Here is a 57,671-nt window from a genome sequence, read left to right as displayed (position 1 = left end):
TATGCATACACACAACCGTGCACAATTGTTATTTGCACCACACGGTTGCATCAGTATTACCCTCGACGGAATGCATTGTGTGTTGCCGCCCACCAAAGTTGCCTGGATACCCGCGGGAATTGAGCATTGTGCAACCATGACCAATGTCGTGGCCTATCGCTCGCTTTATTTTGATCCTCTTCGTATTAAAAACTTGCCTGAAGAGTTAAGTATTCTTAACGTCACACCACTACTAAAGGAGTTGATCGAACGAATGGCTTTTTGGGATTGGGATAAACCTAGTGAAGAGCAACAAAACACATTGGCGTTGTGTTGCGAGGAGCTTTCTTACGCAGAAAGGTACGAGCTAACGCTGCCTTTACCCAAAGATAAACGATTAGCGTTGTGGTTAGAAAAAGTAAAACTAGGAACACAGTTACCTCAACCACTCAATGAAATGGCCAAGCATATTGGAGCAAGCAGCAAGACCGTTAGCCGATTATTCATCAAAGAAACGGGGATGCCTTACCAAGCTTGGCGTCAACAGTGGAGGCTGTTAAGTGCCATTGAACAATTGTCAGAAAAAAAGAGTGTCTCTGCGGTTGCCCACGAGTTAGAGTTCTCCAGTGACAGTGCGTTTATTCATTTCTTTAAGCAACACACCGGAGAAACCCCCACTCACTACATGAAGTGAGGTCAACAGCCATTCATGCTTTCTGGCAAAGTTAAGCAGCGACGCCTTCAACTACATATTTTGATAGGTCTACATGATCGATCTGTTCCGGTTTTAAATACGTTTCGGCATAACGGATATGTGTCCCGCTAGTTAGAAACAACCTAAACAGTTCTATATCGAGATGCTCGTCCAACGCCATTTTGTACATGATATCGACAGCCACACTAATCGGCTTCGCTTTCTTGTACGGCCTATCCGCAGCAGTTAGCGCCTCAAAAATATCCGATATCACGAGAATACGTTCTGGAATTGAAAGATCGTCGCCAGTCAACCTCCTTGGATACCCAGTGCCTTTGAGTGTTTCATGGTGCGTCGAAGCATAGCGAGGAACACGGCTTAGTTCTTTCGGGAATGGCAGGTTCTCAAGCATCTTAATCGTGCCAAGCATATGCTCATTTATCTTGAACCTGTCTTCAGCAGTTAACGTGCCACGTGCAATGCTCAGATTGTAGACTTCGCCTAAGTTGTATAGGTGCTCCGGCACATCCATTTTGATTTGATGTTTCGGGTCAAACTCTAACGGCCTATCTCTTTTCACTATATGTTCAGGCTTATCACTTAACAGCGGCTCTGTCGCTGGCAAACTTGAAATCGGCTCTCGATTCAAGGCTTCTATCGGTGATAGACCAAGTTGATCATCAAAGTTACGGATCCAAGTCGTCTCAGCTATCGAACGAATACGAGCAACTTTGTCATCACTCATAAACTCGCCACCAACGTTTGATATCGCGATAAAGGCAAAGTCATCTTGTAGCTGCTGCTTCGTTGCCGCAAGCTCATCGGCTATCAGTTGCGTTGATAGCGTACCATCAAGTTGTTTTCTCAAAGCCGCGATTTCCGCATCACGCCAAAGTACTTCAAAACGAGTTCTCACCTCGTGAATTCGGTTGTAGTTCGCTTCTAGCTTCGTACCTTTATCGACGATGTGTTCCGGTGTCGTGATCTTGCCACAATCATGAAGCCAAGCTGCAATCCTAAACTCACGGCGTTCGTCATCATTTTTAAACTCAAAGTCTTTGAAGTGCTCTGATTGTGATTGCTCCGCCGCGTCAGCCAGCATCAAGCCGAGTTCTGGTACACGATTACAATGCCCTGCCGTATAAGCGGACTTATCATCGATCGCTTGAGCGATGAGCTTGATAAACGACTCAACAAACGCCTCTTGAGTTTGCTCATGTTGTTTGAGTTCTGTCGACATCTCTTTGACTGCAACTGACAACTCCCATATTTCCTTAATTCGAGTATCCAGCACGGTCACGCTGTCATAATCACGCAGCTTAATCTTACTCGTCTCTGCTTTTAATTGACGAATAGGACGAACAATTGGCGCACCAAAGATCCAAGCTACCGGTAAGGTTAGGCTCATAAGAAGCACTGTCACGCCAATGGAGGTCGCCACTCGCTTGTTCACAGCGCTGTAAATTTCCGCTTCTGGTATCGCTACTGCAAAATATTCAGAGTAGTGCTCGCCTGTCTCAATCTTTTTCAGATATAAACGCTTAGCTTCACCATTGAGCACAATCTTAACCATTTCGCCTTCGGTGGTCGCTGTCGCGGTTCTATCATAGAGCTCAGTATAAGGAATGGTTGTTCCTGTATTTAGGGCCGTATGTTGAAACCACTTTTGAGATAATGCGGCTTTCTGTTCATCAGCGAGTGCACGAATCGCTTGATTTAGGATTGGTAATAGCTGTTGATGTTTATTCTGTAGCACAATGTGAAACTGGTTTGGATAGCTCGCTTTCAAGTCCAATAGCGCTTCATTCACTTTGAGGTTTGCATGGAAAAACTTATCCAATGAAAACGACAGCACGGGCTTAGCATCGAGTACCGCAAAATATTCACCATTTTCAACAGCATCCAATGCCGATTCCATGTCGGAAAACTCAACAAGCTCGATATTTGGGAAGTCGGCTCTCAATTGAGGTGTAATCGACCACCCTGATAGAATCGCAACTTTTTCACCTTCAAGTTCAACGTAATTTGATAGGGTTTGAACGTCGTCTCGAGTGACAACAGAGAAAGGTAGTTCATAGATAGCGTCAGTGTATAAACCTTTCACGCCATTGCTTTCGTAGTTCTGAATCGAATGCAGTCCATCAATGCTTCCTTCATGAAACTTGCCAGTTAACTCCGCCCACGAAAAGCCATTCACAAATTCAAACCTAACCCCGCTCATTTCACTGATCATTTTCAAGAGATCAATCGCGTAGCCGTGTGGTTCTCCAGATACAGAGAAATCCATCGGACCCCAATCATTTTGATTCGAGAACAGCAAAGGTGGTGTTTTTTCTATGATGCCTTGTTGCTCAGAAGACCATTTGATTTCACTCGCTTTAGGAAGCACTTGTGTCGTTTCAATATCGCAATTAGACGCGATAATGTTGCCGGATTTGGAGTATAAGAAAGATTCAACCTGACTGTCTTCATCAAGATCCAATGCACTGGCCGATAACTTGCTTGCCAAAGAAGACAACACGATATCTATACCTATTACATGTTGCGTATCGCCAGCAGCTTTTGATTCAAAGGCTAGAGAATACGTTTGGCCCGTGATCTGGAGATGTTGGAAAAGATAAGGCTGTGTTTTCTCAACAACCTCCGTATTCGCAGAGATATACCAAGGCCGTGTCGTAGGAAAGTAATTGCTTGGCTCAGTCTTTGAGTCTCGGAGGTTAAACTCAAGGTCGTAATACTTAGTCGTACGGATACGGCCGGCTTCTCTGTCGCTGATCTCGATCACGACCCAGCGGTCTGAGCGATCGGCACCAATTTTTTCTCTAACAAAAGGGGAGGATTCCAGATTGATAATTTGGAAGAAGCGTTCGTTAGAAGAACCGATATAAATACTGTAAAACAGAGGGTTGTCTTTTATTGCTTCAGAGAGGATCCCACGCGACTCTTCCCGAGAGATTTGATGACTAATAGATCGATGCACTGAAGAGAGTAAGCGAGCGGTATTTATCGCATCTGAATCGACATTGCCGATATAGTCGCTTAAATCCTGAGATACCATGGTCAACTTCGACAAAGTATGTTCGGTCGCCATTTTCTTACTGAAGTAGTACTGAAGTGAAACTGCCACGATCGCCGTCAGCACCGTCGCAAGTAAAAACATCCCTCCAACGGTAAACCGCAACGAGATTTTTGTGTTTGCCATTATTCTATCCTTGAATAACCACTAGCCCAGAAATGTAACATGCTAGCAATATTTATATTATTACTACGGCATACTGTCTCTAGCAACACATTATTCTATATATAATTTAAGATCTCCTTATATCCCCCTCTGCGTCGCAATAACCTCGTATTTAAATGACATTTAACAATATAAACCAGCAAGTAATTACCATAATTAAATTAATGGTATTTGTTTTCATAAAATGGAAACACCTCACGCCTTTGTTATGATGCTTATTATATTATTTACTTTATGCTATAAATTTAGATATAAAGTTTTAACATCAAGTCAGTTCGTTAGTATCGACATAACCTTATGTCAGGACACCTTCGAGCATTATCAGGCGAGCCTATGACGGATAATTTCTCCCCTTCTGCCAGCACTATTGTGGCAAAAGATTCTAAAAGCAACGAGCATGCAGTCAGCGATTTTGCTATTTCTGAGTACTTATCGAAGCCTTTTAAAATCGAACTAACCATCATCTCAAAAAGCTTTGTGGTCGATGATCAATTGGGGCAAAAGCTCTCTATCACTCGCTTCGTTAATGACACCGATAACTTGACCGCTACCCGAGTATTCAACGGTATTGTTACCCAGGTTCAATTACTGGGTATGGACGGTAACCTACAGTACTCTAGTTACCGCGTCACTCTAAGGCCTTGGTTCTGGTTATTGAAGCACACCCACTCTTTCCGCGTTTACCAAAACCAATCAACGAAAGACATCATTTCAGACGTGTTAACCCAAGCTGGCTTCAGTGGATCTTATAAGACGGGCACCATGCCTTCGTCTAAACGTGAATATTGCGTTCAATACGATGAAAGCGATTTTGATTTCGTAACCCGATTACTCGCTGAGGAAGGCGTTCACTACTTTTTCCAACACAGCGATTCCGACCACCTAATGATGCTGCAAGATGCTCAAAGCCCCTTTCAAAAATCCGATGCTAGCAAACTCGACATGATTGAGGTCCCATCAGGCAGTAATCCATTAATCAACAAATGGATGCCACAAGGGCAATTTCATGGTGCTAGCATTGAGCTAACCAGCTACGACTACTCACAAACCAAATTGGTGAGCAGCAAAGAGAAAAAATCCAGTCATAAGATCGCCAACAACACCAAGTTGACCAAGCAGTTTTACCCTAACCTTGGTATCACTGGCGGCATGGAGGATCTCGCCAGTAACCTAGTTAAAAGGCGAATCGAACAGCTCGAACAAAGTTATCAAACCGTTGAAGCCGAAGCTCAACACGATTCATTTGAATTAGGAACTTGGTTCTCATTATCTTCCCATTTAGACAAGTCTCAACTCGGCGATTATCTGGTCACAGAACTTCACATTCGATACAACACAGATAATCACTGTGAGACCCAACTGACCCTACTCGATACATCAATTCCTAATTACCCGTCACCGAGAGACAAAGCGAAAATACACGGTCTGCAAAGCGCGATTGTCGCAGGCAGTACGGCAGGTGAAATCAATCAAGACGATCAAGGCCGCGTGCGCATTCAATTTCATTGGGATACCGAAGCCTCTGGCGACAAAACAAGTTGCTATGTGCGTGTCGCTCAGATGATGGCAGGCAGCGGTTACGGTACTCAGTTTATTCCGAGAGTCGGACAAGAGGTATTAGTCAGCTTCATTGATGGCGACCCTGACCAACCGATTATCACCGGAAGCGTTTATAACAGTAAAAATCCGCCACCTTACAAAGAGGCGAACGCCACAAAAACAGGCATTAGCACCAAATTAAGTGGCTTAGCGAATGAGCTCTATTTCGATGACAAGAAAGACAATGAGCTGTTGTACATGCACGCGACCAAAGACTTCACCAAAGAAGTCGAGAACAACCTGACTGAGACAATCAAAGGTGAGTTGCTTCAAAAAACCACCAAGCAAGTTACCGTCTCAACAGAAGATAACTACACACTTACCTCGGATAAAGCGATCAGTGAGAAAGGTAAATCCATTTCACTTGAAGCCGATGACAAGATAGAGCTGACCGTTGGTTCAAGTAAGATCACCATGTCTTCATCTTCAATCAGTATCGAAGCCAGCAACATTGATATCAAAGCCAGCAGTGCGCTCAACCTCGAAGGGATGAACGTGACCAGTAAGGCTACATCTGCAAACAAGATCTCCGGTGTGACGACAGCTCTAGAAGCTACGAGCTCCAACAGCATTAAAGGTCTCAGTGTCGCGATTAAAGCCGATACCACCCTCTCAGCTGAAGGTTCATTAAGTGCTGAGTTTAAATCCGGACTAAAAGGCACTTTCGATGGTGGCGTGATGGGTGAGTTAAAAGGTGCGATTGTTAAGGTTAATTAGCAAATTCAAAACGCTAGTACTTAAACCACACCAAAGCACAAATTTAGGTAGAACGAAAACATGTATAAAAAGATTCCGTATCAGTCAGGCCGACAATTGCTCGATAGATTCTCAAGCTCTGATGAAGCTCAAGCGCTGATCGATGAAGAGCTCAATGTTGATGACTCCATTGAAACGTTGTTGGAAAACGAGCTCTATTTCGATTTGGTTCAACTCCTGGCTCACGGGTTGCCGGTTCGAGAAGCCATTTGGTGGGGAGCGCACACGCTCGATGCAAGAAATGACGTTTGGTCAGCAATGCAGAAGCAATGTATTTCCACAGCCAAAGCTTGGGTCAAATCACCATCAGAAGAGCAAAGGCGCAAGAGTGAACTATTCTCTAATAAGCTCAAATTAAATTGCGGGCCTTCTTGGTTAGCTCAAGCCGTATTTTGGAACGGGTCTGGCAGTATTGTTGCACCAGATTTGCCAACGGTTCTCCCAGATCCTTTTCTATACTCTAAGGCGGTAGCAGGTGCGATCAATCACTCTGCTGCTCTACCAAATTGGGATAAAACCGACGAGTACTATAAGAAATCCATTGGTATTGCTCTTGAGCTTGCCAAAGGCAGTAAGGCATAGGAGTTACGATGACGTTAGCCGCACGATTAACCGATATGCATGTTTGCCCAATGCAGACACCCGCTGTTCCACCTATCCCTCACGTAGGCGGGCCAATCAGTTGCCCCGGTGTACCGACGGTTTTAATTGGCAATATGCCAGCCGCGACACTTGGGGACATGTGCGTTTGTGTTGGCCCTCCCGATAGCATCATCAAAGGCAGTGCCACTGTGCTCATAATGAGTAAACCAGCGGCACGTATGGGCGATACAACCAGTCACGGCGGTACTATTGTTCTGGGTATGCCTACTGTGATGATTGGGGGCTAAATACCTTACTTTTCATGGGGTTTCAAAAAACCGTGACATCGGTCCACTTTCTTAGATGAAGTTCAAAGTTTTAAGTAAATATCTATTTTGCATGAGACTTTTCACGAAAAAGCTCTAGAATTAATAAATGTTAACAAGTGTTTACGAAACATAAGGATTATGTATCAAATATGACACTTTGGTGCGATCGGGATAACAATAGATTTTTACAGGATGTATATGACAGAAATCGTTCACCTACTTGTTCCAATCTCGGATGAAGAGCCTTCAGGCTCTTATTTGAAGTTAGATCGAAGTGCCTATCGCAGTTTGAGAAACGTTTACAATAGCGCTCAATCCTCATTTCGACAGTTAGTTGAAACGCCTGATGCATCGTCTGATCCTGCTATCGTGGATGCCAATACAAAAAACTGGGCTGAGTTGAGAAAGGTTTCAGAAGAAACACTAACTTCACAGTCAAAAGACTTAGAGATATTAGGTTGGTACATCACGAGCCAACTTTTTACATCTCAGCCATTTCATAACCTTGCTAATGCTATCCCTGCTTTAAACCTTTTCATCGACCAATTTTGGGATACGCTAAACCCAATGCTTCCGGAGGCTAAACTCAAAGCTTCTGACGATGCAGGGAAAGCGAAGGAAATCACTGAATTTAAAACTAAACCCCTACTTCAACTCGTTGGTGAGTCTGTTGATTCGAGCTCCGTTTATATTCCTTTTCAAATGCTTGATTTTTGCGCGGGCGTTACTTTTGGTGATTACCTCACTGCAGAGCGTAAAGGCAACATTGCAGAACTAAAAGAAACAGCGTTAGGTTCATTTGATCAAAGCGTTTCAGAAACACTCTATCAACTTGCGAGTATATTTAGTGAATTAGAGGTTGCTGAGAAAAACTTAGCTGAAAAATGCCAAGCTATTGGCGCAACCGTTATCAGTTTCAACTTCATCAAGACCAACGTACGTGATCTGATTAAAGCGATACATTTTCTTGTTGGAGAAAAATTCGCGCCTTGGCCTTTGGATGACAACTTCCACGTTATCCAAAACTCAACAGAAGTACCTCAACAAGACGATTCGATACATTCGGCACCCCAGCAAGCAAGTGATACCTCTATTGACTCAAGTTTAGCCACTGAGACAAGCCAAAATTCAGGGGCAACTAATCCGGTAAACCAAGGTAACGGAAGCGTGGCTAGTGACGGGCAAGCCCAAGCACTAAACAGCCTTGCCTCCCAAAACCAAACTCAAACGATTGTCCAAAACGTCTCGAGCATTAACGGCATTGTTAATCGCGATCATGCGTTTCAAGAAATTAGAAAAATCGCTGAGTACTTTAAAGAAACAGAACCTCATAGCCCTATTGCATTCTTACTCGAGCGTTCAATTCGTTGGGGCTACATGAGCTTCCCAGAGTTACTTCAAGAAATGGTTGGCAATGAAAGTGTCATCGCCCAGATCAATCAAATGACAGGAATGGACAACCTAGACAAAACCGATTTGTCAGGAAAATCCGTTCCAGTAATGACTTCCGCTCCGGAGAGAACTCCGGTAGCAACACCGACTATTGAAGAGCCAGCGGCAGTATCGCCAGTTCCTGATAGTTCAAATAGTACGACAGATACAAACCAAACATCTGAACCGACTTCCAACTCATCATCGAGCAGCCTGCAAGATTTTGAGTGGTAAAGCACATTAATGCGTTGAGCAAGGAGAAAGTAATGGCTTCTATTTTTATGAGAATTGATGGTACGACACCAAAAGGTGCAGCAACAGTAGAAAAGATCGGGGGTAAAGATGGATTCTTTGCACTTGATAGCGTTTCTTGGAGTGCAGTACGTGGTGTTGGTATCGATGTAGGTAATGCAAACAATGCGGACCAAGGTATGGTTGCTCTTGGTGAAGTCAACATGACTCGTGGCTGTGATGGTGCAACACCTCATCTAACCACTTTCTTATATGCGCCGGGTCCAGAAGGTCGCACCGTTGAAATCGTAATGACAAAACCAAACCGTGAAGGCTCTGGTGCTGATCCATACCTGATTCTAACGCTAAAAATGGCTCGTATGTCTAGCTACAACATGTCTGGCACAGACGGTTCACTTCCAAGCGAATCTTTCAGCCTAACCTACACTGAAATTTCTAAGGCTTACTACATTGAATCCGACGGCGGTAAGATCGAGAAAGGCCCTGAGGTTGGCTTCGATGCTACAACAGCTAAAGTCACTTCAACTGCTAAGTAATTAAACAAGGAGAGTTACCGTGGCACTAAATTCCCAACATAAACGCGTAAGTAAGAACCGCGTAAGTATTACCTATGACGTTGAGACTAATGGCGCTGTAGAAACCAAAGAGCTCCCTTTTGTTGTTGGGGTTATTGGTGACTACTCAGGCCATAAGCAAGATAAAGAAGAAGTAGAAGATCGTACCTTCTATAACGTTGATAAAGACAACTTCGATACGGTAATGAAGCGTGTAGGTCCAGAGCTATCATTGAAAGTCGATAACGTTCTTGCAGGTGATGACAGCCAATTTGCGGCGAGTCTTAAGTTCAATTCGATGAAAGATTTCGAACCTGAAGCGATAATCGAACAGGTTGAACCGCTTAAGAAGCTAGTCGAAACCCGTAATCAACTGAAGGTACTGCTTTCTAAAGCCGATCGTTCTCGCGACCTAGAAAAGCTACTTAAAGAAGTTCTACAAAGTGCAGATACGATTAATGCTCTTTCTGATGAGCTTGGTATTAAAGAAGAAGGAGCTGAGTAATGAGTACTGAAACTGAGAATCAAGCGCAACCGGAGGCGGCGGAAGGCTCACTGAGCTTCCTAGACCGTGCGATTGAAGCAACCACTCAAACTCCCGCTGACACCACGAAAGAACTGTTTTCTGTACTTACAGAGCAAGCTCTTTCTGGCACCGTGACGTGGGATAAGAACGTTACAAAAACAATTGAAAACGCAATATCAGAGATAGATAAAAAGCTATCTCAACAGTTATCTGAAGTCATGCAACAAAAAGACTTACAGAAGCTTGAAGGCTCTTGGCGTGGTCTACAAAAACTCGTTAAAGAGAGCGAACTTGGCCGTGATCTGAAGATCAAAATGGTCGATTACACTCAAGAAGAGCTGCTTGATCAATTCGAAGATGCGCCTGCGATTGACCGTAGCCCACTATTCAATGCGGTTTACCAAGGTGAATTCGGTACTGCTGGTGGTGAACCTTACGGTACATTCATTGGTGACTACGAGTTTAGCGCTAAAGATGAAGATGTAGCCCTACTTCGCTACATGGGTGAAGTTGCTGCAGCGTGTCACGCACCATTCATTGCCGCTGCAAACGCTGAGATGTTTGAGTTTAACGACTTCCAAACCTTCTCTGAAGGCAAGCCAGTAGCCGCTGGTTTTGACTCTCCTGCTTACGCTGCATGGAATTCATTCCGTGAGAGTGATGATGCTCGCTACGTAACATTAACACTGCCACGAACTCTTGCTCGCCTACCTTATGGCGACAAAGGTTTGAGTACTGATGTCTTCGCTTATGAAGAGCTTGGTACCGATATGGATGGTAATCCTAAGCCAACCAGCAATGATCAGTTGGTTTGGTCTAATGCAGCGTATGATCTGGGTCTTAAAATGACTCAAGCTTACACGGCTTCAGGTTGGTGTACTTCTATTCGTGGTCTTGATAACGGTGGTAAGGTCGAGAACCTTCCAAACCTAACTTACAAGTCTGAAGCGGGCGACCTACTTCAGCAGTGTCCAACAGAAGTTAACCTAACAGATGAGCGTGAGAAAGAGCTTTCTGACCTTGGTTTCCTTCCTTTGGTTCACTACAAAAGCTCTAACTACGCTGTGTTCATCGGCGGTCAAACAACGCAAAAGCCTAAAACCTTCACTGACCCAGATGCAACGGCAAACGCGGCAATTTCAGCTCGCCTGCCTTACATCATGGCAAGTAGTCGTATCGCCCACTACCTGAAGGTAATGGGTCGCGACAAGTTAGGCTCGAATCTTGAAGCTCCGGATATCAAACGAGAGCTACAACTGTGGATCGACCAATACACCAACGCGGGTGCCATTGGTAATGAGCAACGTGCAAGAACGCCTCTTTGCGAATCTCGCATTGAAGTGGTCGAGCAACCTGGTAAGCCAGGCGCATACTCAGCTGTCGCTCATCTAAGACCTTGGTTACAACTTGAAGAATTGACGACCTCAGTTCGAATGGTTGCGAAGATTCCAGGCTAATATGGATTTGGCCGGAGCAATCCGGCCAAAAATTTTGTATGAAGTTAAATACAGAATGGCAAAACAGATTCAATCAATTAGATGACACAGATAATACCTTTATGAAAGAGGCTTTATCTCTGTTATCTGAGCTAGACAAACACTCCTTAAGCTCTAAATCCTCACTAATTTCATTGATATCAACACTTATATCAACAATCGATTCCAAACTCAGTTTACAGCTTGATGAAGTCCTCCATGAACCCGAGTTTCAAAAACTGGAACGTAACTGGTTAAGCCTTCAGCAGCTTGTTACCCTACCCGTCAGCTACCAAAGAGCGCATGTAAAACTGCTCGATATGAACTGGGCGGAGATCTCTAGCGACGTCAATCAAGCCTATTCAACCAAATCCAGCGACTTGTATAACAAGATCGGCAATAACGAACTGAATACCTTAGGTGGTCACCCTTTTGGTTGCATCACCTTTAGCCACCCTATCTCGATGGACATCGATTTTGATGCCGACTACGACGATCTGTTTACCGTAGAGCTGTTAGGCAAATTAGGCGAAGCAACACTCTGCCCTATGCTGTTTTCTCCAGTAGCAACATTCTTTGGTGAAAGCGGTGCCGATTGGTTGTCTGATATCGAACGTATCAATAAGATCCTTTCCGGTCCCGACTTTAAGGCGTGGCAGGATTTACGCAGTAAACCGAGCTCTCGCTTTATTGGCATGGCGCTACCACAAGTTCGCCTGAGAGACGCATACAAGAATCGACGCGCTGGCTTCATTTACAACGAGCAAGGTCAAGGAGCTTGGGGATTAGCCAATATGGTACTGACTACCACTATCATGCGAGAGTTTCACCGCGTTAACTGGTTTGGCTTCCTAAAATCCCGTTGGAACGACAAACTACAAGGTGCCGTCGTTAACCTACCAACGAACCACTATTTCGACAGTCACCTGCAAAAACCAGTGACGGATATCAGCTTGTTCGGCCAACTGTCGAATTTCTACGCTCAAAGCGGCTTTATCCCATTAGCGAAGAGCCCGTTAACCGATAAATTTTACTTCAATGGTAACAACTCAATTTGGCAGTGCGGACAAAACGACAATGACAAAGTGCTCACGCAGATTCAAACCACACTGATGTCTTGCAGAATTGCTCATTACCTAAAAGTTCAAGTCAGAGAGATGATCGGCAGCTTCAACAACGCAACCGAGTGTGAGCTGTTTTTGACCCATTGGATTGAAAAGTTCTCGAGTAACGTTTCATTTGCCAATGAAGAGACCTTATCTAAATACCCCCTCAGCTTCGCCAAAGTGAGTGTGACAGAGTCAAGCTCTCAAGCTGGCAGCTTCGCTTGTACTCTGCGCATTGTTCCTCAATACCAGTTTGATTACTTCAGCGGTGAAGTTGTGTTGACCACCGACCTAAATGAGGTGGCGTAATGAGCTTTTGGAAGACCTTTATCAGTGATTCAAAGCCCTATCAGGATGCTGAGATTGAAGACATCAAGTTCCACCTCACCAAGCTACTTGAAGCTGAGGCATCATTGACAGATATCGATAAACGACTGATAGAAGTCAACCGCTCTAACTTAAAGTTTGGTATCGAAGATATTCAATTACTGAGCGCCACTCTAGAAAAAACGCAGCTGACTTTACGTATTGAAACGTGGATTAAAAGCTTTGAACCTCGACTTCATGACATCTCCGTAGAGCTTGGAGAGCGCAAAGAGGGTGACAACTCACTGTCGTTCAACATCATCGCCAAGGTTAAGACAAGTCATGGCGAACAAGACCTTATCTTTGACTCCAAAATCGCATTAAGTGACCTAACCACCTCATTAGAAGAAGATAACTATGACTGAACCTATTATGCGTTACTTCGAGCAAGAACTGGCTTTTGTGCGCCGTTCGTTAGGTCAGTTCGGTCAAGAATACCCGACGCACGCTGAGAAGCTCAATATTCATCAAGGTAAGATTGAAGACCCTAGCATGGCTCGTCTATTAGATGGCGTCGCACTATTAAATGCTAAGGTAGAAAAGAAACTATCAGAGCAGTTACCTGAGGTCATCGAAGGTATATTAGGAGTGCTCTATCCGTCTTATATACAAACCGTTCCTAGCGTTGCTTATCTTGAGTTAGTTGCTGAAGAAGGCCCTATTGAATCGAGTACTTTGCCAAAAGGTTCGCTGTTTTCGAGCACCAACACCAAAAACGAATGCCTATTTAGAACAGTCGATGAACTCAAAATAGCGCCATTTAGCTTAGGCAACATCAAAGCGCTAAGCGCCCCGTTTAGCTTCAATAGACCCAAATCGGCTAATCAAAGCTCAGCGGTCGTTCAGATCTCACTGAACACTGGCGACCCCGAAGTACACTTCAGCCACTTAGAACTCAATGACCTCGACTTCTTCGCCAAAGGGTTTGAAAACAATGCGGACTCGCTAGTCGAGCTTCTTCTCAATAACACCTTAGCGATTTCTATCTCAGACAACGAATGCGCTCGACATGTCACCATTGATAGCCACCAGCTGAAAAATCGAATCAGCGATCTCGAGTTTAAGTTTTTACCTGAGCATGGTAATCAATTCACGGGCTATCAACTGATTAACGAGTTTTTCTTTTTCAAAGAGAAGCGACAGTTCTTTAGACTTAAGAACTTTGCGGATTACGCAGGCCAATTTGATGAATCAGAAATCATCATTAACTTGTTCATGTCGTCATTGCCGTCCGAATTTATCCGCCTATTCAATAAAGATGTTTTCAAGTTAAACGTAATGCCAGCGATTAACTTGTTTGAGCAGACAGGCGAACCTATTGCGTACGATCACAGAACCCTTTCAGTTCCTGTGAATGCCGACGCGCACAGCGACAACAATATTGAAATCATCGAAATTCAGAAGGTCTACGAAATCACGCCTAACGGTGAAATACCGTTAGTTCCTCTTTTTAAAGAGAAATACACCCACAATCAGCAATATGACTACTGGCAAAGTAAACACAATCACTTTGGTGAAATGAGCATCGCAATTTCGCTATCTGAAGCGCCAGAAGCTGAATTTAGTAAGCTACTTGGTACTCACTTACTGTGCACAAATGGTAAGCAAGCGTGTGGCGTAAGCGGCACTCTGGAATGCCTCGAGAGTATTGATTTACCCGGTGAGTTTTCGCCTATTTATCCGCCTTCGGCACCCATCACAAAGGAAGTCGACCAAAACATCCATTGGGAATTCATTAGCTTACTGAACACCAACTTTTCATCACTGGTGCAGTCTAGTAATCCGGTTGCTGACCTCAAGCATATGCTGAGTTTGTGCAGTCGAGAGCAAGTATCGAGCGCTGAAATTCAGATGATTCACTCGATCACATTCAATTCACAAGTGTCTGCTATTCGCGTTCTGGGCAAAAACGTATTCTCTCCCGGAACCGAGATTGAACTCACACTCGATGCAACCTCACCCTATTTGGCATTTGCTGATGTACTGAATCGCTTCTTCCAACAATTTTGTAGCTTTGACCGATATATCCAACTCAAGATCCGAATCTACGGTCGAGATGGTGTCGTTAAAAAGTACCCTAAGATTCACGGTAGCCAATTGTGTTTATAACTCAGCGAATGTCGGAAATCCTGCGAACTGAAAATCACCAGAGCTTAGGCTGTAAGGGGGATATATGAAGCATTTCATCGAAGACCTAGCAACTCAGCCTGAAAAGTACGATTTCTCTCAGGCAATGAGGCTATTGGAGCAGCTTCAGTCCCAAAGTAGCTCACCGATACAGATCCAATTGAAATCGGAGGCGATGCCGACTGGCAACCCTCAAGAGATCCAATACTTCTCGTTAAAGGGAAACAAAGCCAAACTCAGATTAGCAAAACAAGCGCTCTCGGGCGTTAAAGGCGTGATACCTAATTACATATACGAAGAGTTGTTAGCCGCGATCCACAATGAAGATCATTCGCTGCAAGATTTTCTAGACGTATTTAATCAACGACACTTTGAAATCACTTATCGAACCAATGCTCGACGTTGGCTACTTGTTGAAAGTGAGCAAAACCCAAAGAAAACAGCATTATTGAATCACTTTGCTGCGCTTGGAAAAGAGCACAAAGAGTATCTCCAATATTCATTACTGCTAAGCCAACAAAGCCGAAACCTGACGACTCTAAAAAAGATTTTAAATGATTTTTTTCCCTACTCCATCGAAGTTGAGTGCAAAGCATTTGAACAACGTCTATTACCGACCGACTCGTTAACTCGCATCGGTGTTAATCGAGATTTTAACAGTCGCTTGGGACAAGGTTTTTTGGTTGGCAAAACTTGCCTAGCTCATTTTAACAACTTGAGTATTTTTGTTACCCCAAAAAACAGAAATGAGTTCCTCGAGATTCAACAAGATGACCAATTTGCAAAAGCTGTGTTGTCTTTGACTCAGCACTATTTAAAAGACAGTACGCCTGTTGCCATTTATCTGAACGTCAAACGTTCATATTTAACCAAACCCCGTTTATCAAGCAAGGTTTCTATAGCCGCTCGTTTAGGTGAAATTGACTACCTTGCACCTGAGCGTAACCCCAATGAAACCGTAAAGATTTTGCTTTTGTAGTTCATAAATACGGAATGTGTAGATTATAGAGATACAAGGAATTGACTATGACACAAGTAACTCTCACTAACTTAGTAGGAAAGCTATCTCCCGAACTGAAGCAAGCGTTGGAAGCGTCTGCGGGCGCGGCGATGAACCAAGGTGTTGGAGCGATAGAAATAGAACACTGGATCCTTCAGCTTATTTCCCAAAAAGATCCAAAGCTAATGGCGTTGTGCGAATCTCAAAAGCTGTCATTAGACGCTTTAGTGAATGAGCTTTCCAAAAAAATAGCTATGCTTCCAAAAGGCAGCGAAGGTCAGCCGACACTAAGTCATGGCTTAACTGAATTAATCAAAGATGCTTGGATGATTGCATCCGTAAACTATGGTCATGGCGAAATTGTCAGCTTGCATCTTATTCAAGCTTTGATGCAACAGAACGTGTTAGGCGTAAGCACCCTACAACTAGAAACGCTAAGCAGTGTTTCACTCGAATCTCTACAAGGTCTGATCAAGAAAACCCCTATTGCCCGCAATTCTGCAGCGCCTTCAGCCGGTGGTTCTGTCGATACTACCCCAGCAGGTAACGACGCACTGAGCAAGTACACGGTGAATCTGACTCAACAAGCGATTGACGGCAACATAGATCCTATTTCTGGCCGTAATGCCGAAGTAAGAAAAGCGATTGATATCTTGTGTCGTAAGCGCCAAAACAACCCGATTATGGTCGGTGAACCCGGCGTAGGTAAAACCGCTGTTGTTGAAGGCTTAGCGTTAAGAATCGCAGCCGACGAAGTTCCTAGTGCTCTGCAAGGCGTGCAAATCCACTCTTTAGACCTTGGCTTACTGCAAGCAGGCGCGAGCGTTAAAGGTGAGTTTGAAAACCGCTTAAAAGACGTCATCAACGAAGTAAAAACGTCAGAAGTACCCATCATTGTATTTATCGATGAAGCCCACACCCTTATTGGTGCAGGCGGCGCTGCTGGACAAAACGACGCGGCAAACCTTCTAAAACCTGCCTTGGCGCGTGGTGAGTTCAAAACCATCGCCGCGACAACATGGGCGGAATACAAAAAGTACTTCGAAAAAGATCCTGCTCTAACACGCCGATTCCAAGTTGTGACGATTGAAGAACCAAATGCAGAAGATGCGATGCAAATGCTGCGTGGCGTAGCCGCTTCATTGCAAGCTCACCATGGCGCTTTTATTGCTGAATCCGCGATTGAAGCGGCGGTCAACTTATCGATCCGTTACCTTCCAAGTCGCCAACTGCCAGACAAAGCCATTAGTCTTCTTGATACTGCCAGTGCGCGAATCGCACTGACACAAGGCGCGAAGCCAGAAGTATTGGAAACGTTAGAGCAAACCATTCGTTACCAAGAAAACGAGAAGTCGGCGTTAGAAAAAGAAGATGCACTGTTCTCAAATAGCGCTGAATTGATCAAAGAGCTCACACAATCGATTGAAGAAAACCAACAAACATTGGCAGCGTATTACACGCGCTGGGAGAAAGAGATTGAGTTAGTTGACCAAATCAAAACGGTTCAACAGGAGATCACCGAAGAACAAGAGCAAGATGCTGTCGACGCTAACAAGCAAAAACAGCTCGACACCCTGCGAACTGAATTGGCCGAGTTGCAAGGTGAAGAACCTCTTGTTTACGCCATGGTAGACGACAACACCATTGCTCAAGTGATTGCGAATTGGACAGGTATTCCTGTTGGTAACATGATGAGTGATGAAATCGCCAAGCTGCTGACTTTAGAAGACGAGCTTAATACTCGAGTTATTGGTCAGGATGTCGCGAAAAACGAGCTCGCAAAAGCAATTCGCATATCACGCGCTGGGTTAACCGATAATCGTAAACCGATTGGTGTGTTCCTGATGTGTGGTCCTAGTGGTGTGGGTAAAACTGAAACCGCCATGGCGCTTGCGGAGCAACTGTACGGAGGTAGTAACGACCTTACCGTGATTAACATGACCGAGTTTAAAGAAGAACATAAGATCTCTATGTTACTCGGTTCGCCTGCCGGTTATGTCGGCTTTGGTGAAGGTGGTGTGTTAACGGAAGCTATTCGACGTAACCCATACTCAGTACTGCTATTAGACGAGATGGAAAAAGCGCACCCTGGCGTGCATGACTTGTTCTATCAAATCTTCGATAAAGGCCATATCAAAGACAGTGAAGGCCGAACCGTTGACTTCAAAAACACCATCATCATTATGACGTCCAACGCAGCTGACCAAGCTATCTGTGATGTGTGCGCTAAAACCACAGACCGTATCGACAACGATGAGTTACTTGAAGCAATTCGTCCAGACTTGCAGCAGTACTTCAAACCGGCTTTCTTAGGACGAACTACCATTGTCCCTTACTATCCGCTTAACGATGAAGAGTTAGCAAAAATCACTGAGATCTCACTAAATCGAATCAAGAAGAAACTCGCAGAACAATATCAAGCTTCCTTTACTTGGGACGCAGACTTCATTCAATTCGTGGTTGACCGTAATACCGATCCAACGACAGGTGGCCGTGCAGTCGAGCAAATCATTAATCGTTCATTGATGCCTAGATTGGCTGAAGAATGTATTGGTCGACTCAGCCGTAGCGAACCGATAACTCAAGTCACTGTTAGCGCGACCAACAACAGTGCTGACTTCGATTTATCGATTAAGTAGGTTTTAACTATGAACAGCAAAGCTAGCCAAACATTGATCAAACCTTCACTAATTAACCTATCACTTAGGGTTAAGTTGATGCTGGCCATCATGGCGGTTTTGCTGTTTTCCATCACCTTAAATGCAACGTTGAACTATTTTAATTTCGAGAAGAGGCTCACTGAAACTTCCGACTCCATCTATGAAATTGTATTAGAAGAAACACATAACGATATCAACCAAGCGATCAGTTTAGGCTTGCCGCTTTCAGCGATATCCAACATCCAAAGTATGTTGGATCGCCGTTTAAAAATTGTTGACGGTATTACCGCCTTGGTTGTCGTTTCTAGTTCGGGGGAGCGACTTTTTGGTACCGGAGAGGGAAATCAAGAAAATGACCGTCAGCTATCGCTCGATATCACTAACTCCTTTGGTTTAGTCGAAGGCCAAGTAAAGCTCTACTATTCCACAACGCTATTAGAGCAACAGAAAACCTTCTTGCTCAAGCTCCAGTTCCTCTATTCGGCAATTTGGATACTACTCTCTTGCCTGATTGCCTTTATCGCCCTGAAGTACCTATTGAAAGGTATTGTAGGCCGAGTAAAAGGCGCAACTGCAATATTTGAATCCGCTACCGATTCGGATGAATTGCTACCAACGATCACCCAAGCTCACAAGGCGCTGCAATCCCCGAACTCATTGTCTAAGTTTGAGAAGTTGAAAAACAAGCACTTTCCGGTGTTTATCATCTCTCTTGCCATCCTGTTGACCATCATTGCTAACCTTGGGGTTTCGTATCAATCGCTAGACAAGTTTTCACAGATTTACGAGGTTAAGCTCGAACAGAAATCCAACCTGATTGGCGACTCGTTAAATCAGATGATTAAAGGATTAATAGACAAAGGCGTTCCTGACGACAAACTGCATGGCTTAGAAGATGAATTTGCTTTCTTCGTTGATCACCATAGCGAAATTCTGTCGATTAACTTTGAAGGACAGTCAGGCTCTTCTTATCGCTACCCTGAAGAACAAGTTGTGCACCCTTCTATCCGAGAATCGACGTTCTCACTCAACAACAGTCATACTATTCAATTGAACGTCACCACCGACAACAACCTGATCATTAACCTGCTTAAAGAAAGCGTCATGGACATGATTACCGTTTTGGTTGCCTCTTGCCTTGTGGTTGCAGAAATCATTCTGTTCATGTGTAACTTCATGATTATTTCACCTTGGAACCAAGTAAAGAAAGTCTTCATGTTGGTAAACCGAGACATCGTGAATCATTTGGCTAAGATCTCGTCACGCGATGAGATTGGCAAACTACTCAATCTGACTAACCAAGCGATCACTAAGCTAAACCCGACTCAACCATCACAAGACATCGATAAGCAAGACTTTCGATTCATTCGTTTACCGCTGTTTTTATTAGTGTTCTCAGAAGCATCTTCACTCGCCTTTTTTCCTAGGTTCGTCTCTTCACTGGAAAATACAACCGGTTGGATACCTGAAAACCTAGTCACGAGCTTGCCCATTTCTCTGTTCATGTTGTGTTGGGCTATCTCACTGCCATTTGCAGGTTACTGGTCAGATAAAGTAGGCAGAAGGCATTCATTGATGACAGGTGGACTCATCACTTGTATTGGCTTGGTTGCTACTGCTTTCATTCAATCTCTCGAACTCTTGTTGGTGGCTCGTGCTTTTACCGCTGTAGGCTACGGTATCGTATTTATTTCAGCACAAGGTTATGTGTCAGATACCACTAACGATTCTAATCGCACCAAAGGAATGGCGACTTTCTTGTCATCATTCTTTTCTGGCTCTTTATGTGGTGCAGCTATCGGAGGAATCTTAGCGGAGAAACTTGGATACTCAGAAACATTTATGCTCGCAGGACTGTTGGCAACATTGAGTGTCTTACTGGTCTATGTGTTCTTTGAAAAGTCGACCACCAGCAACGCGAGTAAACCCGTTCAGCTGAAAGACTTTAAGCTTCTGTTGAGTAATAAGTATTTTGCATTAATTACAATATTCAGTGCGATACCGGCGAAGATCGTACTGACAGGCTTCCTTTACTACATCTGCCCCGTGTATCTGCAATTCCTTGGCGAAAGTAGCTCTGTATCTGGTCGTGTGATTATGGCTTATGGCCTCGCGATCATTCTAATTTCACCATTGAGTGCCATTTTGGTCGATAAGCTTAAAAACAAAATGGCCTTTATTTTTATTGGCGGATTACTTTCGTCCCTTGCCTTGCTCAACTTCTACTTCTTCCAAGGTACATTAGGGCTGCTACTCATCGTAATCATTATTGGTGTCGCACACGGCATCTGTGTTTCTCCACAAATACCTTTGGTCATCGACCTCCTATCTGGTCAGGGTATCGAGAAGGGAAAAATCATCGGCATATTTAGACTTACTGAGCGTATCGGTAATATCGCGGGGCCAATGCTGGCTGGGGTTTGTTTGAGTATCTTCGGTTACGACCAAACTATTCTTATATTTGGTGCGTCGCTTCTCGCGAGTTCCTTTAGTTTAATTGTGTTTTTCTCGATATTCCTGAAGTCTGATAAACAGAAGCTAGGGGTTCAATTATGAGATTTATAGTGTTCGTTCTTAGCTTGATTTTAATGTCCCCATCCTCATTTGCTAAGAGTGATGAAAAACACGTCATTCTTTTATTATGGCGAGGAGTAACGGACGCAGAACAAGGCTTCATGGATTATTTATCCCAACATATTGATGTGAGATTTACCGTTCTTGATGCAAACAGAGATAAAGCTCAGCTCAAACAACATATTAGAGATCTAGAATATAAAGAAGCCGACCTCATTTATTCATTTGGTACCACTATCACATTGAATTTATTAGGAACTTACACAGAACCAAGCGAATTTAGAATAAACAACACGACGCCGGTTGTATTCAGTATCGTGACCGACCCTGTGGGTTCTAAGTTAATCACTGATTTATCTTCAACAGACAGAAACTTTACTGGTGTATCGCACATCGTACCCCATGAAATACAGTTTAAAGCGATAGAAAAGCTCAATAACATTTCAAGCCTTGGGGTTATATATAATGCTGACGAAAATAATTCGATTATCACCGCAAATAAAATGATGGAGTTATCGGAAATTTATAACAAGCGTGTTATGTTGTACCCATTAAACATTGATAAAACCAAGTCAAACAGCGACTTAATTAACATCACGATAAACAATATGAAACGTGATGGTGTCGATATGGCTTATTTACCCCCGGATTCATACATTATCACCCAAGGCGGGGAAGTCGTGTCGGGGCTACATTCCGCAGGCATACCTACTTTTTCGGCGACCGAGAGCCCGATAAGAAAACACAAGGCCCTGTTTGGTATTGTCAGCCGTTACTACAATGTTGGTCAATTCGCTGGATACAAAGCGAAGAACATATTGAAAGGAACTCAAAAAGCTTCAGACATTCCGATAGAGTCACTTAGCCAATATTCCTATATTGTTAATATCGAAGCCGCTCATAAGCTCGACTATTACCCGCCAGTGTCAATCTTGAAGATCTCTGAAGTGATAGGACACTCTAATGATGTTAACTAGAGCCTCTACCATCAGATTATCGCTAGTCACCCTACTCATCTCGACGTTTTGGTCGATGAGTGCTTCTGCTCAAGTAAAAATTGGGCCATCTCGCCTAATGCTGACCACACAAGATTGGCCACCGTACCAAACCTATGAAAACGCTTCGATGCAAGGCATCGCATTAGACAAAGTTAAATGCGCGTTAGGCATGATGGGACAGCCTTATCAACTTACGATGACCACTTGGTCGGACGCACAACTGCGTGTGCATAGTGGTAGCCAACACGGCTTTTTCGTCGCCACTAAAACTTCTGAGCGTGATGAATACGCTACGCTCTCAGCACCCATCGCAAAACAGACGTTGAATTGGTATTTTGGCCCAGGAGTGGAGCCGAAGGTTGATGAATTGTCAAAGTTAAACCTTAACTTTTCTGCCAAATTTGGCTCAAACAAATGGTTTTGGCTAAAACGTAATGGATTTAACGTCGTTAAGCAGCCACGAGATGCTAAAGTATTACTAAGACTTTTAAAACAAAGGGAAATTGATGTTGTTTTAGAAGATGAGTTGGTCTTTAAAAGAGAGTTGAATAAAGCCTCTTTACCACTCGATTACTTCAATTCGACGAATTTAGATACCAAGGATATGGGGGTCTATTTTTCGAATCGATTCCTTAAAACCTATTCGGGTTTCTTAGACAGTTTTAATTCAGCCATATCCAAGTGCAAGGAGTAGCCATTGTCCATCAGTGTCCACATGATTTCTGTACCTGCTGAAGAGGTTGTTTCCTCTAGAGTGACGTATCTGCCCGAAAGTGGCGGAAGCTTAGGTCGTTCTCCGTCATGTGATATTGCGCTACCCGATCAATCAAAATGGATCTCTAGAACTCACTGCCAGCTCTACCCGACAGATCGTGGTTACGTGATTAAAGACATCAGTAACAACGGCGTATCGTTAAACGATAAGTCTTTGGCAAAAGAGAAAGAGTACGTCATTACCGACGGCGACATCATCAAACTTGGTGGCTACACACTGCTGATTAGCCTATTGAGTGATCCAAAAGTCAACGCGGCCAATAACACCACACAGGATGAAACTTTTATAGAACCTTTTAACTTAAAGCTTGATGACAGCGATACTGACTTTTTAGATGACTCACCAGAAGTTGCAATCGTTCAGAAGACCTCGAATTTCTCTTCAAAGAATGTTCTGAGTGACGACCCCTTTTCATCTGATCCATTTGAAGATTTGGACGATGACAAAGTCATACCGAACATTGAAGTAGACGAAATCTCTCACGCCGATAACAACACTCTCTCTTCTGCAGAGTTAGAATATCTGCCCGTCAATGTTGAGAACAATACGCGCATTGAAGAGTCAATCGACAAACTCATCACGCTGACCGAAAAGAATCAACAATACTTACAGAATCCTCAGCTTCAACAAAAAGCGCTGTTCGACGCCCTAGAACAAACCGTTGATCAGTTCTTAAATGAGTTTGCACCAAAGCAGCTTGAGAGCCAATTTAGTGAGTATGTCAGTAGCGGCATTTTTACCAACAAAGATAAAAAGTATTGGAAGATTTACCGAAAGCATTTTCAACACCGTCAAGACAACGGAGATTTCAGACGTCAATTCAAAGCGTTGTTTATGGAGAACATGCAGAAGCAAAGTGAGGAAAGAGAATGAAACGTCTCATACTCTTATCTCTTTGTGTATTGATCACAGCATGTTCTTCATCAGATCCAACTCCTGTTGTCACTCAATATTCGTTGACCGTTAAAGCTGATGCGACCGTCAACCAATACAATGATGACCAAGCGAACCCTGTTGTGGTTAGGCTTTACCAACTCACGGATCAACAGCTGTTCAAACAGCTGCCGTTTATTGATTTGTACAACAATGACTTGCAGCTATTGGCGGCAAACTTAGTTTCAAAACAGGTGTTACCGATAGTACTGCCTAACTCAGAGCAAAAGCTGACGTTAGACATCAACAAAAACACGCAATACATTGCAGCTCTGGTCGAATTCGCGGATTACCAGAATGGCACAACCAAGACCGTTTTGATTATGCCTTCCGATCCAGAGCAAACCTTAGAGTTAACGATTACAGGGAAGAAAGCAGAGTTAGCCGTGATACAGCCTGACTCGAGCTGGTGGCAAATCTTTTAATAAAAAAGCCAATATATAAAAATAATAGAAAAGGATTTTACGTGGACGCTTTCAAAAAAGTAGTGTGGCAAGAAGGGATGTTTATTGCCCCTCAGCACTTTCAGCAGCAAGATCGCTATGTGCAAAACTACATTCGTCAGAACATTGAAACACTGGCTGGTTTTGCCCCTTTCTTTGGCATCACCGAGCTAGTGCTTAACCACGATCTCTTAAAGATCGGTAAGCTATCTATACCGAGCTGTTCAGGTGTGTTCCCCGATGGAACCCAATTCAACCTCAAACAAGAGATTGTTGTCGATATTCCGCAAGGCACCATTGAAACCATCGTCTACCTTGCTCTGCCAATCTCTTTACAAGGCAACAATGACTACAGCGAAGATGGACAAGAGCAGAGCCGTTACATCACACGTTCAATCAATGTATTCGATACTTCTACCTCCGAAAACGCCAGCGTCGAAGTCGACGTAGCTCAGCTGAATATCGGGCTCAAATTCGCGGGAGAAGACACCTCTGGCTTTACCCTCATTCCAGTGGCTAAGATTTTAGAAATCAGCGACTCAGACGAAGTGATGCTTGATAGAGCCTTCATCCCAGCTTGCTTGCATTACGGCGCTTCAACCCTCCTTAGCGAACGAGTCAAAGAAATTCATGCGCTGGTAAGTAATCGCGCTCAAAACCTATTGAAACGCATTGAAGCTGGCCAAGGGCAAAAAAGTCCTCAGTCTATGATGCAAGATTTCCTGTGGCTTCAAACGCTCAACACATGGCTACCGTGGTTTGAATTAACCATCAGTAACAGCAAATACCCGACACACGAACTGTATTCAAAGTTGAAACAGTTTGAAGCTCAAGTCATGGCGTTAACACCAGCGATTCCAGACGAATGCCAGCCTTTAAAATACGACAAACTCTATGACAACTTTAACCCACTGTTTTCGAGCCTGAGAAACTTACTCACTCTAGTTCAACAAGATTCGGTTATTGAGTTCAAGTGGGATGTTTCACTGTTTGAGAAACGCCGCTTACTTCGCACGTTAATCAAAGACCCTAGCAGCGTTTATAACCGTCGTTTCGTTCTCAGTGTTAAGTCCGATATTAGCAGCACAGAGCTTAATGAGCTGTTCCCTATTTCAGCCAAGTTGAGCAGTAACAACAAGATTGTTGAGCTAGTGAGAAGCTCGCTGTCTGGTATCTCATTAACCCCACTTCCGATCGCACCGAGTGAACTCAAACCGATGCAAGGTGTCGCTTATTTTGAAGTCGATGCCAAAGATCGAAATTGGTTGGATATGCTAGATACGCGAGATGCGATTGCGCTGCACGTCGATGCTCGCATACCCGCTCTCGAAGTCGTTCTTTACGCGTTGAGATAATGGCCATGGATTATTTAGACGAAGAAACACTGGTCATAGATAAAGCATCAAAAGGCTCTGCGAATACAGAGTCTGACCAAGCTTTGTCTAAATTGGTTGCGGTGCACTCCACCAGCACCCAAGAAGAGTTTCTGCGTCACTTTGATAAAGCAGAGAATCAACTGATCAACATCAGCAGTGGTTTGCTGACCAAAACACTCAAGATCTCAACGCTGTCTGAACCTGAAGATTTAACCGTTTTCCGAGAGCAGTTTATTCAGGGTATTAACGACATAAAGGCTCAAGCAACCGAGCTTACCTACCCTATTGCTGTTATCGATAAGCTGTGCTTTTTGTACGCTGTAGTCATCGATGAATTCATCATCTATACCGAGTGGGGAGAGAAACGCGGCTGGGAAAACAAAACCCTGCTTAGCGAACTATTTGGCATGCGTAATGGTGGTGAACTGTTCTTTTCTGTTGCTGAAAAAGCCGCAAGACAGCCACACAAACTGATCGATCTTCTGGAGATTATCTACCTGTTCATCAATATTGGATTCAAAGGCCAATATCGTGAAGGCGGCGCTGAACAGTTAAAAGCATTCGTCCACCAACTAGAACAAACCATCAGTCAATATCGTACCGCCAGTGGCGTTCACTGCCGCACGAAGGTAAAGCTTCCTGACGTAAGAAAACCGACTAGACGTAAACGTTACTTCATTACCAGCTTGTTCTTCTTTTGTTTGATAGCAACCAGTATTGGTTTAACAGAGTTCTGGTACAACAAAACCCACGCACAGCGATCGCGTGATTTCACCTTTTTACCGAACTTTAGCCAACGCTACGTTCTATCAGGAGAAATCAAAGACATAGTCTTCATCAGCCAAGATAACGACTTGGAAAACCCTCCTCGTCACGCAAGTAAATCTGACGCGGTAGAAGCCGAAAAAACGACTAACTTCACGCCAAGTTCAGCCAATTGGTTGGTCCAACTCGCGACGTTCTCAAGTAAGAAAAATGCCCAAGCTTTCATCAAAAATCTATCTCCATCCGCTTATGAGCCAATTATCTCACCTTACAAAAAATACTATCGAGTGATATTAAGAGCCAACACCTCAGAAGAAGCGAGAATAACCAAAGCTTGGTACGTAGAAAACGACCAAATAAACGCCATTATTGTTCGCACTTCTGCGCATGACTTAAACAAGGAAGAGTCTAACTGATTATGCCGGATGCCAAATCAAACAAGTCAGGCAACGTTAAAAAGACAGTAGGTATTTCAGCCCTAGCCTCTGTCGCCTTTTTTACCGTCGCCTCTAGCGTTATTCTGTTAACACCACTCAATGCTTATTTGGTGTGGGCGCTGACCACTATCGCCATTATCTCCACGCTTATCGGCTTCATTTGCTATTGGGTGCTCATCAAGCGCAGCGCAAAATCGCAAGAAGAGTCTTTCGATAAAGAACTGATTCAGAAAAGAAAAAAGCAATTAGCAAACCATTTTAAACGGATGATCAACGGGCAAAAGCGCAAAACTCGCTTAACTAGCCGTTACGACCAGCCAATCTATCTACTACTAAGTCAGAACCCAAACAAAGACAAAAGCATCATCACTCAAATGGGTTACGAAGCCTACAAGCTTGATGACTTCGGCAATGACATTGAATTCCCTGTTCTGTTTTGGGTTAGCGAGCATTCTATTTTGGTGTCGGTAAGTATGGGCGAAGACCAGCATCCTGAATATCTAAAGACACTCAGTCAGTCTCTAACTGCATGGCGCCCGAGACAAGCTGCAAATGGTCTGTTACTCACCACCGACGTATCGTCACTACTTGAAAACAACGAACAGATAACACAACAGGCTGACGAGCTTAAATCGACAATCAAGACGTTCAATCAAGCTTTTGGTGTCAGCTTACCGATTTATAACGTCATCTCGAATATGGGCAGCATCAGCGACTTTTGTCAGTTCTTCTCTGCTTTTGACGAGTCGAAAAGAGATGAAGTATTCGGTGCCACAGCCCCTTACTCTGCACATGGTGGCATTGATGCGAACTGGTTCAATGATGAATACGATCATTTGATCAGTGAATTGATCGCGAACATGAGCAATGCATTAGCAGGTCAGTTGAATCAAGATTATCGAAACTCTATTGCCAGTGCTCCTTTCCAGTTTGGACTATTGAAACAAAACCTTTGGCTGTTCCTCAATCGATTGTACCGAGGTGAGCAACTCAGTGACGCGCTGCAGTTCAGAGGCTTCTATTTCACTCATGATGGCCAAAGCGCTTCGCAATCCGACTTACTTGCGAGTGCGGTCTCTTATTCTGTAGGACATGAACACTACCAACAGAACGAGCAAATCCCTGTTAATCAGACTTTGTTTGCCCAATACCTCATGACACACGTGATCCTATCGGAACACGAGTTAGTCGGCGTAAACAAGCGCAAAGAGAACACCTTGTTGGTTAACCAAGTTCTGTTCACTCTCTCTTGGATTGGTTTACTCGCAGCCGTGTTATTAGTGATTAAGTTCGACTTTGATTTCCAAAATCAACGAGAGACCAGAGCGGATGTAATGTTGGAACGCTACAAAGAAGCGATATCTGCCTCACCTTATGATATTGAAAACATGGCAGATAACATTCCGAACCTGTTCTCACTGCAGCGAATCTATAACCTCTACAAGCAGCCCGAGCCTTGGTATAGCTTGCCGTTTATGCCGAATCCTAGCATCAAGGAAGAAGTCGAAGAGGCCTATTTCACGGAATTACAACAGGTGCTTATCCCTTCGATGGAAAATACGATCGAGAAAGACCTGTTTGTATACGTAAACCTTGAAGATCAATCTCAAACGCTGTCTCTGCTTAATAACTATCGTTTACTTTTCAGTAAAGACAGAACCAATGTCCAAGAGCTTAAAAACTACTACGTACGTACGCTGCAAGACCAAGGAGAGGCCGATAGCGTCAATATTGCTCAGCTAGAAGTACTGTTGAATGACATCTTTGCACGTAACCTGACGCCAATGAAATCGAACCATGACCTAGAGAGTCTAGCTAAGAAAGTCATCACTCAGACAGGCATTGAAACCCTGTTGTACGAACATATCCAAAGTTCTAATACCTATGCAAAGCGTGTCGATATTCGTGGTGAATTAGGTGATAACTTTGGCTCAGTACTCCAGTTCTCGCCAAGTTACGCCGGCTACTTAGTTCCTTATATCTACACACCGACGGGTTTTAACGAACTTGATTTATCGGTCAACTCCCCGACTCTTAAATCGGCTTTGCAGTCTTATGAAGGCGTTGCCGGGGCTTACCCTAGCGCACTGGAGCTTCACCGAATCAGCCGAGAGCTGAAGCAAACCTACCAGAATGATTACATTAACTATTGGCGTGATTTGGTTCGTAATGTCGAAGTCAAAGAAGTGTCTGACCCTACGCAACTAAAAAACACGCTAACGAGCCTGTCGGAAGCCAGCAATAATCCATTAGTCAGTTTGTACTCGACGATAGCTAAGTACACCTATGTAGAACTAGAGATACCAGCCAAGGATGACAAGGAACAAGATCCTGCAAGCATGCCGATTCAAGATCCTGATAAAAAAGAATCCGCTCGTCAGATATCTCTTAGTTTCCAAGCATACAAAAAACAGGTTTCTGCCAATGACCAAGGTAAGAAGCCCATCGACAACCTACTGACCGCATTTATTAACGCTAAAAAGTGGGGAGACAAGTTTTACGAGACCAAAGAACCACAAAAGGTCGCCTTTGAAACACTGTCTGTAACGTTACAAGCTGGTAATCCTATCGCATCGCTATCCAGCCTATCCAACAATCATTTAGCGGTAGCTGAAGAGCTGATAAATAAAGTGGTACACCAGAGTAATGAGACGGTGATGTCATTAGCTCACGACTACTTGAATACAGCGTGGTCGAAAGAAGTGTATCAACCTTACCAGCAGCGGTTAGCTTCATTTTATCCGTTCAACCGAAAATCCAAATCGGACGTGAGTGTTGCGGATGTGAAAGCCTTCTTCGTGACTAATGGCATCGTCGATAAGTTCTCTCAAACTCGCCTTAATGGATTCGTGAAAGATAGTGACCAAGCACCCTACTTACCGGGATTATTACCCGGCACAGGGTTATCCATTACGCCTGAAGTTTGGACAATGATTGATAAGGCCGCTGATATAAAGAACGCCCTATTTTTAGCTGATCCATCGAATGTTCTGATCAATTTCCAACTGAAAGCCGTCGATATGACACCAAACATCACGGAATTTTCGATCATTTCAGATAAGCCTATCTTTACCTATCGTCATGGCCCAACACTATGGAGCCAACAATCATGGCAAGGTGACGCGAAGTTTATCGAGAAGTTAGGCATTCAACTCAATGCTCAGGATTCTACAATTGGCCAGAACACTGTAAAAGGGACATGGAGTTGGTTCCGCTTGTTCGAGCCAAACGTGAGTTTCACCTCTGCTCAAGACACTCAGGTTGAGTTTGTTTACGGCGACAGCAAGGTGAAGCTGACCATCAAAACTCAAGGTCAATCAAACCCATTTGTTCCCGGTTTCTTCTCTGGATTCTCACTGCCAAGTGGTATCTGATAACGCGCTTTCAAACAGCTCGTCTTGCCCATCAAGGCGAGCTCAAACTTCTAAGGGTAATATATTCTCAAAAACGAACTTGAACGATGAAAAGCTTCTGCAAGTGTTCAAAGCTCATGGGTACACTAACCTCTCTCGTTTAAGTTCACGGGTTTTCAAAGCCCAACACCCTAGTTGGGGGCTGGTTACGATAAAATCTGCTCAAGAGTTAAAACACCGTCATTTCTTAAAACAAGAGGCGGAGTTTCTGTATTTAAATACCAATTTCAATACCGACTCTAATAAAAAAGATGTCTGGCCGAACTATTGTGATTACTTTTCTAGTCACAAGAGTGACTGTTTAGTTATTTCTTACATGAATGGTCAAACACTACTCGAAATACAAGCAGATTCAGATTTAGCGGAATGCTTACCCTCTCACTGGATTCGAACTTTAGAAGCTACGATTAACCAAGTCCACAGGTTGGGTTTCGCTCATGGTGATATTAAGCGATCCAACATCGTATTTAGCACGCAAGGCCAAGCTAAACTCATTGATTTTGGCTCTGTTACTAAGATAGGCACTGAACACGAACAGCTTCGATTTGAGAGTTACACGCCTAAATACTCTAGACCGCACTTGGTCAAAAGCAAGCTTGACGATTGGTTTGCTCTTGCGGTTATGTTAGAGGAAGTTTTAGATGATGCAGCCCTACCCAGCCGCTATCAAGTTCTCCTGAAACAGCATAGATAAACCAGTCATATCTGTATTTTTATCTTTAGGCATCGAAAAAACGGATGAGCAATCATCCGCTTTTTTGTTCGCTTTAATCCAAGCCACTTGGCCTATGTTATGAACACAATAACGTGAGTGATTCAGGTCGCTCTTTTATTCTGTTCATTTGGTTATTCAAGTAGCTTTGTTATTCAGGTATTAGAAGCGATTCCAATCCACCAGCAACAGTCGCTGCGAGTGCTTTAGGCGTAAGGCTTTCTTTCACGCTATCTTTGATAGTTGTGCCATTAAAGAAGTTCTTAACCTGCTGCTTTCTTACCGCCTTAGTAAACGCTTTTTCATCCGTTCCCGGAATAAAGTTCGGTTCACCACGCGCGGCATTTAAAGCCTGTTTCACTCCCGGTTTATTACTCTCCAATGCGATTTCGCTATTGGCAATAAACGCCTTGGCCTCTTCTTGCAAAGTGGCATAAGCACTCAAGGTCGACTTCTGGAAAGATAGCTTGATCACTGAAGGATCAGTATTCACCTTACGGCCAAACTTACGCCTAATTCTTCGAGTTAAGCGAGTCCTCATATTAGGCGGTGGTGGCGTTATGTCGGTAATTGAAAGGAAATTATATGGTGAACTATAGCAAGGCATGCAAACCATGTAGGAAGCGATAACTGGGATCTCCTCCATCTTCATTTTGAACCAGTCTCGGAAAAAGTTCGCGCCAATAACATCCCTCTTCTGGTTAAGCATCACGCACTCTTGCTTAAACTTACGAAACTTACGCTCCATTACCCACTTGTCGTATAAACCGCGGAAAAAATTGAAGATAGAAAGAACGGCTTTAACAATACTAGTTACGGTAGCACCAATTCCTGAACTGGCTAAGTTAATCGCGATTACACCACCATGAGCTAGTGCAATCATTGAGTCTTCGATTGCAACAGCGCGAATCTCACCACGAATTTTATCGATCACGTCAGCACCAACACGCATCGTTGTCATTGAACTTAAGTGGCGGGTTTTGTGGTTATTAACCGCTTTACCCAGCGCCGAGTAAATTCGTGTTGCCGCTTCTTTAATATCATCAATCGCAGGGGCTAGGTCGGCAAATATTCGTTTAACCAAACTAGGGATCATAGCGAGAATCTGAGCCTTAATATCATCCATCGCTATGCTAGTAATACTCTTCGCATAGTCCAAGAATTTTTCTTTTATCTGCTCGGTTATGTTTTCAATCATACCAGCAAGGCTTGTTCCACTCCCTGTCACAGCCTCTGTAATGGTGCCCGTTAAACTGTCAACTTCTGTTGCGGCGGCAACAGCAATTTTAACCTTATCAACTTTAGTAACACCCACCAAATCTGCATTCGCAAACAGCGATAGCATGTCTTTCTGAATGATGGTCAGCCCTGTATTCGGCATCGTACGTTCTCCCTGTACAAATCCACTTTAGATTTGAAAAGTTACTTGAACGACTAAGTACCTCTGAATCATTCAGTCTTAGCAAACTAGACCCTGAACTATTCAACCTTGATCGCACTACTACACAATCCATGTCGTTATTCTTTGTTAAATAAAGGTTAACATATAAAATATCTATTCATAAAAAGGGACTTCATTATTTCCTTTTAGATTCCAAAACCAATAATTAACCCTCCAGAAATCATGCATTTCCACCAAATTCCACTACGCTTTATTAGCATAGAACATAGCAATCTGATTAAATTTTTTAGGGACGAAAAATGAATCAAATTACGACAGATAAACCGATTATTCTGGTTGTTGATGACATTCCGGACAACATCCATACACTCTCTGGGATCCTCAACGACGATTTTAAGATCAAAGCGGCGACATCCGGCGAAAAAGCATTAAAGATAGCTTCATCTTCACCAAAACCTCATCTCATTCTTCTCGACATCATGATGCCGATTATGGATGGCTATGAAGTTTGCAGACGACTAAAAAGTGACCCCATCACCTCTGATATTCCAGTGATCTTTGTTACCGCCAAGACCGATGTAGTCGATGAGCAACGTGGTTTTGAATTGGGTGCTGTGGATTACATTACCAAGCCTGTTAGCCCACCGATCGTCAAAGCGCGTGTTGCTACCCATATTTCTCTGTATGACCAAAATTTAGCACTTTCTCGCAAAGTAAGGCAGAGAACGGAAGCTCTGGCAATGAGTCGATTGGAGATTATCCGCAAACTCGGTCGTGCAGCAGAGTACAAAGACAATGAAACGGGAATGCACGTTGTAAGAATGAGTTACTACTCGAAAATTCTAGCTCAACACTTGGACGTTAATGAGGATTGGGTAGAACTGCTTTTCCAAGCCGCACCAATGCATGACATAGGGAAAATTGGTATCCCTGATTCCATATTAGGCAAACCAGGAAAGCTGGATCCTGATGAATGGGAAATCATGCAAACACACGTCACCATTGGTGGTGATATTATTGGCGACAACGACTCCAAATTGCTGAAGCTTGCGCAAGAAATTGCGCTCTATCACCATGAAAAATGGGATGGTAGCGGCTACCCTCACAAGCTATCGGGTGAAGATATCCCTCTCAGCGCACGAATTGTCGCGATTGCCGACGTATTCGATGCACTGACCAGCGAACGCCCTTACAAAGAAGCTTGGCCTATTCAAAAAGCAATTGAGCTTATTCAAGAACAAGCCGGCCATCATTTTGATCCTAACTTAGTGCCAATCTTCATTAGTAAGCTCGACGAGATGTTAGCGATCAAAGACTCTTTTACTGATGAACCAGAACACTAAGTTCGCTGATACTTTATCAATACAGGTATTTTATGAATACTGTTTCAAGATTTGCTAACGATTCGAAAATAATCTTAGTCTCTTTTCTCGTAGCGGCTATCGTTGTGTTTTCCGTCGCAGTAGCCGCTTGGATTAATCTCAATAACCGCTTCATCGGCGTTGAAGAATACGCTTCCAGTACTCGAGTGCTGACCTCCCTCGATAAACTGCGTGTTTATGAGCTGTCTTTCAGTAACGACTACAACGAACAAGTCATTGATAGCTTTAATAAAGAAGCAGAAACAACTGTTCCGTTAGCCAATGATTATGCCGACCAATATGCAGCATCACTGCCAATCAATCTGCTCACGGAGTATTTGATTCAATTCAAGCAATACGGCGACATTATTAAATTGAACCAATCCACCCGAGCACTCATGAATGAACGTTCCAATGCTGCGACTGAGTTATTGCGAGAAATGAGGGATCGGCACAATCAAGCCATTAATCAAAGCAGTCAAAACATTCGAGGGTTGCGATTAACCAGTGAAGAACTCACCACCATTGCCTTAAAAACCAGTCAACTCACCACTCTCGCGGTTAATATACAAAACCTCGAAAAAGAGTATTTACTCGACGGTAACCTAAAGACCTACTCACTGGTCAAGATTGAGATGCAAAAGGCTTCACAGTTGATTACCGAATTACACGATCAGATTTTAGATGACAAAGGACAACAGCTTTTAGAGATCGTCGAAAAGGCAAAAAATCGCTATTACACCAACTTAGTTCAGCTTCAAGGCGTACCGGTTTCTTCTAAAAAGTTAAGAGCCTCGCTCATCAATCAAGTCACTTTGAGCGGCTCTGAATTTTCGCGTTCGGTTGGATTACTCTATCAAACCAAGCAGAGCCAAGTCGCGGAACTGAATCACCTCGTTTCTCAATCTCAAGCAGAACTCTCTTCCCAATTGCTCATAGGGCAAGACCTATTGGCAATTCGCACGCTACTAAGTCGTTCAAATCGATTCAACCGAGATTTTCTGCTCGCAAATTCAAAGGAACAGAAGCTCATCGCCGACAAAGTATCGCGCGTTATTAACGAGATGCAATCGAAGTCTTATAATGCGCAACGACTTATTACTTTGTATGCGCCAAACGTAAAAACCACCGCCTTTGACGAGCATATCAGCGTCTATGAATCGCAATTCACTCAGTTAGTCAATTCACAAATGCGAGGTCACCAATTACTCAAAGCGATGGATGAGAGCTTCTTAAAGTTTCGAGGTTTCGTATCCCAACGTCACCTTTCAGAAAGCGTCAATGTTAAAGACTCGTCCAGTGTGACTTACCATTTGGCCGTGGGTGGAGTGATTTTCTTCGTCATTATTTTGTTGATGGGTTTGCTGGCCAACAAAGCGCATTCAGCGTTAGAAACCTTCGCGCACAGCCTAGCTGCTGCACGTGATGAAGCCGATGCAGCGAATCATGCAAAATCCGATTTCTTAGCTAATATGAGCCATGAAATTCGTACGCCAATGAACGCCATCATTGGTATGAGTTACTTAGCATTGAAAACAGATTTAACCAAGGCACAGCGCAACTATATCCACAAAGTGAAGCTCTCTTCTGACACCCTACTCGGGCTAATCAATGACATTCTCGACTTCTCGAAAATTGAAGCGGGAAAACTCGACATTGAGAAAGTGGACTTCCAACTTGAGAATGTACTCGACAATATTACTAACTTGGTTGGTTTACGAGCTTCAGAGCGCGACCTAGAACTACTCATTCAAGTCGACAGAGACGTGCCTACTAACCTGATTGGGGATCCGTTAAGAATTGGGCAAATATTGATTAACCTAAGTAACAATGCTGTCAAATTCACAGAGAAAGGTGAGGTGAAGATCTCCATCTCAGTTGCAGAAAGACAAGGCGATGACATCAAGTTGAGCTTTGCCGTCTCAGACAGCGGTATCGGTATGACGCAAGAGCAAGCCGCCAAGTTATTCAACAAGTTCACTCAGGCGGATAGCTCAACAACCCGAAAATACGGTGGCACAGGCTTAGGCCTTGCCATCAGTAAAGAACTGAGCCAACTGATGGGAGGCGATATTCAAGTCTCAACAGAACTTGGCAAAGGCTCGACCTTTTCATTTACGATTGCCACTCGCGTCATTCATTCTATCCAGAAGCAACGAGTGGTGGTTCCAGCATCAATTAACGATTTAAAAGTGTTAGTCGTCGATGACAACTCCAGCGCGCGCTTGATCGTAGGTGACATTCTAGAGTCATTGAAGCTGACACCAACACTGAGTTCATCCGTTGATGAAGCTCTTATTGAGTTACATACCGCTGACGCTCAGAACAAGCCATTCGATTTAGTTATTTCCGACTGGAAGATGCCTAAGCGAGACGGCGTAGACTTACTAGCAGAGATCAAAAATGGGCAGCAGCTAAACACAATGCCTAAGATCATGATGCTGACCGCTTACGACCGAGAAGAGCTTGCTGAAGCCATTGAACAAAGAGGCTTTGAAGTACCAAGTATTCTAGACAAGCCAATCACCTCTTCTCACCTCTATGACTCTATTGTCTCACTCTATGGGCTAGATTCAGATCGTGTCTCACGTAGTGAACTAGAGCAACAAAATCAGTTAGCCAACGTCCAGCAATTAGCCGGAGCCAAATTACTCTTAGTTGAAGATAATGAAATCAACCAAGAACTCGCGACTGAGCTATTAGAAGGACAACAAATTCAGGTTTCGGTAGCCGAAAATGGCAAGCTAGCGATCGAGTTTTACCAACAAGCCATTGCAGACGGACAACCGTTCGATGGTATTTTGATGGATTGCCAAATGCCAGTGATGGATGGTTATGAAGCAACAGAGTACATTCGTCAGCAGATCAACGATCAAGACATACCGATCATCGCAATGACAGCCAATGTCATGGAGCGAGACAAAGAAAAGGCGCTCGGTTGTGGCATGAGTGACATTATTGCTAAGCCGATCGATGTCGGTTCAATGTTTGCCACTCTCGCGAATTGGGTATCACCTTCCCGTCCTGTTACGTTTGTTGACTCAATATCACATCAGGAAGAATCTGTAGGCTCTACTGACGAGTCAGAAGACAACAGTGCCTTTGATACAGCACTCTCCAAAGTTGAAGGTCTAGACATTACGCTTGGCTTAATCAGAGCCAACAATAATCACCAGCTGTACATCAAGCTATTGAAGCGATTTGTTGAAGCCTATTCTGACGAAAACACCTTAACTACCGAACTATCCAGTAGTACTCAACAACGTTACTTACACACCCTCAAAGGTGTGGCTGGCAATTTGGGTGCTAAACAACTGCACACGTTGTGTGAAAACCTAGAAGCACAGCCAGACGATACCGATTTGAAAGACAGAGTGATCGACACATCGCTTAAGCTAAGTAAATCACTAAGCGAAGCCTTGTCTCAAATTGAAGTATCAAAACATTCTGCAGTAAACAGTTCTACCAAGTCGGAAGAGAGACCTAAACAGCAGCAGTCGACTGCAGACCAACAACTCTACCGTCAATTATTGGATACGACGGTTAATGATGACACCGATGCGCTCACCATAATTCTTAACATTGAAGATGGCGATAAGATTGGATTATCTTCTTCAGAATTCAAACGACTGGAAGTTTCGTTGGAAGAGTTTGATTTTGACAAGGCAACTGAGATCTTGAAAGGATCGACCTTATCTGATTAACCGTCTGACAAATAAAGGAATTCCTTACAAACATTCCAGATTTTATAGAGAGCCTGACATGGCTCTCTTTTTTTCGCCTTCGCACAACACATCACCGTGAACTTTATGAACAATATTAATCCAATGTTCTTTATTCTCAATATCGCCGCATTACAGACATTTCGTTAACACACCGTTAACTTTAACGTCATCTACTAAGCAATACCCTATTCGTGTATTTAGTAGCTGGATATAAAACATAAGTTTCTCTCCATTGAAGAGATCCCCTACATAAGGAACGTGAACCATGTTCAAGGCACTGAAACCTACTCTTGCGGCTTCTATTATCGCAGCAACCTTTTCTTTCAACACTTTTGCTGCTGACGTAGAAAAAATCCACTTCCTAATCCCTGGCGGCGCTGGTGGCGGTTGGGATATGACAGCTCGTGGTACGGGTGATGTATTGGTGAAATCAGACATCGTAGAAAATGTCTCTTTCCAAAACCTTTCTGGTGGTGGTGGCGGTAAAGCGATTGCTCACCTAATCGAAACGGCTCAACGCCAAGAAGACACGCTAATGGTGAACTCAACGCCTATCGTTGTTCGTTCACTAACGGGGATCTTCCCACAATCTTTCCGTGACCTAACTCCTGTAGCAGCAACCATTGCCGATTACGGTGCAATCGTCGCGTCTGCGGATTCTAAGTACAACACTTGGGAAGACGTCGTTAAAGAGTTCGAAAGCAACCCACGTAAAGTGAAAATTGCTGGTGGCTCAGCTCGTGGCAGCATGGACCACCTTGTGGTTGCGGCAGCGTTCAAAGGCGAAGGTTTTGATGCTAAAAAAGTGCGTTACATTGCCTACGATGCTGGCGGTAAAGCGATGGCAGCACTGCTTTCTGGCGAAACACAGCTGCTTTCTACTGGCCTTGGTGAAGTGCTAGAGATGTCTAAATCTGGCCAAGTAAAAGTATTGGCAGTAACGGCGCCAAAGCGTCTTGACGCTGCACCTAACATCCCAACACTGACTGAGTACGGCAACGAAACCGTATTCGCTAACTGGCGTGGTTTCTTTGCGGCACCTGGCACAAGCCAAGCGAAGATCGACGAGTGGAATGTAGCACTTGGCAAAATGTACAAAACCGATGAGTGGCAAGTGGTTCGTGACCGTAACGGTTGGATCGACAACTACAAAGCTGACAAAGATTTTTACGCCTTCCTAGAAGATCAAGAAAAACAGATGGGCGACCTAATGCGCGAGCTTGGTTTCTTGAAATAACCAACAACCATAGAGGGCCTATGTGCCCTCTTACTCTTTCCTTGTTTCGCCGTGCATGAGTTAACTTCAAACTCCTTTGTTTATTCGTAGACGTATTACTAACGCTTGCCGATTCGTTGTAAACGCAAGTGGCTGATAAACCAGTACCGTAATTCGCTTACCTTTGGTTAGTGATCCCAGACATTTCATTAACTCGCTCATGTACGGCTTTTTTACTTTTTATACCACCCCAAATGGAGTTGGATATGTCGGACTTACCAACCAAATTTCTGAGTAAGGAATCTTTGCTTTCGAAGGATCGCATCGGAGCCATGCTCTTTATGCTTGCGTGTTTATGCTATGGCTACCAAACCACGCTGATTCCTTTGTTCCCCGGTGACGAGTACGAACCCTTCACGGCAAGAACCTTACCTATCCTGCTAACGTTTATCGGCATTGGCCTTTCGTTGATCCTGCTTATAACCGGACAGCCAGATAAAAAAGTCACATGCGACACTACGCCGTTGAACTGGAAACTGCTTATTGGCTTCTTGGTGTTAATGGCTCTGTACGGTGTTGGGCTGACTTATCTTGGCTTTGTTTTAGCAACCAGCTTCTTCTTACTTGCAGGCTTTTACCTACTGGGTGAGCGCCGCAAAGCTGTCTTATTTGGCGCGTCGTTTCCTTTCGTTATCGCGTTCTTTCTTTTATTAACTCAAGGCTTAGATATCTACCTAGAGCCTGGTTTAATCTTCACTCTTTGGTAGGGATAACATTATGTTAGACGGAATTTTACAAGGACTTTCGACCGCCGTGATGCCAATGAACATCATGATGGTAATTGTTGGCTGTTTTGTTGGTACCTTTATTGGGATGCTACCGGGACTCGGTCCAATTTCAGCAATCGCGTTGATGATCCCGATTACATACGGCCTAGACCCTTCTTCTGGCCTAATCTTGATGGCTGGTGTGTACTACGGCGCTGTATTTGGTGGCTCGACGTCATCAATATTAATCAACGCTCCAGGTTGTTCTTCAACGGTAGTAACCGCATTCGATGGCTACCCGATGGCACAAAAAGGCCAAGCGGGTAAAGCACTTGCACTCGCGGCTTACTCTTCTTTCACTGGTGGCACACTTTCGGCAATCATGCTTTTGATTGCGGCTCCGGCTTTAGCCAGCGTCTCATTGAGCTTCCAGTCTTCAGACTACTTCGCATTGATGTTGTTAGGTTTATCGGCAGTAGCGGCGTTTGCGGGCCCAGGTCAGGTAATCAAGGCATGGATGATGACCATTCTTGGTTTGATGCTGTCTACTGTTGGCATCGACAAAGGCGTTGGTGTTGAGCGTTTCACGTTTGGTCTAACAGACCTGATGGATGGCTTTAGTTTCCTACTTCTTGCTATGGCAACCTTCGCTTTAGGTGAGACTTTAATGGGTATTTTGAAACCGGAGAAAGACACTAGCGGCGAAGAAAGCCAAAAGATGGCTGATATTGGTAGCATGAAAATTACCAAAGAAGAGTTCAAAGAAGTGGCGCCAGTTTCGATTCGCTCTTCTATTCTCGGTTTCTTTACCGGTGTTCTACCGGGCGCAGGAGCCACTATTGCGGCATTCCTAAGTTACGGTATGGAACGTAGCCTTGCGCCAAAAGACAAACAGAAAGAGTTTGGTAAAGGCAGTATTCGTGGTCTTGTTGCTCCTGAATCTGCAAACAACGCAGCTTCGAGTGGTTCATTCGTTCCGCTACTGACGCTTGGGATTCCCGGCTCTGGTACTACCGCAATCATGCTTGGCGCCCTAATCGCATACGGTATTCAGCCGGGCCCTCGCTTGTTCGTTGAACACCCAGATGTATTTTGGTCAGTAATTATCTCGATGTACTTTGGTAACATCGTACTGGTTATCTTGAATCTGCCTTTAATCCCTTACATCTCTAAACTGCTCGCGGTACCAAGAACGGTACTACTGCCAATGATTATCTTCTTCTCAATCACAGGCGTGTACTTGGTGTCTTTCAACACGATGGATGTTTTTGTAATGCTCATTGTTGCTATGGTTGCGATTGCGCTGAGGTTAGCTAACTTCCCACTTGCCCCATTACTCCTAGGTTTTATCCTTGGTGGATTAATGGAAGAGAACCTACGACGTGCATTGATGATCAGCGATGGCGAGCTGAGCTTCCTATGGGAACGACCAATCACGATGACGTTCACTATTCTGGCTGTGCTGGTACTATCTAGCCCAATCTTAGTAAAACTATTTAGAAGCTTTAAATCGAAGCCAGTAGAAGTGTAAAACTCTACCAATTCAACGAAACCTCAACGAAAGGAGCCATTGGCTCCTTTTTTCAATTAGGTGCTCAATTTGAACCAACGGTTAAAGATGGTAGCAAACTCACAAACCTACCTTTACAACACACATGACACTGATATTCGTAACGAAATCAAGTAAGGTAAACGGTCATTTAACGCATTGGATTCAAAACTATGGATTGGTTGATTCTATTCTTATCGGGAGTGATTGGCGGTGTGCTCAACTCAATTGCGGGTGGCGGTAGCTTCATCACCTTCCCTGCGCTTTTGTTCGCTGGAGTTCCACCAATTGCAGCCAACGCGACCAATACCTTTGCTTCATGCGCTGGCTACATTAGCGGAGCCTACGCGCTACGCCACGAAATTCAATCTGGTACTAAGCAGCTAAAACTGACCATTGGTTTGTGTGTAATTGGCGGCGGCATTGGCGCATTTTTACTGCTGCACACACCAGAAGCCCTATTCACTCAATCCGTACCTTGGTTACTGCTATTTGCCGCTTTGCTTTTCACGTTTGGTGGCACACTCAATAAATGGCTTAAGCAAGCAACAGCAAAACATAAGCACGCCACCAGCGCAGGAGTATTCTTTTCTGCTTTATTGCTTTTGGTCGTGTGTATCTATGGTGGTTACTTTAACGCAGGTTTGGGGATAGTAACGTTGAGTTACTTAGCTCTGGCTGGTTACACCAACATCAACGTAATGAATGGCATCAAACTGCTCGTGTCTGCGTGTGCATCACTCGCGGCAATAGTGTTCTTTGTTGTGAATGGTTCGATTGATTGGCCGTCAGGCATGGCCGTTTTGTTTGGGACATTGGTTGGTGGTTATTATTCAGCAAAAATCTCTCGCCGCATCCCTCAACAATATGTTCGTACCACAGTGATCATCGCGAGCTTTTTGATCACCGCTTACTTTTTCTATGCTGATTAGACGTTCGGTTTAATAAGGCTTGCAACTGGAAAGATAAAGCAAAAAGATTCCACCCTTCTCATACCGATTTCGCTATTTTATTGCTTATAAAATAACCAAACCAAAATGTGTGAGGCGAGTCCTTCAATTAGCAAATTTGATAACAATTTAGACTGTTTTTTAGCCTTTATTTGACCAAAGGTGGGATAATTTTCCTGTCGAAAGTGAGACTTCATTAGGAGGCGTTATGAACATTAAACTCGGTCATGTCATGTCATCAAGTCGACTCATTTGCTTTGTCGCTTTTCTTGCTGCCACATTCGCGTGGATCTTAAAAATGCCCGCTCTGTTTTCTGTGTCAGCGCTATTCTTGCTGATCAGCGCCATTGTTTATGTCGTTGACCTTTGGAAGAATCAAAGAAAGAACCGCGAAGCTTAAGACGAGCGACTAAGCGACACGCATTAAAAAAGGAGCGCTTAGGCTCCTTTTGTATTTTGCAGTCAAGGCTTTGGCTATCTGACGATGCTTAACTTACACCTTTACATAGCGACGCATTTCTATTAACGACGAAAATTACGACCATTACCGCCGCGGCGCTCTTTAAATGCAGACGCGGCTTTAGCTTGTGATGCTAGAATCGATTCAACCGTCAATTCCATTGGCTCACGAGGCTCTAACCCGTGACGGAATGTACGTGAACGCGGAGGCATCTGGTATTCGATATCTGAAGCTTTAGGCATGCGCTTGAAACGGTAAAGGTAGAAGTTTTCTACTTTCTCACGAGCCCATTCAGTCTTCTTCAGATATTTAACAGCACTTGCCACCGTTGGCTTAGTGTTAAAGCAGTTCATGCGCATTGCTGCATCCAAAATTTCCCAACCGTAATGATCCACTAATTCAGTGATCATAGTATCTAGCTTTAAGCCGTGCAGTGGGTTGTTTTGTTGCAGTTCGATTCTTTCTTCTTCAGTCATATCTTTACCTTTTCCAAGGCAACTAAAGGCCTTGAATATACTCTAGAACACCGTCATCACTGACCATATCTAGCTCAATCATTTGGGCATTACATCCATTGCCCTTATCTATGCCTTTATGATGGCATAAAGCATGCTCGTTATCCTATTTATCTTTCAATTTAATTTTAAAATGGTCACTTATCATCCTAATGTTGCGTGCAATACCGCCATGCACTCCCGACGAGTGCTTCTCTTAGATTTCGACCAAATTCGTTCAAGTTAACAAAAACCATGATAGAAGCATGAAATTCCCCTAGTTTAAGTAATGAATTATAAATTTATTAGAACGCAGTGTTGCTAATTAACAGCACGATGCTATGTTAGAAGTGGTATAGAAACCTACAAATAACGATATTAAACAATGATATAATTATAAATAAAGGTTGGCTTTGACCATGTTTGACTACTCCAAAATCAGCAGAGTAGCCGCCCAAGATAAAGACATTATCGCCATCGTTGATGATCTCTTTCGGCTAGCTCGCGAACATTACCCCATTCTGTCTAGGCTCTCGGTTGTGCTATGCAACGAAAATAGAGCGTCGAATTACTTTGTTTCGGATACTCTGTGCCAAGAAGCCGAACATCGCCATGTCGAGCAAGAACTTACGCCAGAATCGGCTTTGTCGCGCATGGCTGAGTCTTTAGATACCCGGATCATCAACGACCTCACCACCATTAGCTCAACCAAACAAATATCTCACCTACTCGATCTCGGTCATCAAAGCAGTTATACAACACCAATTCATCATCAAGAAAGTAATCTTGGATTTGTGTTTATCAATGCTTCATCAACAGGATTTTTTGCTAACCAAACTATTCAGTGTGATATCGCCTATCTCACTCAAGTCATCTCTAGCCTTTTCGTTCAGTGGTTTGAGCGCCAACGTCACTTTCAATCTTCTTTAGCGATCGCTTTAAATATGGGTCATGCTCGAGATCCAGAAACCAAAGAACACCTAATTCGCATGGGTAAATACAGTGAGCAAATTGCTCGCACGCTGTCGCACACCAAAAGAGAAATTACACATCAATTCATTCATCGAATTCGGTTGTATGCGCCCTTCCACGACATAGGTAAATATCGAATTCCAGATAAGGTGTTGTTCAGTAGCGCGCGTTTCAATGAAGAAGAAAGAAACATCATGAACAATCACACCTTGTATGGCGAAGAGATGATTGATGACGTGGTTGCCCTTTCCCACCACAGCTCGATGTGCAGTGAAGAGATTCAATTCATTAAGAATATTGTGCGCCACCATCATGAACGGTTTGATGGCTCTGGGTTGCCTGATGCTTTGAGTAACACAGCGATACCACTAGAGGCTCGAATAGTGACATTAGCCGATGTATTCGATGCACTGATGAGCAAAAGAGCTTATAAGCACGCGTGGTCACTCGATGAAGTGATGGAATACATAGAAGCGCAGAACGGTTCAATGTTCGACCCAGAGTGTGTTGTGGCTCTTAAACAGAACCTAGACGGCTTTATGGCAATTCGGGAGCAATATAACGACGATGCTCAGCCGCACTTAATGACAGCTTAAACTATGGCTTCTTTGTTATTCAGGCCTAAGTAAGAGAACGGGAACCAACAAAAAAGGATGCCAATTGGCATCCTTTTGTTTTCTAGCTTGCAGCTGAAAGAACAAATTTGTTCTCTACTGATTCTAACTAACGATTATACGTCGTAAGTTGTAGAAGCAGTGTCGCCGCCTGTACCAGTCCAGTTTGTGTGGAAGAATTCACCACGTGGACGGTCAGTACGCTCATAAGTGTGAGCACCGAAGTAGTCACGTTGAGCTTGCAGAAGGTTCGCTGGAAGACGAGCTGTAGTGTAGCCGTCTAGGAACGTTAGTGCAGAAGTCATACATGGCATTGGGATACCAGATTCCATAGACTTAGCTGCAACTTTACGCCAAGCGCCCATGCAGTTGTCTAGGATGCCTTTGAAGTATGCATCTGAACCTAGGAATGCGATCTCTGGGTTCGCTTCGTAAGCATCACGAATGTTGCCTAGGAATGCAGAACGGATGATACAACCACCACGCCACATAAGAGCAACGTTACCGTAGTTTAGATCCCAGCCGTTTTCGTTTGACGCTTCACGCATTAGCATGAAACCTTGAGCGTAAGAGATGATCTTAGAAGCAAGTAGAGCCTGACGGATTGCATCAACCCACTCTTGCTTGTCGCCTTCAACTGGAGCAACAGTCTTGCCGAACAGTTTTTCAGCTTCAACACGTTGGTCTTTAAGTGCAGATAGGCAACGAGAGAATACAGACTCAGTGATTAGAGTCAGTGGGATACCCATATCTAGTGCGTTGATACCTGTCCATTTGCCTGTACCTTTTTGGCCAGCAGTGTCTAGGATCTTCTCAACTAGCGCTTCACCGTCTTCATCTTTGTAGCCAAGGATGTCAGCAGTGATTTCTACTAGGTAGCTGTCTAGCTCAGTTTTGTTCCAGTCAGCAAATACAGCCTGCATTTCGTCGTGGTTCATACCTAAGCCATCTTTCATGAACTGGTATGCTTCAGTGATAAGCTGCATGTCACCGTATTCGATGCCATTATGAACCATCTTAACGAAGTGACCAGCACCGTCGTTACCAACCCAATCACAACAAGGCTCACCTGCGTCAGTTTTCGCTGAGATACCTTGGAAGATAGGCTTAACCGCTTCCCAAGCTTCAGGAGAACCGCCTGGCATGATAGAAGGACCAAAACGAGCGCCTTCTTCACCACCAGAAACACCCGTACCGATGAAGTGGATGCCTTTCTCGCGAAGAGCGGCAACACGACGGTTAGTGTCTGGGAAGTTAGTGTTACCACCATCAATGATGATGTCGCCTTTGTCTAGAAGTGGTACAAGCTTGTCGATGAACGTATCTACAACGTCACCAGCACGAACCATAAGCATCACTTTACGTGGCGCTTCTAGCTTCTCAACTAGCTCTTCTAGAGAGTAAGCACCAACAATGTTAGTACCTTTAGCTGGGCCTTCTAGGAACTCGTCTACTTTCGCAGCAGTACGGTTGTGAGCCACAACTTTGAAGTCGTGGTCGTTCATGTTTAGGATAAGGTTCTGACCCATTACTGCTAGGCCAATTACACCGATATCACCTTTCATTATTTTATCTCCTTGCGGCTATTCGCACTTATGCGATAGCACTTGCTGCATTTGAATCTAGGAACCACTCTGTTTCGCCAGTTTTAGACTGGATTTTCGCTGCCGGGTAAGGCAGTTCTGAAGCAGGAGTTGTATGAATTTCTTTAACGATCTCAACTTTACCTGCACCCAGTACTAGGTAGCTGATTCGTTTTGCTGCTTCTAAAACTTTCGCTGTTTTAGAAACACGGATCTGGCCTGACTCTGGGTGAGAAGCTAATACAGATAGGTTCTCATCTTGGTAGTCAGTTGCACCCGGGAATAGTGAAGCTGTGTGGCCGTCTGCGCCAACACCTAGCAGGATCCAATCGAATACAGGCGTGCCGTTTTCAGTTGGAATCACGTCTGCCATCTCTTTTGCGAAACGCTCTGCTTCTGCTTTAGGCTCATCTTCACCACGTATGCGGTGGATGTTCTCAGCCGGAAGATTGACTTGAGTAAACAGCAGTGCGTTTGCTTCGCCGTAGTTGCTTTCAGCATCATCAGGTGCCACGCAACGTTCGTCGCCCCACCAGAAATGAAGGTTATTCCATTGAATGCCTTCTGCGTATGGTGCTTGAGCTAAAAGCTTAAAAAGCATTTTTGGCGTGCTGCCACCCGACAGTGAAATGTGAACAGGTTTACCCTGCTCGCTGTAAGCCTTCATTTCGTTTGCTAGGTTTTCAACGACTAATTCAGGCGTCGCAAAGATCTTGTGATTGATCATAGTTCGCAGTAATCCGTGTCTGTTAAGTTTTTGCATGGGAAACGCCATGCGCGGCCATCACGCTGCAGAAGCTCATCGGCTTCTTGCGGGCCCCAAGTACCACAAGCATAGCCAAACAGTGCTTGAGGGTCTTGTTTGAGATCTAAGATCGGTTGAACGTACTTCCAACATGCTTCTACTGCATCGGTACGTGCAAATAGAGTCGCATCACCGTTCAGCGCATCAAGAAGAAGACGCTCATAAGCCGTCAGCATTTGAGTTTCAGGCAAGTCAGAGTAAGAGAAGTTCATCTTCACTTCTTTTGCTTTGAAGCCTGCACCCGGCTCTTTCAAACCAAAGCTCATCTGAATACCTTCATCCGGTTGGATACGGATAATCAGCTTATTCTCTGGTGCATCTTGACCAAACACTGGGTGTGGCGTGTTCTTAAAGTGAATCACGATTTCAGTCACACGTGTTGGTAAGCGTTTACCCGTACGTACGTAGAAAGGAACACCATTCCAACGCCAGTTGTTGATGTGTGCTTTAAGACCAATGTACGTTTCAGTACGAGAGTCGTCTGCGACACCATGCTCTTCGCGGTAACCAGGCAAGTGCTGACCACGAACGTCTGATGCTGTGTATTGACCTAGAACCAAATCTTTACGCAGGTCGTCTTCTTCCAGTGGTTTCAGACACTGAAGTACTTTAACCACTTCGTCACGAATTGAATCCGCATTGATTTGAGCTGGTGGCTCCATACCAACCATTGCTAATACTTGTAGCAAGTGGTTTTGGAACATGTCACGAACTGCGCCAGAACCGTCGTAGTATCCGCCACGCTCTTCAACGCCAAGGAACTCAGCACCTGTGATTTCAACGTATTCAATAAAGTTACGGTTCCACAGTGGTTCAAACATCGCATTTGAGAAACGAAGCACTAGAAGGTTTTGAACCGTCTCTTTACCAAGGTAATGGTCGATACGGTAGATCTGGTGTTCTTGGAAGTGATGATGGATCTCTTCATCTAACGCTTGAGCTGATGCTAAATCGTAACCAAATGGTTTCTCGATGATCAGACGACGCCAGCCGTTATTTTCATCGTTCAGGCCATGCGCAGCAAGGTTTGCTGGAATCACACCGTATAGGCTTGGCGGGGTTGCCAAGTAAAACAATGTGTTATGGTTTTCGAATTGATAGTCTTGCTCAAGCTTGTCTAGACGTTGTGCTAAACGAGCGTAGTCGTCTACATCTGAAGTGTTGATCGCTTGGTAATGCAGATGTTCAATAAATGCATTCAGCGTCTCTGGCTCAGTTTTTTCCATTTCCTGAAGAGACTTCTTCAGCTTCTCACGGTAAGACTCATCGCTGTACTCAGTACGGCTCACTCCAAGAATCGCAAAGGATTTTGGTAGTTGATTGCTAGCATACAGGTGGTACAAAGCAGGAATTAACTTGCGGTAAGTTAGATCTCCCGATGCACCAAAAATAACGATGCTGCTGTTTTCAGGTATTACCATCATCTTTCCTATAAAAACAAGGTTTTTAGTATTCGCCAAAGGTATCAGCGACATACGAAAATAGATAATAGGTCTTGGCTATTACATCAATAGCGAGTGCCTATTACACTTGAGAATGCGTTTGGTAAACGAGGGTGAAAGCTATCACCTCTATTCGGGACAGTATTGTCTATGAGTATTTGATTTACATCAACCACTGTGAAAGCAATCGATTAAATATTGACTCATTTCGAACAAATTCTAATCGATAGCTCAGTTCGCCGAGCCCGAGAGTGAAGCAAATCGGTATTCTCAAACATTGTAGTCAAGAAAGAACGGTATCTGGTCGGTGGAGTGAATAATAGGAAATGGAGAGAAAGGCAAAACCAGCCTATTCAACTGGCTTTATATTTATTTGACAACATCGCGTTTGTCTTGGTGACTTGTTGTCGCTAAATCTATCTTCTAGCTTTGTTGTAGCAGCGTTCTGGGCGGCCTACTGACCCGTAATTTAAGTCAGCCACTAACTCGCCAGTCGTGATTAGAAATTCCAAATAGCGTCGAGCGGTGGTTCGACTTGCTCCAATACGTTCACCTGCTTCATCTGCTGTAATATCAGCAATATCGGCTTGTTGAAAAATGGCTCTAATTTTATCAAGCGTTACGCCATCAATCCCTTTGGGTAATGTTGACACTTTTCCTGAGTCCGCTTTCGCGTTGGCTTGCAGCATCTTATCGACCAAACCTTGGTTCAAATCAGACACACTTTCAAACTCTTGCAACTGCGATTGATATTTTTTCAGCGCCGCTTCTAAGCGAGGAAACATCACAGGTTTCAGCAGATAGTCCACGACTCCACCGCGCATTGCCTGTTGCAAGGTATCGACGTCTCGCGCAGCAGTAATCAAAATCACATCACAACCCTGATTACTACCACGAACGTGGTTCAAAATATCAAGCCCGCATCCATCCGGCAGATACACATCCAATAAAACCAAGTCAGGCTTTAATATGTCTAATTGCATTAACGCTTCAGACTGCGTGGTCGCAATCCCCACCACATCAAAGCCACCCATCTGTTCTAAATAACGATGATGTAGCTCTGCAATCGCAATATCATCTTCAATGACCATGACTCTCGTGATTGCGCTCATTTATGTTCTTCCTTTAACCATGCTTTTCCGTCACGATGATCTTCACTCGATCACTTCGCGCTTAATTATTATTGTGCTTCTTTTGGCAGATAAACCGTCATTCGCGTACCAAAATCGTGGTTGTCGACCATTTCAAGCTGTCCTTGATATCGGTCTGCCAGTTGCTTTATCAAATACAAACCGACGCCGCGATTCTGTTTCGCTTTGCTCGATACGCCTTTTTCGGTGAGTGCTTTCGTCGCCAAGTCTTTCGGCAAACCACACCCTTTGTCTTCTACTTCTACGATAATTTCATTACCAAAATCACTGATTGAAACTTCAATAACTCGACGCGCTGGAGTAATTTGACCCTCTTGCTTAATAGCCGTCATGGTGGCATCAAAGGCGTTATCAATCAGGTTGCCAAGAATTGTGACAACGTCATCCGCGTTCAGCCAGCTAGGCAATGCTTCAAGCCTTGAGCCTTCTTCGACTTTGAGCTCTAAACCTATTTCTCTTGCACGCTCCGTTTTCCCCAAGAGCATGCCTGCAATGAGCGGGTCTTTAACGGTTTCACGCAAGAACTCGATCAAGCTTTGATAGTGCGCTGTTTCTTGGCCAATCAGCTGTTGTACTGAATCCAACTCGCCCATCTGGATCAAGCCACTAATGGTGTTGAGCTTGTTTTGATGCTCATGGGTTTGTGAACGGAGTAGATCTGCATACTCTTTGGTTTGTGAGAGTTGGTCTGTTAAATCGTTGATTTCATCTCGTAATCGGAAACTGGATACCGCCCCGACCACCTCACCTGCCACTATAATCGGGCTGCGGTTGGCAACGATTCGCTTATTGTTCAGGTACAGCTCGACGTCGTGGTCGGTTTCACCAGTGGATAACAGTTGCTCTAAATCGCTGCCGGCCAATACATCTGAAAGGCGCTGTTGGTTGAGTGCAGACTCTCTATCGATAGACAAAATATCGCAGGCACTCTTATTAATAGAACGTAAAATTCCGTGCTTATCGATACTCAGAATACCTTCTTTCACGGTACTCATAGTCACATCTAACTCGACATACAGTCGGCCGATCTCTTCGGGTTCAAAGCCTAAAATAGCGCGTTGAAAGCGGCGAGACACATAGCTTGAAATCAAAGCGTTGACCGCAACCACCAGCAACGCCATCACAATCAAAAAGGCTAAATAAGGTTCGATTCGGTCTTGTAACGAGTCCAACAAGTAACCAACCGACACCACGCCAATGACAGTGCCTTGTGGGTCTTTAACCGCAGATTTACCACGGACAGAAAAACCAAGTGATCCTTTGGCCGTCGACACATAAGATTCACCCAACACCAATGCTTTTTGGTTATCACCACCGCGCATGGGTTTACCAAGCCGGTCATCATAAGGGTGAATCAGGCGGATACCTTTATCATCTCCCACAACGATAAACGCCGCGCCAATGAGCTGGGTAAGGTTTCGAAATTTAACTTGAGTTTCTTCAGACAGAACGTAGGGAGCGCCATTAGGGCCCATCGTTCCATTTTCTTGAATAATGCTGGTGACAAGTGGCGATTCAGACAGAAATTCAGCAACACCTAACGCTTTCAAACCCATCTCTTGTTCTTGAGATTGTTTGATATAATAAAACCCAGCCGCTGAAAGTATCAAAAGTTCAACAAGACCAGTGACCGTCATGATAATCAGCAGCCTTTTACGGAAGCTGATACTACTCCATTTCATATTCCACCGTCCCTAGTGTTAGACGAGCAATGTTAACACCAAGTTAATTAGATGACCTTTCTACGTACGCGAATTTGTGACTGTTACTCAACTAAATAATTGAGCAGATTATTAATTGATAATCCTTTACGTTGTTCACCTCGATTAATCGTTCGCTTTTAGAACGGATTAGCTTAAAAATCAAAATAAACGAATAAATATTGAGCTAGATCACTAAGCTTTTAGGTGTTTTTTAGGTTGTTTAAAATAAATACAATTATAATAGTTGCATATGAAGAAGTTTATTGTTGCCAAGCCATAAGTCATGATTTTCAGACTCCGTTTTAAATCGAAATTTCGGTTAACAAAAAGACAACAACTCTTCGCTCACTGGACGTATCTATAACGAAACGTTGCACGCTCGCCGCTAAGATTGTTGAACAAGTAGGTTATCAACCTAACCTCATTCATACATCTCTATTTACACTATAGGCCAGCATGACAACTCAGAGGTGCCTGATAAAGCAGCGCCCAATAATAAAACATTGATGAGCAGGAAGTATCGATCAGTGGCAACGTCCAATAGAAACAGGATTAAAAACATAACGTATAAACATTGTTGAAAAGGAAACCAGGCAATGAAACGCGATAATTTTGGAATTTGTCTTACTAAGACCATGCTGTTCAAACACTTGCAATCGACTTTTACTCACGTAAGAGCCTATGAGAAAGACGGCACCTCCCCTCTCGATCTCAAGGTATTGTTAGCGTTCCCGCAAATGTCGGGCAGAGATTTATTACAAACAATGCAAGGTTCAAGACAATTGGTGTGGCGCGCCGATCACCATTGTCCTGGCTTTAAATAAGCCGCTTCATTTTGTAAAAACGCTTCTATACTGAACTTAAAAAGCACGCTTATGCGTGCTTTTTAAGTTTCATTTATCTCTGATATCTTCATCACTCAATCCTATTTACACTTGGTTAACGAGTTATGAGACTTTCTCTAAGTGTGAGAGAATCTAATCAAGACAAATGACTATTGCCCTGTTAACATTAGAGTTAATACTCTAATTGGTATTTAATGCAGATGACCAAACCAAAATTTCGATACCTTGCGATCGCCAGTATGCTTCTCGGCACCATGACTTCGCCAGGCTATGCTGCCCCGCTCACTTTTTCTGAAGCGTGGCAAATATTACAAGAAAACAACAACTCACTTGCGGCTCAACAAGCCAACGTTGAACGTTATCAACACCTTCAGAACTCAACGAGTAGCCTCAACTTGCCTTCTATCACCTTGGGGGCGAACTATACTCACCTTGATAGTGATGTGACGGTTAGCGGTCAACAACTGTCAGATAGCTTAAGTAATGTCCCAGCTAATTTGTCTGCTATTGGAGCCGCGTTCCCTGGGGTAGCATCATCTCTCGGTGGTATCACCTCAACCATCACCGAGCAAGACATCTTTAGCTCTTCCATTCGCGCGGTTTGGCCTATCTTCACTGGCGGGCGAATTACCGCTGCGCAAAATGCAGCTGAAGGTAAAAGCGAAGAAGCGCAAAGCCAGTTGTTGATGGAAAGACAAGCTCGCTACGAAGACTTAAGTAAATATTACTTCTCGGTGATCTTAGCGGAAGACGTCGTGAAAACGCGTCAAGCCGTTGAAGCTGGCTTAACTCAGCATCGTGATTTCGCCATCAAGCTTGAACAACAAGGGCAAATCGCACGAGTAGAACGCTTGCAAGCGGATGCGTCACTAGACAAAGCGGTTGTCGAGCGAACTAAAGCTCAAAACGATCTTAAGATTGCTCAATTAGCGCTGACTCAAATCCTTGGTCAGAGCCAAAGTGTAGAACCCTCAGAGCAACTGTTTATCAATAAGAACCTGCCTCATATGGATGTGTTCATTGACCAAACACTCATGACCTATCCCGGCCTTAAGATTCTTGATGCAAAAGAGAAACAAGCAAGCAGCTTAATTAAAGCTGAGAAAGGTAAATACTATCCAGAGGTATACCTTTACGGTGATTACAGCCTGTATGAAGATGACTCTCTAGCCAGCGAAATGAAACCCGATTGGTTAGTTGGCATTGGTGTGAATGTGCCTCTGCTTGATACTTCTGGCCGTTCAGACAAAGTAGCCGCCGCTCACAGCGCGGTATCACAGGTTCAATTCCTGAAGTCGCAAGCTAAGCAAGACTTAACCGTGTTGGTACAGAAGACTTACCTTGAAGCAAACCAAGCAATTGAAGAGGTTCAAGGCCTCAACTCAAGCTTGGCTTTGGCTCAAGAAAACCTATTACTCCGTAAAAAAGCCTTCACTCAAGGACTTTCGAACTCGCTAGAAGTGGTTGATGCAGAGCTCTACCTTGCGAGCATCAAAACCCAGCAATCTGCTGCGCGATTCAAATACCTAATCTCTCTGAACAAGCTATTAGCGCTAACTAGCGAAATGAATGCTTACTCGAGTTACTTAACCTCTTCTGTTCCGTCTGACTTCGACTCAAAAACAGACACCGATAGCCAGTCAAAAGGATAATTCATGAAACCTATTAAGCCCCTTCTTCTATCTTTAGTTGGTATCGGCGTTATTGGCTGGGTTGGATACAGTTTCTACCAAGCTTACCAACCTCAGCCGGTTAAGCTGCAAGGTCAAATCGATGCGCAGCAATACAGCATCTCATCGAAAGTACCTGGCAGAATTGATGAAATATTCGTGCGTAAAGGCGATTCAGTTGAAAAAGGCGAATTAATCTTTTCTCTTCTTAGCCCTGAGATTGACGCGAAGCTAGAACAAGCAAAAGCAGGTCAAAAAGCTGCTGGCGCATTAGCAAAACAAGCAGAGAATGGTGCCCGTACTCAGCAAATCCAAGCCGCTAAAGACCAATGGTTGAAAGCAAAAGCGGCAGCCGATCTTATGGACAAAACCTACCAACGTGTAAACAACCTTTACAACGATGGTGTGGTTGCCGAGCAAAAACGCGATGAAGCCAAAACACAGTGGCAAGCGGCGAAGTACACCGAAAGTGCTGCGTTCCAAATGTATCAATTAGCACGAGAAGGCGCTCGTGACGAAACCAAAGTGGCAGCCGCTCAAAAAGCATTAATGGCGGCAGGTGCGGTGGCGGAAGTTGAAGCTTACGCAAAAGACACGCAGATCCACAGTTGGTTTAATGGCGAAGTGTCTCAGGTACTATTGAGCAGCGGTGAACTCGCACCACAAGGCTTCCCTGTTGTGACTGTTATCGACACCAAGGATGCATGGGCCGTGCTCAATGTGCGTGAAGATATGCTAAAGCATTTCGAGAAAGGCAGCCAGTTTGAGGCGTATCTACCGGCTCTGGATAAATCATTAACTTTCCAAGTAACTCACATTGCCGTAATGGGTGATTTCGCGACTTGGCGTTCAACAGACGCAGCACAAGGCTTCGACTTACGTACTTTTGAAGTAGAAGCGCACCCTGTTAATACTAGCGAAACACTGCGTATGGGCATGAGCCTTGTGGTTGAGCTTTAGGTGACGTATGTCTGCTAACTATCGATCTACAGGTTCGCAATCTAAAAGCTCACAATCTAAAGGCTCGCTATCTACAGCCTCGCAATCAACTGAGCATCATAGAGCGAAGAATACCTTGCTTAGGCAGTGGGCGATTGTCCGCAAAGACAAATGGTTGTTGTCTTGCCTAACTTGGATACCTTTGCTTCTTGCTGCCAGTATTTGGCTGATTTTTTCACAAGGGATCGCTCGTGACTTACCGGTTGCGGTTGTTGACTTGGAACACAGCCAAATTTCGCAGCAGTTCACACGCCTTGTTGATGCATCACCAACGCTGCAAGTCACTCAGAAATACAGCTCTGCGAGTGAAGCGGCGAAAGCGATGATTGAACGTGATATCTACGGTTATGTTGTGATACCAAGGCATTTTGACCGAGACCTTCTGCTCGGATTGAATCCGCAAGTGTCTGTGTTCTACAACAGCCAATTTATCTTGATAGGTAAGCTAGTGAATTCCGCGTTGTTGCAGGCTCAGGGGACTTTTAACGCGCAACTTGAGGTCGTTAAGCAGTTATCACACGGTGATACCACGGTGCAATCCGCATTAGGCCAAGCAGTAACAGTGCAAAGCCAGATCACGCCATTGTTCAACAAGAACACCAGTTATGCTCAGTTCTTGGTATCTGCGGTTATTCCAGCGCTATGGCAGATCATGATTGTGGTGGGCACGATATTGGTTTTGACGGCGAACGTTAGAGCACGTGGTCTTCATGCTTGGTTATCCAACGCCCCGATGAAGTCACTAACATCAACATTAACGCCCTACCTTGTCTTGTTCTTGATGTTTGGTATCGCGTTTAGCTTTTGGTTCTATGTCCTCTTAGACTGGCCGTTTAACGGCAGTTTTGTGGCACTGACCGTCGCCCAACTGCTTACCGTCATCAGTTGTATCATCATGGGGTGTTTGTTTTTCTTCTTAACGCTTGATCCAGCAAGGGCGATGAGTTTCGCTGGCGCCTTTACAGCACCAAGCTTTGCGTTCATGGGCATTACCTTTCCAGTAACCGACATGAACACTGCAGCGCAAATCTGGAGAAGCTTATTGCCCGTGAGTCACTACATCGAAGTACAAACAGCACAATCAAGTTATGGCGCGAGCGCGGCACAATCGCTTATCAGCCTCTCCTCGATGTTGTGGTATGCGATTCCTGCTTTCGTGGTGATGTTGTTGATTAAGAAACACTTGGCGCAATCTGCTCTGTCTGCACAAACGGATCTAACAGCCCAAGCTGCTCTATCTACAAAAGCGACGCCGTCAACACCTTCAACACCTTCAACACCTTCAACACCTTCAACACCTTCAACACAGCAAGAGAAATCTGAACAATCAGCACCACAAGGAGTAAAACGATGAGCTTTACTCAACTGCTCAAGCAAGAACTCTTAGCGGTACTGCGTAACCCTGTTGTACTTCTTACGGTATTTGGTGGTGTGGTCTTCTATTCATTTTTGTATCCATTGCCTTACGCGCACCAAGTTCCTCAACAACTTAAAGCTTCGGTAGTAAACTTGGACAAGAGTCAAAGCAGCTACCAATTAGAGCGAATGGTGGATGCCACTTCTCAAATCGAGTTGGTACGTCGAGACTCCAGCATCGCTGATGCAAAACAAGCCGTACTTAACCAAGAGATCGGTGGGTTCCTCGTCATTCCAGAAGACTTTTATAAAGACTTACTGCTTGGTAAGAGCCCGACGCTTTCTTACGCTGGCGATGCTTCTTACTTCTTAGTGTACGGAACCATTGTTGAAGGGCTTGCCAAGGCAGGTGGCACGTTAGCTGCGCAAGTGAAGGTCAGTCACTTGTTAGTCGAAGGAGTGCCTTTAGAATCCGCAGCCAAAGGCTACAGCGCGTTTAGCTTGAACCTAAAACCAACGTTCAATAGCCGCATGGGATACATCGATTACGTAGTTCCAGCCGTCTTTGTGTTGATCTTGCAACAAACCTTAGCCATGGCTTCTGGTTTAGTTGGGGCAACCCAAAACGCTCAATCTACGTTTGGCTATTGGAGTAAGACCTCTCCAGCAAAACTGATGCTTGCTCGCTGTTGTACCTTGGTCGGCATTTATTACTTGTTGTCGATGTACTACTTCGGCGCGAGCTTTTCGATGTATGGAATAAATTTGCTCGCCTCAACGACACAAATTTTGACCTTACTGCTGCCCTTCTTATTGGCCAGTTGTTTGATCGGGATTTTTATTGGTGAGCTAGTGCCAAGAAGAGAGTTAGTCACGGTTGTGGTGTTAATCAGTTCAATGCCGCTGATTTTCTCTTCAGGTTTTATCTGGCCTGTTGAAATGATGCCTGAATGGTTAGTACTGCTGTCACAGTTATTCCCAAGCACACCAGCTATCCAAGGTTTCTTAGCGCTCAATCAGATGGGTGCATCTTGGCAAGAAGTAGCGTCTCAATGGACATTACTATGGGGACAGGTCGCTTTATGGGGTTCGTTATTAGCACTTAAGCTTTACCACAAGTCGAGTAAACGTATCACTGGCTCCGTGTAGCGCTAGTCTCTACACGCTAAGCCTCATGTTCATGTTCATGTTCATGTTCATGTTCATCGTAAACCATTAAAAAGGCTCTGATAAAGGGCCTTTTTAATGCCCCCTGGCATGATTCTATCTTCAGCCATCGATTGTTTAAACACTTCACAAGCACAGATCGAATAATCAAACTCGCCAACTTCCCTGTGATCCCGCACTATACTTCACCTTAGCCCGTCGCTATAACCGCTACTGCATATGCCTTTTGCAACCTAAAAAGCATCGACTTATTCCAAAACAATGACAAAACCCGAACAATTGTAAATTTATTGTAAAAATTTCTTTGAGGGTATTATTTTTATGTATAGGATTATCA

At 44.1% G+C, this 57,671-nt stretch carries 43 protein-coding genes (1 of these 43 running past the window's edge); 35 read left to right on the top strand and 8 right to left on the bottom strand.

Features of this window, described 5'->3' with window-relative positions; all coding sequences use genetic code 11:
* A protein-coding gene (locus tag AACU28_RS15600; protein WP_017093989.1) for an AraC family transcriptional regulator crosses the window boundary here: on the top strand, positions 1 to 673 show its 3' portion. It extends 92 nt beyond the left edge of the window; the window shows 673 of its 765 coding nt (coding positions 93-765); the start codon falls outside the window, past its left edge; the stop codon is at positions 671 to 673.
* Between the two features lie 31 nt (positions 674 to 704).
* Here the strand turns inward: AACU28_RS15600 and AACU28_RS15595 are convergent, their stop codons facing one another.
* Positions 705 to 3,875 carry an HD domain-containing phosphohydrolase gene (locus tag AACU28_RS15595; RefSeq protein WP_121603189.1) on the bottom strand — a complete coding sequence of 1,057 codons (3,171 nt, stop codon included), beginning with the start codon at positions 3,873 to 3,875 and terminating at the stop codon, positions 705 to 707.
* Between the two features lie 372 nt (positions 3,876 to 4,247).
* Between AACU28_RS15595 and AACU28_RS15590 the strand changes: the two genes are divergently transcribed.
* From AACU28_RS15590 to AACU28_RS15490, 21 genes are all read left to right on the top strand, one after another.
* Positions 4,248 to 6,230, top strand: a complete 1,983-nt coding sequence (locus tag AACU28_RS15590) for a type VI secretion system Vgr family protein (protein WP_121603188.1) — start codon at positions 4,248 to 4,250, stop codon at positions 6,228 to 6,230.
* Between the two features lie 60 nt (positions 6,231 to 6,290).
* Positions 6,291 to 6,851 carry a DUF6931 family protein gene (locus tag AACU28_RS15585; RefSeq protein WP_121603187.1) on the top strand — a complete coding sequence of 187 codons (561 nt, stop codon included), beginning with the start codon at positions 6,291 to 6,293 and terminating at the stop codon, positions 6,849 to 6,851.
* An 8-nt stretch (positions 6,852 to 6,859) separates the two neighbouring features.
* Complete coding sequence (locus tag AACU28_RS15580; RefSeq protein WP_121603186.1) at positions 6,860 to 7,159, top strand: PAAR domain-containing protein; 300 nt, start codon at positions 6,860 to 6,862, stop codon at positions 7,157 to 7,159.
* Positions 7,160 to 7,378: 219 nt separating this feature from the next.
* The gene (locus AACU28_RS15575; protein WP_102540882.1) at positions 7,379 to 8,845 is read left to right on the top strand and encodes a type VI secretion system protein TssA; all 1,467 of its coding nucleotides are present in this window, start codon (positions 7,379 to 7,381) and stop codon (positions 8,843 to 8,845) included.
* A 32-nt stretch (positions 8,846 to 8,877) separates the two neighbouring features.
* Positions 8,878 to 9,399, top strand: a complete 522-nt coding sequence (locus tag AACU28_RS15570) for an Hcp family type VI secretion system effector (RefSeq protein WP_065111266.1) — start codon at positions 8,878 to 8,880, stop codon at positions 9,397 to 9,399.
* A 19-nt stretch (positions 9,400 to 9,418) separates the two neighbouring features.
* Positions 9,419 to 9,922: a type VI secretion system contractile sheath small subunit gene (gene tssB, locus AACU28_RS15565; protein ID WP_017110737.1), complete on the top strand. Its 504-nt coding sequence runs from the start codon at positions 9,419 to 9,421 to the stop codon at positions 9,920 to 9,922.
* Positions 9,922 to 11,400, top strand: a complete 1,479-nt coding sequence (gene tssC, locus AACU28_RS15560) for a type VI secretion system contractile sheath large subunit (RefSeq protein ID WP_102462404.1) — start codon at positions 9,922 to 9,924, stop codon at positions 11,398 to 11,400. Before tssB ends, tssC begins: the two co-directional genes overlap by 1 nt.
* 38 nt (positions 11,401 to 11,438) lie before the next feature.
* Positions 11,439 to 12,833, top strand: a complete 1,395-nt coding sequence (locus AACU28_RS15555) for a type VI secretion system contractile sheath domain-containing protein (RefSeq protein WP_121603185.1) — start codon at positions 11,439 to 11,441, stop codon at positions 12,831 to 12,833.
* Positions 12,833 to 13,255 carry a type VI secretion system baseplate subunit TssE gene (gene tssE, locus AACU28_RS15550; protein WP_102444806.1) on the top strand — a complete coding sequence of 141 codons (423 nt, stop codon included), beginning with the start codon at positions 12,833 to 12,835 and terminating at the stop codon, positions 13,253 to 13,255. Before AACU28_RS15555 ends, tssE begins: the two co-directional genes overlap by 1 nt.
* Positions 13,248 to 14,999 (top strand): type VI secretion system baseplate subunit TssF, encoded by a 1,752-nt coding sequence (tssF, locus tag AACU28_RS15545; protein ID WP_121603184.1) that lies wholly within the window; start codon positions 13,248 to 13,250, stop codon positions 14,997 to 14,999. Before tssE ends, tssF begins: the two co-directional genes overlap by 8 nt.
* A 64-nt stretch (positions 15,000 to 15,063) precedes the next feature.
* A complete protein-coding gene (locus AACU28_RS15540) occupies positions 15,064 to 15,996 on the top strand; it encodes a type VI secretion system baseplate subunit TssG (protein ID WP_121603183.1) in 933 nt (310 codons plus the stop codon).
* A 47-nt stretch (positions 15,997 to 16,043) separates the two neighbouring features.
* A complete protein-coding gene (gene tssH / locus AACU28_RS15535) occupies positions 16,044 to 18,656 on the top strand; it encodes a type VI secretion system ATPase TssH (RefSeq protein WP_121603182.1) in 2,613 nt (870 codons plus the stop codon).
* A 9-nt stretch (positions 18,657 to 18,665) separates the two neighbouring features.
* Entirely contained in the window at positions 18,666 to 21,233 is a 2,568-nt protein-coding gene (locus AACU28_RS15530; protein ID WP_121603181.1) for an MFS transporter, read from the top strand.
* Entirely contained in the window at positions 21,230 to 22,228 is a 999-nt protein-coding gene (locus tag AACU28_RS15525; RefSeq protein WP_102492223.1) for an ABC transporter substrate-binding protein, read from the top strand. Before AACU28_RS15530 ends, AACU28_RS15525 begins: the two co-directional genes overlap by 4 nt.
* Positions 22,215 to 22,943 carry a transporter substrate-binding domain-containing protein gene (locus tag AACU28_RS15520; protein ID WP_102481957.1) on the top strand — a complete coding sequence of 243 codons (729 nt, stop codon included), beginning with the start codon at positions 22,215 to 22,217 and terminating at the stop codon, positions 22,941 to 22,943. The genes AACU28_RS15525 and AACU28_RS15520 overlap by 14 nt, the downstream gene beginning before the upstream one ends.
* 3 nt (positions 22,944 to 22,946) lie before the next feature.
* The gene (locus tag AACU28_RS15515; RefSeq protein WP_102501095.1) at positions 22,947 to 23,897 is read left to right on the top strand and encodes an FHA domain-containing protein; all 951 of its coding nucleotides are present in this window, start codon (positions 22,947 to 22,949) and stop codon (positions 23,895 to 23,897) included.
* Positions 23,894 to 24,382: a type VI secretion system lipoprotein TssJ gene (tssJ, locus tag AACU28_RS15510; protein WP_121603180.1), complete on the top strand. Its 489-nt coding sequence runs from the start codon at positions 23,894 to 23,896 to the stop codon at positions 24,380 to 24,382. Before AACU28_RS15515 ends, tssJ begins: the two co-directional genes overlap by 4 nt.
* A 41-nt stretch (positions 24,383 to 24,423) precedes the next feature.
* Positions 24,424 to 25,755 carry a type VI secretion system baseplate subunit TssK gene (gene tssK, locus AACU28_RS15505; protein ID WP_102501093.1) on the top strand — a complete coding sequence of 444 codons (1,332 nt, stop codon included), beginning with the start codon at positions 24,424 to 24,426 and terminating at the stop codon, positions 25,753 to 25,755.
* Complete coding sequence (gene icmH / locus AACU28_RS15500) at positions 25,755 to 26,957, top strand: type IVB secretion system protein IcmH/DotU (RefSeq protein WP_183091196.1); 1,203 nt, start codon at positions 25,755 to 25,757, stop codon at positions 26,955 to 26,957. Before tssK ends, icmH begins: the two co-directional genes overlap by 1 nt.
* 2 nt (positions 26,958 to 26,959) lie before the next feature.
* On the top strand, positions 26,960 to 30,352 hold the full coding sequence (tssM, locus tag AACU28_RS15495) for a type VI secretion system membrane subunit TssM (protein ID WP_121603179.1): 3,393 nt from the start codon (positions 26,960 to 26,962) through the stop codon (positions 30,350 to 30,352).
* 79 nt (positions 30,353 to 30,431) lie between these two features.
* The gene (locus tag AACU28_RS15490) at positions 30,432 to 31,085 is read left to right on the top strand and encodes a protein kinase domain-containing protein (RefSeq protein ID WP_259462815.1); all 654 of its coding nucleotides are present in this window, start codon (positions 30,432 to 30,434) and stop codon (positions 31,083 to 31,085) included.
* A gap of 169 nt (positions 31,086 to 31,254) precedes the next feature.
* Here AACU28_RS15490 and AACU28_RS15485 read toward each other — a convergent pair whose 3' ends face one another.
* Entirely contained in the window at positions 31,255 to 32,484 is a 1,230-nt protein-coding gene (locus tag AACU28_RS15485) for a hypothetical protein (RefSeq protein ID WP_121603177.1), read from the bottom strand.
* A gap of 320 nt (positions 32,485 to 32,804) precedes the next feature.
* On the opposite strand from AACU28_RS15485, the gene AACU28_RS15480 reads away from it, so the two are divergent.
* The 7 genes from AACU28_RS15480 (at position 32,805) to AACU28_RS15450 (ending at position 42,473) form a co-directional block, all read left to right on the top strand.
* Positions 32,805 to 33,848: a response regulator gene (locus AACU28_RS15480; RefSeq protein WP_121603176.1), complete on the top strand. Its 1,044-nt coding sequence runs from the start codon at positions 32,805 to 32,807 to the stop codon at positions 33,846 to 33,848.
* Between the two features lie 32 nt (positions 33,849 to 33,880).
* The gene (locus tag AACU28_RS15475; protein WP_121603175.1) at positions 33,881 to 37,570 is read left to right on the top strand and encodes a response regulator; all 3,690 of its coding nucleotides are present in this window, start codon (positions 33,881 to 33,883) and stop codon (positions 37,568 to 37,570) included.
* 286 nt (positions 37,571 to 37,856) lie between these two features.
* The gene (locus tag AACU28_RS15470) at positions 37,857 to 38,828 is read left to right on the top strand and encodes a tripartite tricarboxylate transporter substrate binding protein (protein WP_009846588.1); all 972 of its coding nucleotides are present in this window, start codon (positions 37,857 to 37,859) and stop codon (positions 38,826 to 38,828) included.
* Positions 38,829 to 39,073: 245 nt separating this feature from the next.
* Positions 39,074 to 39,574, top strand: a complete 501-nt coding sequence (locus tag AACU28_RS15465; protein WP_004733594.1) for a tripartite tricarboxylate transporter TctB family protein — start codon at positions 39,074 to 39,076, stop codon at positions 39,572 to 39,574.
* 10 nt (positions 39,575 to 39,584) lie between these two features.
* The gene (locus AACU28_RS15460; RefSeq protein WP_004733593.1) at positions 39,585 to 41,105 is read left to right on the top strand and encodes a tripartite tricarboxylate transporter permease; all 1,521 of its coding nucleotides are present in this window, start codon (positions 39,585 to 39,587) and stop codon (positions 41,103 to 41,105) included.
* Positions 41,106 to 41,296: 191 nt separating this feature from the next.
* Positions 41,297 to 42,055 (top strand): sulfite exporter TauE/SafE family protein, encoded by a 759-nt coding sequence (locus AACU28_RS15455; protein WP_102488455.1) that lies wholly within the window; start codon positions 41,297 to 41,299, stop codon positions 42,053 to 42,055.
* 226 nt (positions 42,056 to 42,281) lie between these two features.
* Positions 42,282 to 42,473, top strand: coding sequence for a hypothetical protein (locus tag AACU28_RS15450; RefSeq protein ID WP_004733590.1), 192 nt, complete (start codon positions 42,282 to 42,284; stop codon positions 42,471 to 42,473).
* Positions 42,474 to 42,595: 122 nt separating this feature from the next.
* On the opposite strand, the gene AACU28_RS15445 is transcribed toward AACU28_RS15450, so the two are convergent.
* Positions 42,596 to 43,009 (bottom strand): VF530 family protein, encoded by a 414-nt coding sequence (locus AACU28_RS15445; protein ID WP_004733589.1) that lies wholly within the window; start codon positions 43,007 to 43,009, stop codon positions 42,596 to 42,598.
* Between the two features lie 425 nt (positions 43,010 to 43,434).
* Between AACU28_RS15445 and AACU28_RS15440 the strand changes: the two genes are divergently transcribed.
* Positions 43,435 to 44,595 (top strand): HD-GYP domain-containing protein, encoded by a 1,161-nt coding sequence (locus AACU28_RS15440; protein ID WP_076647953.1) that lies wholly within the window; start codon positions 43,435 to 43,437, stop codon positions 44,593 to 44,595.
* Positions 44,596 to 44,729: 134 nt separating this feature from the next.
* On the opposite strand, the gene gnd is transcribed toward AACU28_RS15440, so the two are convergent.
* The 5 genes from gnd to AACU28_RS15415 all read right to left on the bottom strand — a co-directional run bounded on the left by gnd (position 44,730) and on the right by AACU28_RS15415 (position 51,276).
* A complete protein-coding gene (gnd, locus tag AACU28_RS15435) occupies positions 44,730 to 46,178 on the bottom strand; it encodes a decarboxylating NADP(+)-dependent phosphogluconate dehydrogenase (protein ID WP_121603174.1) in 1,449 nt (482 codons plus the stop codon).
* A 28-nt stretch (positions 46,179 to 46,206) separates the two neighbouring features.
* Positions 46,207 to 46,923, bottom strand: a complete 717-nt coding sequence (pgl, locus tag AACU28_RS15430) for a 6-phosphogluconolactonase (RefSeq protein ID WP_065104019.1) — start codon at positions 46,921 to 46,923, stop codon at positions 46,207 to 46,209.
* Entirely contained in the window at positions 46,920 to 48,422 is a 1,503-nt protein-coding gene (gene zwf / locus AACU28_RS15425; RefSeq protein WP_029224174.1) for a glucose-6-phosphate dehydrogenase, read from the bottom strand. The genes pgl and zwf overlap by 4 nt, the downstream gene beginning before the upstream one ends.
* A gap of 437 nt (positions 48,423 to 48,859) precedes the next feature.
* The gene (locus tag AACU28_RS15420; protein WP_004733584.1) at positions 48,860 to 49,555 is read right to left on the bottom strand and encodes a response regulator; all 696 of its coding nucleotides are present in this window, start codon (positions 49,553 to 49,555) and stop codon (positions 48,860 to 48,862) included.
* A gap of 68 nt (positions 49,556 to 49,623) precedes the next feature.
* Positions 49,624 to 51,276 (bottom strand): ATP-binding protein, encoded by a 1,653-nt coding sequence (locus tag AACU28_RS15415; RefSeq protein ID WP_017093985.1) that lies wholly within the window; start codon positions 51,274 to 51,276, stop codon positions 49,624 to 49,626.
* A gap of 617 nt (positions 51,277 to 51,893) precedes the next feature.
* On the opposite strand from AACU28_RS15415, the gene AACU28_RS15410 reads away from it, so the two are divergent.
* The 5 genes from AACU28_RS15410 to AACU28_RS15390 all read left to right on the top strand — a co-directional run bounded on the left by AACU28_RS15410 (position 51,894) and on the right by AACU28_RS15390 (position 57,316).
* The gene (locus AACU28_RS15410) at positions 51,894 to 52,121 is read left to right on the top strand and encodes a hypothetical protein (RefSeq protein ID WP_004733582.1); all 228 of its coding nucleotides are present in this window, start codon (positions 51,894 to 51,896) and stop codon (positions 52,119 to 52,121) included.
* Between the two features lie 215 nt (positions 52,122 to 52,336).
* Positions 52,337 to 53,794 carry a TolC family protein gene (locus AACU28_RS15405; protein ID WP_121603173.1) on the top strand — a complete coding sequence of 486 codons (1,458 nt, stop codon included), beginning with the start codon at positions 52,337 to 52,339 and terminating at the stop codon, positions 53,792 to 53,794.
* A gap of 3 nt (positions 53,795 to 53,797) precedes the next feature.
* Entirely contained in the window at positions 53,798 to 54,772 is a 975-nt protein-coding gene (locus AACU28_RS15400; protein ID WP_004733580.1) for an HlyD family secretion protein, read from the top strand.
* Positions 54,773 to 54,779: 7 nt separating this feature from the next.
* Complete coding sequence (locus AACU28_RS15395; protein WP_121603172.1) at positions 54,780 to 56,165, top strand: ABC transporter permease; 1,386 nt, start codon at positions 54,780 to 54,782, stop codon at positions 56,163 to 56,165.
* A complete protein-coding gene (locus AACU28_RS15390; protein ID WP_004733578.1) occupies positions 56,162 to 57,316 on the top strand; it encodes an ABC transporter permease in 1,155 nt (384 codons plus the stop codon). The genes AACU28_RS15395 and AACU28_RS15390 overlap by 4 nt, the downstream gene beginning before the upstream one ends.
* Positions 57,317 to 57,671 lie beyond the last annotated feature (355 nt).

Origin of the sequence: Vibrio sp. SBT000027 (assembly GCF_963894355.1) — a bacterium.
GTDB classification, from domain to species: domain Bacteria; phylum Pseudomonadota; class Gammaproteobacteria; order Enterobacterales; family Vibrionaceae; genus Vibrio; species Vibrio splendidus.
Note: the sequence above shows the minus strand (reverse complement) of the source record. Positions and strands in the feature narration are given on the sequence as shown.

What these genes read in the sequence shown, in the direction of transcription:
- AACU28_RS15595 (WP_121603189.1), bottom strand. Translation starts at nt 3,875, where the DNA reads ATGGCAAACACAAAAATCTCGTTGCGGTTTACCGTTGGAGGGATGTTT.
- AACU28_RS15590 (WP_121603188.1), top strand. Translation starts at nt 4,248, where the DNA reads ATGACGGATAATTTCTCCCCTTCTGCCAGCACTATTGTGGCAAAAGAT.
- AACU28_RS15585 (WP_121603187.1), top strand. Translation starts at nt 6,291, where the DNA reads ATGTATAAAAAGATTCCGTATCAGTCAGGCCGACAATTGCTCGATAGA.
- AACU28_RS15580 (WP_121603186.1), top strand. Translation starts at nt 6,860, where the DNA reads ATGACGTTAGCCGCACGATTAACCGATATGCATGTTTGCCCAATGCAG.
- AACU28_RS15575 (WP_102540882.1), top strand. Translation starts at nt 7,379, where the DNA reads ATGACAGAAATCGTTCACCTACTTGTTCCAATCTCGGATGAAGAGCCT.
- AACU28_RS15570 (WP_065111266.1), top strand. Translation starts at nt 8,878, where the DNA reads ATGGCTTCTATTTTTATGAGAATTGATGGTACGACACCAAAAGGTGCA.
- tssC (WP_102462404.1), top strand. Translation starts at nt 9,922, where the DNA reads ATGAGTACTGAAACTGAGAATCAAGCGCAACCGGAGGCGGCGGAAGGC.
- AACU28_RS15555 (WP_121603185.1), top strand. Translation starts at nt 11,439, where the DNA reads ATGAAGTTAAATACAGAATGGCAAAACAGATTCAATCAATTAGATGAC.
- tssE (WP_102444806.1), top strand. Translation starts at nt 12,833, where the DNA reads ATGAGCTTTTGGAAGACCTTTATCAGTGATTCAAAGCCCTATCAGGAT.
- tssF (WP_121603184.1), top strand. Translation starts at nt 13,248, where the DNA reads ATGACTGAACCTATTATGCGTTACTTCGAGCAAGAACTGGCTTTTGTG.
- AACU28_RS15540 (WP_121603183.1), top strand. Translation starts at nt 15,064, where the DNA reads ATGAAGCATTTCATCGAAGACCTAGCAACTCAGCCTGAAAAGTACGAT.
- tssH (WP_121603182.1), top strand. Translation starts at nt 16,044, where the DNA reads ATGACACAAGTAACTCTCACTAACTTAGTAGGAAAGCTATCTCCCGAA.
- AACU28_RS15530 (WP_121603181.1), top strand. Translation starts at nt 18,666, where the DNA reads ATGAACAGCAAAGCTAGCCAAACATTGATCAAACCTTCACTAATTAAC.
- AACU28_RS15525 (WP_102492223.1), top strand. Translation starts at nt 21,230, where the DNA reads ATGAGATTTATAGTGTTCGTTCTTAGCTTGATTTTAATGTCCCCATCC.
- AACU28_RS15520 (WP_102481957.1), top strand. Translation starts at nt 22,215, where the DNA reads ATGATGTTAACTAGAGCCTCTACCATCAGATTATCGCTAGTCACCCTA.
- tssJ (WP_121603180.1), top strand. Translation starts at nt 23,894, where the DNA reads ATGAAACGTCTCATACTCTTATCTCTTTGTGTATTGATCACAGCATGT.
- icmH (WP_183091196.1), top strand. Translation starts at nt 25,755, where the DNA reads ATGGCCATGGATTATTTAGACGAAGAAACACTGGTCATAGATAAAGCA.
- tssM (WP_121603179.1), top strand. Translation starts at nt 26,960, where the DNA reads ATGCCGGATGCCAAATCAAACAAGTCAGGCAACGTTAAAAAGACAGTA.
- AACU28_RS15485 (WP_121603177.1), bottom strand. Translation starts at nt 32,484, where the DNA reads ATGCCGAATACAGGGCTGACCATCATTCAGAAAGACATGCTATCGCTG.
- AACU28_RS15480 (WP_121603176.1), top strand. Translation starts at nt 32,805, where the DNA reads ATGAATCAAATTACGACAGATAAACCGATTATTCTGGTTGTTGATGAC.
- AACU28_RS15475 (WP_121603175.1), top strand. Translation starts at nt 33,881, where the DNA reads ATGAATACTGTTTCAAGATTTGCTAACGATTCGAAAATAATCTTAGTC.
- AACU28_RS15470 (WP_009846588.1), top strand. Translation starts at nt 37,857, where the DNA reads ATGTTCAAGGCACTGAAACCTACTCTTGCGGCTTCTATTATCGCAGCA.
- AACU28_RS15465 (WP_004733594.1), top strand. Translation starts at nt 39,074, where the DNA reads ATGTCGGACTTACCAACCAAATTTCTGAGTAAGGAATCTTTGCTTTCG.
- AACU28_RS15460 (WP_004733593.1), top strand. Translation starts at nt 39,585, where the DNA reads ATGTTAGACGGAATTTTACAAGGACTTTCGACCGCCGTGATGCCAATG.
- AACU28_RS15455 (WP_102488455.1), top strand. Translation starts at nt 41,297, where the DNA reads ATGGATTGGTTGATTCTATTCTTATCGGGAGTGATTGGCGGTGTGCTC.
- AACU28_RS15450 (WP_004733590.1), top strand. Translation starts at nt 42,282, where the DNA reads ATGAACATTAAACTCGGTCATGTCATGTCATCAAGTCGACTCATTTGC.
- AACU28_RS15445 (WP_004733589.1), bottom strand. Translation starts at nt 43,009, where the DNA reads ATGACTGAAGAAGAAAGAATCGAACTGCAACAAAACAACCCACTGCAC.
- gnd (WP_121603174.1), bottom strand. Translation starts at nt 46,178, where the DNA reads ATGAAAGGTGATATCGGTGTAATTGGCCTAGCAGTAATGGGTCAGAAC.
- pgl (WP_065104019.1), bottom strand. Translation starts at nt 46,923, where the DNA reads ATGATCAATCACAAGATCTTTGCGACGCCTGAATTAGTCGTTGAAAAC.
- zwf (WP_029224174.1), bottom strand. Translation starts at nt 48,422, where the DNA reads ATGGTAATACCTGAAAACAGCAGCATCGTTATTTTTGGTGCATCGGGA.
- AACU28_RS15420 (WP_004733584.1), bottom strand. Translation starts at nt 49,555, where the DNA reads ATGAGCGCAATCACGAGAGTCATGGTCATTGAAGATGATATTGCGATT.
- AACU28_RS15415 (WP_017093985.1), bottom strand. Translation starts at nt 51,276, where the DNA reads ATGAAATGGAGTAGTATCAGCTTCCGTAAAAGGCTGCTGATTATCATG.
- AACU28_RS15410 (WP_004733582.1), top strand. Translation starts at nt 51,894, where the DNA reads ATGAAACGCGATAATTTTGGAATTTGTCTTACTAAGACCATGCTGTTC.
- AACU28_RS15405 (WP_121603173.1), top strand. Translation starts at nt 52,337, where the DNA reads ATGCAGATGACCAAACCAAAATTTCGATACCTTGCGATCGCCAGTATG.
- AACU28_RS15400 (WP_004733580.1), top strand. Translation starts at nt 53,798, where the DNA reads ATGAAACCTATTAAGCCCCTTCTTCTATCTTTAGTTGGTATCGGCGTT.
- AACU28_RS15395 (WP_121603172.1), top strand. Translation starts at nt 54,780, where the DNA reads ATGTCTGCTAACTATCGATCTACAGGTTCGCAATCTAAAAGCTCACAA.
- AACU28_RS15390 (WP_004733578.1), top strand. Translation starts at nt 56,162, where the DNA reads ATGAGCTTTACTCAACTGCTCAAGCAAGAACTCTTAGCGGTACTGCGT.